The following is a 57,671-nucleotide window of genomic DNA, read 5'->3' as shown; positions in this document are numbered from 1 at the left end:
CATGAACGTTTTCTTCAGAGTGCTTACCGTGTTCGCGCTGGGCGTTGGCCTGGCCGCTGCCTGGCCCGGGCTTTCCGGCATCGCCCGCGCGGGCGACCAGGTGCCTGCCGCGGGCACGGCGCCGGAGTTCACGGGTATTGATCATTGGTTCAATTCGCAGCCGCTCACCATGCAGGATCTGCGCGGCAAGGTCGTGCTGGTCGAGTTCTGGACCAATGAATGCATCAACTGCCTGCACGTGCTGCCGCATACCAAGGAGCTGTACGACAAGTATTCAAAGGATGGTCTCGTCGTCGTGGGCGTCCATACGCCCGAGTACGACGAAGAACGCGATCCGGCCACGGTGAAGGCGGCGATCCGCCGCTTTGGCATCGACTGGCCGGTGGCCGTGGATAACCAGAACGCGACCTGGAATGCCTGGAATAACCAGTTCTGGCCGGCGCTGTACCTCGTGGACCAGCAGGGCCGCGTTGTGTACCAGCACTTCGGCGAGGGAAACTACGACACCACGGAAGCGAAGGTGCGCCAGCTGCTTGGCAAGGGCTGAGGCACGCCACGAACCCCCTGGCTTGAACGAGAAGACGCAACCGCATGGAACACATCGACCATATCCTCGTCGTCGACGATGACCACGGCATTCGCACGGGCGTCGTCGATTACCTGCGCAAGAACGGCCTGCGTGCCACGGCCGCCGCGGAGGGGCGCGAGATGTTCGCCCAGCTGGAAGCCTCGGCGTTCGACCTGGTGGTGCTCGACATCATGATGCCTGGCGAGGACGGGCTGGCCTTGTGCCGCACCTTGCGTGCGGGCAAGCACAAGGCCATCCCCGTCCTGCTGCTCACCGCGCGCGATGATGAAACCGATCGCATCATCGGCCTGGAGATGGGCGCGGATGATTACCTCACCAAACCCTTCTCGCCGCGCGAACTCCTGGCGAGGATCAAGGCGGTGATCCGCCGCACGCGCATGCTGCCGCCCAACCTGCGCATTACCGAGGCGACGGAGATGCTGGCGTTCGGCAAGTGGCGGCTCGATACGACAGCGCGCCACCTGCTGGACGAGGAGGGCACGGTGATTTCGTTGAGCGGCGCGGAATACCGCTTGCTGCGCGTGTTCCTCGATCATCCCCAGCGGGTCCTCACGCGCGACCAGCTGCTGAACCTGACCCAGGGGCGTGATGCCGAACTGTTCGACCGCAGTATCGACCTGCAGGTTAGCCGCTTGCGCCAGCGCCTCCAGGACGATGCGAAGGACCAGAGTTACATCAAGACGGTGCGTAGCGAAGGCTACGTCTTCAGCATGCCGGTCACCGTCGCCGAGGGCGGTGCATGACGCGCGCCGCGTTGGCATGGCTGCCTCGGAGCATGGCGTCCCGGTTGTCACTCATCCTGTTCTCCGGGTTGCTGCTGGCCCACGCGCTTACCTTCGGCCTGCTGGCCTACGAGCGCTACCAGAGTGCGACCATGGTGATGCTCAATACGCTCGAGCACGAGGTGGGAACCTCGGTCGCCATCCTCGACCGCTTGCCCGCGAACGAACGGCCGCAATGGCTGCCGTGGCTACGCCGCGATAATTACTTCTTCATACTGGGGCCTGGTACGCCTGGCCAGCCGCTGACCAGCGAGCGTTCCCGCGATGTCACCCAGCGCATCACCCGCGAGGTGGGCACCAGCTACGCCGTCAACGCGCAGACCGTGTCAACGAAGCCCGAGCGCTACCAGGTCCACTTCACCCTGCGCGATGGCGCGCCACTCACCCTTGAAGTGAACCCGCACCCGCCGGCGATGGCGGACTGGTTGCCCTTCGTATTCCTTCTGCAGATGGCCGTGCTGCTCGCCGCCACGTGGCTTGCGGTTCGCCTGGCGACGCGCCCGTTAGCGAGACTCGCCAGCGCGGCAGAGGCCATGTCGCCCACGGCGGACCCAAGCCACATGAGCGAGGCAGGCCCCACCGAGGTCGCCCAGGCCGCAGTCGCCTTCAATGCCATGCAGGACCGCATCGGCCGCTACCTGAAGGAGCGCCTGCATATCCTGGCCTCCATTTCGCATGACCTGCAGACGCCGATCACGCGTATGCGCCTGCGGGTGGAATCCCTCGATGATGCGCCCGAGCGCGAACGCCTGCTGGCTGACCTGGGCGAGATGGAGCACCTGGTGCGCGAAGGCGTGGCCTATGCCCGCAGCGCACATGGCGGTGACGAGGCGCCGGTAAAAATGGACCCGGCGGCCTTCATCGAGAGCCTGGTGTTTGATTACCAGGATGTGGGGCAGCCGGTGTCGCTGGATGAACTGGCACATGGCGCCGCCATGGTGCGGCCGCGTGCGTTGCGCCGCGTGCTCACCAATCTCATCGACAATGCCATCAAGTACGGCGGCAGCGCAGAGGTCGCGAGTTGCCGGAGTGCGGAAGGCGTGTTGTCGATCACGGTGGCCGATCGCGGGCCGGGCATTCCGGAGTCGGAACTCGAGAACGTGACCCAGCCGTTTCATCGGCTGGAAGGGTCGCGAAGCCGCGACACCGGTGGTGCGGGATTAGGCCTTGCGATCGCGGTGCAGTTGATGCGCTCGATTGGCGGGGACTTGCGGCTGGTGAATCGTGACGGTGGTGGGTTGGTGGCGCGGGTGACGTTGCCCTGAGGTGCGCGCGATCCCCGGTTACGCAAACACCTCACGGTACGCAAACAACCCCGGCGTGCCACCCGTCACGACGAACAACACATCCTCACCTTCTCGCACCACGCCACAGCGCAGGTCGCGCAACAGTCCGGCAAACGCCTTGCCCGAATACACCGGGTCCAGCAGCACGCCTTCCTGCGAGGCCATGAGCCTGACAGCGGCCACCATGGCATCGGTCGGCACGCCGTAACCATCGCCCAGTTCACCGCCATCGACTTCGATGTCGCCCGCCGTGAGCGTGCCTTCCTTGCCCAGCAGGCCAAGCGCCGCGTTGGCCAGGTCGCGCGCGGTTTCCCGCGCCCTGTCCTCTGCTGCCAATACCGCATAGGCACGCACGCTGCGCGTATCCCGGCCCATCGCGGCGTAGCCAGCCACCAGCCCTGCCTGCGTCCCGGCGCTGCCATTGGGCACGATCACGCGATCGAAACGGAGGCCGCGCTGCGCTTCCTGCTGGGCGATCTCGCGGGCGCAGCGGGCGTAGCCAAGTGCACCCAGCGGGGTTGATCCGCCGGTGGGCAGCACCAGCACCGTGTGCCCTGCCGCGCGCAGTGCCTGCGCACGTGCATTGGCATGCTCGAGCGCGTTCTCGCCCGGCGCCAGGATCGACGGCCTGGCGTTGAACAGGTCATCGAGCAGCACATTGCCGTTGCGCTCGTAGTCCGTGCCGTCGCGCGGCACCATGCGGGCCAGGAAGAGTTCACAGGCGAGCCCAAGGCGCGCCGCCGCGGCCGCGGTCAGGCGCGCGTGGTTCGATTGCACGCCCCCAACGCTCACCACGGTATCGACGCCATCGGCGAGCGCGCCGCCCAGGTGGTATTCGAGCTTGCGCAGCTTGTTACCGCCGCCGCCAAGTGACATCAGGTCGTCGCGCTTGGCGTACAGGCGGATGCCACGATCGGCCAGCCCCAGCGCACGCTCGATGCGCTCGAGCCGCTGGATGGGTGTGGGTCCATCGAGCAGATCGACGCGGGGGATGGCATCCAGCGTGGAGAGGGAGGCGGCACCCATGGCGGTTTGTCCGTTCGGAAAACCAAAAGTGTACGCCTGTCCCTCGGTACGGTAATCGGCAGCCCTGCGCGCGCTTCACGCCGCGCACCGCACGACCAGGTATCAGAACGGCGGCAGATCGTCGGCGAGGTCTTCGTGTTTTTTCAGCACGGGCAGCTGCTGGCGGGCGAAATCGCGGATCTCCGGGTCATCCCCCTTGTCCGCCTCGAGTTGGTACAGGCCCGTGGCGAGCTTATGGTCGCGTACCATCGCATCGGAGTAGGCCCGATCGAACGCCGCGCCATCGAGGCCCTTCAGTCGGTCGATTTCCTGCTGCTGCGCAGGCTCAGGAGAAAGCGCCACCTGTACCCCCTTGCTGCCGGCAAGTTTGCCCAATGCTTCGTTGCTTCGCGCATGGTCATCCACCATGCGTGCGGCGAATTTCTTCACATCATCGCTCGAGGCCTGTTGTGCCGCGAGCTTGCCAAGCGCGATCTCGGTCAGGCCGGCACTGCTGGCGCGGCGGATGAAATCGGCATCGGCGGTGCTGAGCTTGGCGGGTTGCTGGGCCCATGCACTGGCGAACGCCAGGGTCAGTACGACAAAGGCAAACGAACGCATGGCCTGGCCTCCTTCGGATAGAGAAACGCCCCGGCACTTAGGCCGGGGCGTTCCGTGGTGGCGCGTGACGAACCGTTACAAACGAGGCCCGCGGCGCAGCCCGCCAAACAGAAGCGAGAGGATGAACAGGATCAGGAAGACGACGAACAGGATCTTCGCGATGCTGGCGGCGCCGGCAGCGATACCGCCAAAGCCGAAGATGGCAGCGACGATGGCAACGATGAAAAAGACGACGGCCCAATAGAGCATGTGGGTTCTCCTCGAAAGGTGCGGGAAGCGGATCAAAAGTGCCGGCCTTCACTGGCCGACGCCCGCACGGCATCCGCCGCGTCAGGTCGGGTGCCATTCGAGCATTGGGATCCTGAAAGAGTCGTCTTCACGCGGTGAGGCATGGGCTCACCGCGTATTGGCGGATCGCTCACATAGCTGCGCGGTGGCTGAACCGAACCGTAGGTTTACTTAGGTTTTAGCGGGTCCTGGGGGAGCACCGCGCGCAAGCGCGCTCCTACAGGAGCTGGAAGCTGGCGCGAGCCTGAATGGCGCGCCGGCTTTCGGTGTTGCGCGGTGGTCACGACGGCTTTGCCTGGCGTGGCGTTGCGGCCGCGGGAACGAGAGAGGATCGTGGGCACCTCTTCCACGATGGATGCTCCGCCATGAGTGCTTCGCGCTTCCGTGACCTCCACCGCACCGGCGCCTTGCTGGTGCTTCCGAACGCCTGGGATGCCGGGAGTGCCGTTGCGATCCAGCACGCAGGTGCGCCCGCGGTGGCGACCACGAGTGCTGGCGTCGCCTGGGCGTGCGGCTGGCCGGACGGGGACAAACTGCCGGCCAGCGAGGTCCTGGGGGCGGCAACGCGCATGGCCCGCGTACTGACGGTGCCGCTCAGTGCCGATATCGAAGAGGGCTGTTCCAGCGACCCCGACGAGGTTGGCCGCTTCGTCGCTTCGCTCGTGGACGTGGGCGTCGCCGGCATCAACATCGAAGATGCCGGGCGCGATCCTGCCGAACTGGCGGCGAAGATCCGGGCGATTCGCGCGGCGCTTGGTGGACGCGACCTGTACATCAATGCGCGTACCGATATTTACCTGCGCGGCCTGGCCAGCGGTGACGGGGCCGTGGGTGAGGTCGTGCGCCGCGCCGGGCTGTTCCGCGAGGCGGGGGCGGATGGGTTGTTCGCGCCGGGCATCGCCAACGTAGGTGAAATCCGACGGGTCGCGGGATCGCTGGGCGACATGCCCCTGAACGTCATGCTGGTGCCAGGGCTGCCGTCGCATGCCGAGCTCTATGACGCCGGTGCGCGCCGGTTGAGCGCGGGCATCGCGCTGGCGCTGGATGCGTATGCCGGGGCCGCGAAAGGGGCCGCGGCATTCATGGGGAACGCCGAGCCGGAAGCGTTGAGTTACCCATTGTTGAACCGGTTGCTCGCGCGGCCTGAGGGCTGATCGCGCCACAACAAAAAAGGGCGCAGCCGAAGCCGCGCCCTTTTTTCGCATCGCCCGAAGGGCGGTGGCTTACTTCTTCTTGACGTCGAACGAGGTGTCGCCGGCCGGCTGGCCGTTGAGCGAGATGGCCACCTTGTACTTGCCTTCCGGCCACTCGTTCGGGTTCTGGATCTTGAACGTGGTGACGGCCGGGCCATCGGTGCTGATCGACTGGCTGATGTCGCTCACGGTGGTGACCGTCTCGCCATCCTGGAAGGTCCACTTCGCGTTCAGCGTGGCGCCGGCAGTGGTGCCTTCGGTGGCGACCGAGGCGTAGATCGTCTTTTCGTTCGGCGCGAAGGCGGTCTTGGCCTTGGCGACCTTCTTGTCGGCGCCCACGGCGCTACCCAGGGTGACCGAGCCTACTTTCAGCGACTCAACGGCTGCCGGGGCGGCTGCCGGGGCCGGGGCGGCCGCCGGGGCGGCCGGGGCAGCAGCGGCCGTGGTCGCAGCAGCCGGGGCAGCGGCCGGCGCCGTGCTGGCGGCAGCCGGGGCGGCCGGCGCAGCAGCCGTGCTGGCGGCGGCCGGGGCATTGGTCTGCTCTTCCTTCTTGCCGCAAGCGGTGAGGACCAGGAGGCCGGCGAGGGTGGCCGTGGCGAGGACAGGCGTGCGGAAGGAAAGCTTCATGTCTGGATTCCGAAAATAGAACAGGTCAAATGCATGGTCGGGTCGAGGTAAACCCTCGGCCGCGGCAGGTTACAGGCTACACAACTAAAGGCAAGACCAATGAAGAGTGCATGAATGCACGGTTCATCATTGGCGGGCGCCGCGTGGATTCCCCGGCTCGGCAGCGGGATCGGTGCTGCGGAACGGGTTGATATCGAGGCCGCCGCGGCGGGTGTAGCGGGCATACACGGCCAGCTCGCGCGGCGCACAGCGTTCGCGCAGGTCCATGAAGATCCGCTCCACGCACTGCTCGTGGAATTCGGTGTGCTGGCGGAACGAGACCAGGTAGCGGAGCAGGCCGGCGCGATCGATCGGCGCACCGGTATAGCTGATCTGCACGCTGCCCCAGTCCGGCTGGCCGGTGACCGGGCAGTTCGAACGCAGCAGGTGCGAGACCAGCACCTCGCGGGCATCGCCTTCGTGGGTGGCCAGGAAATCCGCCCGGGGCGGGCCGTAGCTGTCGAAGTCGAGGTCCTGGTCATCGAGCAGCACGCCCTCGGGCTCGTGCAGCGGCACGCCGTTCAGGTCTTCCGGTGCCTGCAACACGACCGAGACCTGGCCGCCCGAGGCCGCCGAGAGATCGCGCACCAGCGTCTCGCACAAGGCATCGCGATCGGCGATGGTTTCCTGGGCGAAGCTGTTCAGGTACAGCTTGAACGACTTGGATTCGATGATGTTGGGCGTGGTCGCCGGGAAGCGGAATGCCGCCACGGCCACCATGGGCTTGCCGCGCGGGTCCAGCCAGCTCAGCTCGTAGCCGTTCCAGATATCCACGCCATGGAAAGGCAGCGCGGCGCCATCCACGCCAATCTCATCGCGCTTGGCCTGGCGGGGGATGGGAAAGAGCAGGCTGGCATCGTAGCGGTCGGCGTACGTGGTGGCCTTGCCCAGCGGCGAGTGATCGGGGGACGACATGGCGGTTTGCCGGGTGGGACAAACCGCCATTATACGGCCGCGGCTCAGGCGTTGATCGAACCCATCATGTTCGCCTGGTAGCGGTCGCCCACGGCGGAATCGGGCGGGAATACCGCATCGATCTCGGCCAGTTCGCCGGGGCTGAGCGTCACGTCCATGGCCCCCGCGTTCTCCTCGAGGTATTTCACCCGCTTGGTGCCGGGGATCGGGATGATGTCCTGGCCCTTGGCGAGCACCCAGGCCAGGGCGAGCTGGCCGGGCGTGCAGCCCTTGTCGGCAGCGAATGTCTTCACCTTGTCCACGATCGCGAGGTTGTGGGTGAAGTTCTCGCCCGTGAAGCGCGGGTTGAAGCGGCGGTAATCGTCTTCGGCGAAGTCATCGGGCTTCGTGATGGCGCCGGTAAGGAAGCCACGGCCCAGCGGGCTATACGCCACGAAGGCGATGCCGTGTTCGCGGCAGGCGGCGAGCGTGCCGGTGGTTTCCGGGTCGCGCGTCCACAGCGAGTACTCGCTTTGCAGTGCGGCGATCGGGTACACCTGCGCTGCACGCGCGATGCTCGCGGCGGAGGCTTCGGATAAGCCCAGATGCCGCACCTTGCCTTCCTTCACCAGCTCGGCCATGGCGCCTACGGTCTCCTCGATCGGCACGGTGCGATCCACGCGGTGCTGGTAGTACAGATCGATGTAGTCGGTTTTCAGGCGGCGCAGGCTGCCTTCCACCGACTGGCGCACGTACTCCGGGCGGCCACTGACACCGCGCGCGGCAGGGTTGTTCGGGTCGCGCACGATGCCGAACTTGGTGGCCAGGAACACCTTGTCGCGACGGCCCTGCAGCACGCGGCCAATGAGCTCTTCATTGGTATGCGGGCCATACGCGTCGGAGGTGTCCCAGAACGTGATCCCAAGTTCCAGTGCGCGCTCCAGCGTGGCGATGTTCTGTGCGTCATCGCCCGGGCCATAGAACTCGCTCATGCCCATGCAGCCAAGGCCCTGTGCGGATACCTGCGGGCCGTTTGCACCGAGTGTGCGGGTGATCATGCGTGCTTCCTCCGGGGAGTGGGGATGGTGTCGCCGGGGCCGTCGGCCACATCGCCCTTCACGGGCGTGGGCGCGCCGTCGGCACCGTAGATAGAGCGGTAAAGGGCGATCTTCTCGTCGAGTCGCGCGATGGTTTCGGTGAGCGATACCAGCTCATCGCGCAGGTGTGCTGCGTGCCGTTCCAGCAGGTCGCCACGCCCCACGATGCTTTCCTGGGTTTCACCCAGGCGGCGCAGGCGTACGTACTCCTGGATATCGCGCATGGGCATCCCCGTGCCGCGCAGGCGCAGCACGAACTGGATGAGGCGCATGTCGGTCTCGCCGTAGATCCGCTGCCCGCCGCGGCGGGGCACCGGATCGATCAGGCCGATCTGCTCGTAATAACGCAGCGTATAGGTGGTCAGGCCGGTGGCGAGAGCCGCCTCGGCAATGGTCAGGGATGTGGGCATCCCGGGAGCGTACGACTTCGAGTGCGCTCGAAGTCAACCCTCTTTTGCGCGCTTACGGCTGGATGACGCCCAACTGCTTCAGCAGGGTGAGGTTGTCCTCGAGGTGCCAGTCCTCGGCGATCCGGCCGTTCGCCACGCGGTAGATATCCGTGGCGATGAAATCGATGGGCTGCCCCGTACCCTTCTTGCCGTGGGCCTCGCCGGTGAAGTGGCCCTTGAAGTGCAGCAGCGCCACCACGCGGTCGCCGCTGACAATCAGCTGGTCGACATCGCAGGTCAGGTCGGGCACCGCGCCACGGAACATCTTCGAGGCCGCCAGTGGGCCCTCTACGCCCTGGGCACGGCCGGGTGGCAGGGTGTTGTCGTGGAAATCCGGGGCAAGCGCGGCGCGGGCCAGCGATTCGTCGCCCGTATTCCAGAAGGTGTCGTAGCGCAGCGCGGCCTGCACCATCGCATCGCGGGTGGCCTTGGGCAGAGACTTATCGACGATGAGCTGGCCGGGCTTCACGAGCGTTTCGGCGGCGTGGGTAGCGGGCACGGCTGCCAGCACCAGGGCGAGGGAAACCAGCATGCGACGGACAGCCATGGCGGAGCTCCACGTTGATGTGCGCCGACCTTAGCGCGAGCCGCGCGGCCGCGCGCTCAGCCATTGGTATAGCCCGGTGCTCAGCCCTGCGCGGGCAGCGACTCGACCGCGGTGGGCTTGTGGTTCTCGTCGAGGGCGATCATGACGAAGGTGCCACGGGTGCACAGTTCGCGCTCACCGGTGATCAGGTCCTCGGTGTACATCGCCACGTCGACGTTCATGGACGTACGGCCCACGGAGACGACGATGGCGATCAGTTCCACCATCTGACCCTTGCGCACCGGCACGTGGAAATCGACCTGCTCGGAGCGCGCCGTGACCACGATCTTGCGCGAGTAGCGCGAGGCCGCCAGGAATGCCGCCTTGTCCATCCAGGCCAGCGCCTGGCCACCAAACAGGGTGCCAAGGTGGTTGGTGTGGTCCGGGAAGACGATCTCGAGGACACGGGCCTCGGTCGGGCGGGCAATGGGGAGCATGGTGGCGGTCTTGTTCATGATGCCTCCATTTTACTGCATTGCAGCAATTTCCGCTGGCCGGTCAGAACGGGGCCTCTCCAACGGCGCGAGCCGACGGTAGGAGCCCACCCTGTGGGCGACGCTGTTCGCGAACGCGCCGCATGATCAGTGGCGTTGGGGCGAAAGATGTCGCCCACAGGGTGGGCTCCTACGTGCGGGGGGTTAGAACGACTGGTCGAAGGCGACCTCGCCCTGCACGCCTACCTGGTAGGACGAGACGCGGCGCTCGAAGAAGTTGGTGAGTTCCTGGACATCCTGCAAGTCCATGAAGTCGAACGGGTTCTTCGCGCCGTACTTCTTCGGCATATCCAGCTGGACCAGGCGCTGGTCGGCGCAATACTCAAGGTACTGGCGCATGTCGTTCACCGACAGGCCGGCCACGCCACCGGAAAGCACGTCGGCCGCGAACTGCGTCTCGCAGGCGATCGCGTCTTCCAGCATCTCTTCCACCTGGGCGCGCATCTCGTCATCGAAGAGATCAGGCTCTTCTTCGCGTACCGTGCGGACCACGTCGAAAGCGAAGGCCATGTGGCCGGATTCGTCGCGGAAGACCCAGTTGGTGCCCGAGGCCAGGCCATGCAGCAGGCCACGCGAACGCAGGTAGTACACGTAGGCGAACGCGGCGAAGAAGAACAGGCCTTCGATGCACGCGGCGAAGCAGATCAGGTTCAGGAGGAACTGACGGCGGTGCTCGCGGGTTTCCAGGCGATTCAGATTCTGGATGGAGTCGATCCACTTGAAGCAGAACTCACCCTTCTGGCGGATCGAGGGGATGGTCTCGATGGCCGCGAAGGCCTTGTTACGCTCGTTGGGATCCGGGATATAGGTATCGAGCAGCGTGAGGTAGAACTGCACGTGCAGTGCTTCCTCGTAGAGCTGGCGCGACAGGAACATGCGCGCTTCGGGCGAGTTCACGTGCTGGTACAGGTTGAGCACGAGGTTGTTCGAGACGATGGTGTCGCCGGTCGCGAAGAAAGCGACCAGGCGGTGGATCAGGTGGCGATCCGCATCGGACATCTTCGACTTGAGGTCGGTCACGTCGAGCGAGAAATCCACTTCTTCCACCGTCCACGTGTTGCGGATGGCGGCGCGGTACATCTCGTAGAACTTCGGGTAGCGCATGGGGCGCAGCGTCAGTTCGAAGCCCGGATCGAGCAGGTGCGCATCGCGGGTGATGGGGTGGGCGGACATAAGGTGCCTCTGAAATTCGTTGAAGACCTGTAGGAGCCCACCCTGTGGGCGACGCCGTTCGCGTAAGGGCCACGACACTTGCGGCGCTGTAGCGAAACATGTCGCCCACGGGGTGGGCTCCTACAGGTGATGCGTTACTGGCAGGCTTCGCAGTACTCGGGGTTCTCGAGCGAGCAGAACACCGCGGCCTCGGCCTGTTCCTGCGTGTTCACCACCGGCGCGACCGGCGCGGCAGCGGCGGCGCTGACCGTCGTCTTCGCAATGCGGGTGGCGGGGCGCGAGCGCAGGTAGTACGTGGTCTTTACGCCGGATTTCCATGCGTACATGTACATGGACGAGAGCTGGCCGATGTTCGGGTTTTCCATGAACAGGTTCAGCGACTGGCTCTGGTCGATGTAGGCACCGCGCGCGGCGGCCAGGTCGATCAGCGACTTCTGCGGCAGCTCCCACACGGTGCGGTAGATGGCGCGCAGTTCAGCCGGAATGGCGTTGATGCCCTGCACCGAACCTTCGGCCAGCTTGATCTGGTCGCGGATCTCGGCGGTCCACAAGCCCAGCGTCTTCAGCTCTTCGACCAGGTGGCGGTTCACCACGAGGAAATCGCCCGACAGCGTTTCGCGTTTGAACAGGTTGGATACCTGCGGCTCGATGCACTCGTAGCAACCGGCGATGGACGCGATGGTGGCGGTCGGCGCGATGGCGATGAGCAGCGAGTTACGCAGGCCGTGCGTCTTCACCTTCTCGCGCAGTTCGGCCCAGCGGCCATCCTTGCCGTTCGGCGTGGCGGCCGGCCAGTAATCGAACTGGAGCTCGCCGTTGGCGGCGCGGCTCTCGTCGAAGCCCGGGTGGGACCCGTCGCGCTCGGCGATCTCGTTGGACTGCGACAGCGCGTGGAAGTAAATCTCTTCCGAAATGCGCGTGGACAGCTCGCGGGCTTCATCCGAATCGAAGCGCAGGCGCAGCTTGAAGAACACATCCTGCAGGCCCATCACGCCCAGGCCCACCGGGCGCCACTTCATGTTCGCGGTGCGCGCGGTATCGATCGGGTAGAAGTTCAGGTCGATCACGCGGTTGAGCTGGCGCACGGCCGTACGCACGGTGGTCGCAAGCTTCTCGAAATCGAACGCGCCATCCACGACGTGGCGGGCCAGGTTCACCGAACCCAGGTTGCATACCGCCGTCTCGCCCTCGTTGGTCACCTCGAGGATCTCGGTGCACAGGTTCGAAAGGTGGATAACGTTCTGCGGCTTCGCCGTCTGGTTGCTGGTGGCGTTGGAGCGATCCTTGAAGGTCATCCAGCCGTTGCCGGTCTGGGCCAGCGAACGCAGCATGCGCGCGTAAAGCTCACGCGCCTTCACCTGCTTCGTGGCCAGGCCTTCCGCTTCCGCCTTGGCGTAGGCGGCTTCGAACGTCTCGCCCCAGGTGTCGACGAAGTGCGGCACGATCTTCGGATCGAACAGCGACCAGTCGCCATCGGTCTCGACCCGGCGCATGAACAGATCCGGCACCCAGTTCGCCAGGTTCAGGTTGTGCGTGCGGCGGGCGTCGTCGCCGGTGTTTTCACGCAGCTCGAGGAATTCCTCGATATCGGCGTGCCAGCTTTCCAGGTACACGCAGGCCGCGCCCTTGCGCTTGCCGCCCTGGTTCACCGCGGCGACGGAGGCGTCGAGCGTCTTCAGCCAGGGCACCAGGCCGTTGGAATGGCCATTGGTACCGCGGATGAGCGAACCGCGCGAGCGGATGCGCGAGTAGGCCAGGCCGATGCCGCCGGCGAACTTGGACAACTGCGCGACATCGCCGTACTTCGAGTAGATCGACGCCAGGTCATCCTGCGGCGAATCGAGCAGGAAGCACGACGACAGCTGCTCGTGTGCCGTGCCGGCATTGAACAGCGTGGGCGAGCTGGCCAGGTACTCGAGCGACGAGAGCATGCGGTACAGCTCCAGCGTCTCGGCGACATCGTTGCCGCCGAGCGCGCAGGCAATGCGCATGAAGAAGTACTGCGGCGTCTCGATGACGTGGCGCTTGGTCGGGTGGCGCAGCAGGTAGCGGTCGTACACCGTACGCAGGCCGAAGTACTCGAAACGGCGCGAGGCGTTCAGGTCGATCGCATCGTTGAGCTTGCGCGCGTTGGCGCTGACGAACGCGCGCAAGCGTTCATTGAGAATGCCCAGCTCACCGCCGATGTTGATCGACTGCGAGAACGACTGGATTTCCTGGCCGCTCACTTCCTTGTCGATGAAGGCGGAGAGCAGGCGCGCGGCGAGCTGGCCGTATTCCGGCTCCTCGGCCGTGAGCGCGGCGGAGGTACGGATGGAGAGCTGATCGAGCTCCTGCGTGGTGGCACCGTCGTACAGGCCGCCGATCGTCTTCAGCGCCACGCGCATGGGATCGACCGCGAACAGGCCATCGGCGCTGCGCGTTACCGCGCGCACGATCTTGTTCACATCCACGGTTTCCTGGCCGCCGTTGCGCTTGGTGACGCGCATCTGGCCCGGGTTATGCGGAGGGGTAAGGGCAAACGCCGGCGGGGCGTCTTCGCGGTAGCCCGCTGCCGGGGCCTTGTCGCTGCTGGTGGTGGGGGTGGCGGCCGTGTCGGCCGTCTCGGTGCGCTCGCGCGCTGCGGAATCCATCGTCGTCATGCTTGGCGTGCCCCAGGGCCTGGTCCAGACTCCCGTTCCCTCGGACGGGGCTTGATGTGGCTAGGCAAGGACGGGAAAGCCGGGGACGAAGCCGCGCGTGGGGCTTCGGTCCGCGACGTGCCTCCCCGCGGAAGCCGTCACCACGAACCATGCCCTTCGGGCACGGCTGCTGGCAGGTCTTCGGACTTCGTGGACATAAGGCGGCATGCCGCCTTGCCTACCCGTCGCTTCCCAGCCCCTGAAAGGCCAGTGCATTGAACGGGATCGTTTCCACTTACCGCTGCGGGGCAGTTCCGGATTTACACCGGATTCCCTTTTAAGTCCGACGGGCAGTCGCGCCGCCTCGGACACCAACGGGACACACGATATAGCTGGGACCAGGGCAGGTCAACACAAGATATAGGGGATTTTTTCCAATGCGCTGGCAACTCAATGGGTTGCGGAAACACGCTGTTGGGGCCCCTGGTCATGGCGTAACCAATACCTGTCCTGGCATGTGAAGGGCGTCTACACATACGTGATTGCGGCCCGAGGCTAAGATTCGGGCCCGTTCCACGCCATGACATGAAGGATCACGCGGTTCGATGCCATCGACGTTCACGCTGCAAGACCACGCACTGCTCCTTCAATCGCTCGATGCGGTGCCTTTTGGCCTGGTGGCGCTATCGCCCTCGGGCACCGCGCTGCACGCGAACGCGTGGGCCCGGGACCGGCTCGACGGCCGTGCGTTCCTTGCGTTCTGGGATGCGGCGGGGCGCGGGGCGATCGAAGCCCTTCTCGCGGTGATCGGTGCGCGGGGCGTTCGCGACCTGGACGCGAACGCGGCCGATGGCTCGGCCTGGCGGCTGTCGCTTGAGACGTTGAGCGCCGCGGCGGCGGGCGAGGCGGTCATCCTGGCAACGTTCCGCCCCACGGGTGGCGATCAGGCCTGGATGGGGCCGCGCGGGGATGGTTCGGCCGATATCACCCAGGACCAGCTGCGCCAGGCGCAGAAGATGGATGCGATCGGCAAGCTCACCGGCGGGGTGGCGCATGACTTCAACAACCTGTTGCAGGTGATCAGCGGGAACCTGCAGTTGCTGGCCGCCGACGTCGCGGGTAACCCGCGCGCCGAGCGCCGCGTTGCCAATGCGATGGCTGGCGTCACCCGCGGTTCGCGGCTGGCGGCGCAACTGCTCGCGTTCGGCCGGCGGCAGCCACTGGCACCCAAAGTGGTGAACATCGGGCGCTTCGTGCGCGAGATGGACGACTTGTTGCGCCGGTCGCTTGGCGAGGCGATCGAGGTGGAGACGGTTGTGGCCGGTGGCCTGTGGAATACGCAGGTGGATGTCGGCAATGTCGAGAATGCGCTGCTCAACCTCGCGATCAATGCACGCGATGCGATGGCCGGGCAGGGGCGGCTGACGATCGAGGCCGGCAATGCGCTTCTGGACGAGGCCTACGCCAAGGCCCACGGTGACCTGAAGGCCGGCCAGTACGTCATGCTGGCGGTCACCGATACGGGCACCGGCATCGCGCCGGAGGTGCTCGCACAGGTCTTCGAACCGTTCTTTACCACCAAGCCGGAAGGCGAGGGGACAGGCCTGGGCCTGTCCATGGTGTATGGCTTCGTGAAGCAATCCGGCGGCCACATAAAGATTTATAGCGAGCCCGGCCACGGCACGACGGTGAAAATCTACCTGCCGCGTTCGACGCAAAGCGAAGACCGCCTTGTCGCCCTGGACGAGGGTGGCGTGCGAGGCGGCGATGAAACCATCCTCGTGGCCGAGGATGACGACGATGTGCGCGAGACCGTGGTCGGCATGCTTGCCGACCTGGGCTACCGCGTCCTGAAGGCACGCGATGCGGAGAGCGCACTCTCCATCATGGAAAGTGGCATCGCGGTGGACCTGCTGTTCACCGATGTGGTGATGCCAGGTCCGCTGCGTAGCCCTGAGCTGGCGCGAAAGGCGGTGGAACGGCAGCCCGGCATGGCCGTGCTGTTCACCTCTGGCTATACCGAAAACGCGATCGTGCACGGCGGCCGGCTCGATGAAGGTGTCGAGCTGCTGAGCAAGCCGTACACGCGTGACGCGCTTGCCCGGCGGGTTCGCCACGTCCTGGCCCAGCGGCAGCCCGCCGCATCGCGGGGGGCGCCGACGGCACCAGCACCTGCGGTTCCCCTGCCACCGGCACGACGCCCGCTTCGGGTGCTGGTGGTCGAGGATGATGTGCTGATCCGTATGAGCATCGCCGAGATGCTGGAGAGCCGCGGCCACCAGGTGTTTGAAGCCGGCGATGGCACCGAGGCGATACGCGTGCACGCCAGCGAGGCGATCGACGTGTTGCTGGCTGACGTGGGATTGCCGGACATGAACGGCGTGGATGTGGCGATACGCATGCGCGAAACGCAACCTGGGCTGCCGGTGCTGTTTGCCACCGGCGACCAGGCCGCGAATGGTGTCGTGCGCGACGGCCGCACGGCGGTGATCGTCAAGCCTTATGGCGTGGCCGATCTTACCGAGGCGATCGGGCGCATCACGCGGAACTGAGCCGGGATTACATCCCGGCCATCTTCTTGCCCTGTTTCAGCACGGCGTCGCAGGCCTTGTGCACCAGCTGGCCCTTCATGTCGCTGCTGTTGCCGCTGTCGCCGCCGGTGAGGTTCACCTGCTTGCCATCACCGGTGGTCAGCAGGCCCTTCGCACCATTCAGGTAGTCCTTGTTCTGCGAGCCGGCCGCCGTGCTGGCGGTGCTGTCCTTCGGCTTGGCGCCCATTTTCCCGAGCAAATCGGTGCCCGAGGCCCCGCCCGCGTCGGTACCGGCAGCATGCTGGTCGCCCGTGAGGCTGCCCAGCAGCTTGTCCTTCACCCCGGAAGCGCCCGAGTCACCGCCAAGGTAATTGTTGTTGATGCAGTACTGGATGATGCCGGCGGCATTGCCGGCGCTTCCCGAGGTCAGGCTGCCACCACCGCCCGCGAGCGCACCGATACTGCCGAGCTTGTCGAGCTGACCGGCGGTGGCGGCGGTGCTGGCGATGGCGAGGCCCAGGGCGAGGCCGGCGATACGGGTCTTCATGACGGTGGCTCCGGTTGGCTTGGGGTGCGTACTGTGTAGCCCCGCACGCGTTAGGCGGATGTGTGCGGGTATGCTCGAGGCTTCGTGCCCTGCACCATGGATTCGACGCCTTGCCTTCACGCGCCCTGGTTTTCGCCCTGCTGCTCGTCCCCACGTTTGCCCACGCTGCGTCGCTTGACCGGCTTCGCGTCGAACGAACCGATGCCCCGCTCTATGTCGATGTGGCCAGGCCGCGATTCGCCTGGGTCATCCATGCCGACAAGAACGGAACCGCCCAACTCGGTTACCGGATCCAGGTGAGCCGGGCTGGCAAGCGGGTATGGGATAGCGGTGAGGTGCGTTCGGCACAATCATTCGACATCGCCTACGGCGGGCCCGCCCTTGCGCCTGGCGAACGCTACGACTGGCATGTGGATGTACGGACCGGTGAAGGCACGGCCGCCGGTGGATCCTCCTTTGGCACGGCGTTGGATGAGGCCGGCTGGGCGGGCGCACGCTGGATTGGCAAAGCGGATGCCACCAGCCTCCCCGCACCGCTCCTGCGCCGAACCTTTCGGGTCGATGGCGATGTGGCCCGTGCAACGCTGTATGTCGCCGCAGGCGGCTACGCGGCCATGCAATGGGATGGCAAGCCGGTGAGCGATGCGGTGCTGTCGCCGGGCTTTACCAATTACGCGAAGCGCATGGAGGTCACCGCCACGGATATCGCGTTGACGCCCGGCGAGCACACACTGGGCGCGGAACTCGGCCGTGGCTTCTACGGCATGACCAACCCGAACGTATGGCATTGGGAGCGTGCGCCATGGCATGGCCAGCCACGCCTTCGTGCCGTACTGGTCATTCGTTACGCCGATGGCCGCATCGAGCGGATACCGACCGATACGCGCTGGCAACTCGCGGATGGGCCCACGCGGCTGGATGATCTGTATGGTGGCGAGGACTACGACGCGCGCCTCGCCATGCCCGGCGCGTGGACGCCCGCGACCGAATTGCCCGCGCCGTCAGGCCGCCTCGTCGCGCAGATCGAACAGCCCATCCGGGTGTCGCAGGTGCTCGATGCCACCGAGGTGACCGAGCCGAAACCGGGTACGTTCGTGTTTGCATTCCCTCGTGTCATCGCCGGCTGGGCGGATTTCGACGTGCAGGGGCCAGCGGGCACGGTGCTCACGGCCCGCTATGGCGAGAAGCTGCTCCCTGACGGCACCGTCGATGCGCGCGATGAACATCATTACTTCAAGCATGGCTTCCAGACCGATCACCTCACCCTGGGCGAGGGGCGCACGCAGTGGCACGCGCGCTTCTCCTACAAGGGCTTTCGCTACGTCCAGGTCGAGCGCTGGCCCGGCCGCCCGTCGCTCGTCGCGGTGAAGGCAAGCGTGGTGCACACCGATGTCGCCGTTACCGGCCGGTTCGACAGTTCGAATGATCTGCTGAACTGGATGCACCGTGCTGCCGCGGACACCATGCTCAACAACCTGTACGGCATTCCCACCGATACACCGATGTACGAAAAGAACGGCTGGACCGGCGACGGCATGCTGGGTGTCGACATGTTCCTGCGCAACTTCGACGCGGGTGCGTTGTTTACGAAGTGGGAGCGGGATATCGCCGATACGCGCGGGACGGACGGCGCACCGCTGGTGACCGCGCCGAACGCCGGCTGGGCGCTCGATGTGCATGCGCCCACCTGGCATTCGGCGTATGTGCTGGTGCCCTGGGCCTTGTACATGGCCACGGGCGATCGTGCGCCGATCGACGAGCATCTCGCGGGCATGGCGCGTTACGTGGCGATGGAGCACGCAAGGTCGCCCGGGGGTATCGCGAATACGGAGCTTGGCGACTGGGTCAGCCCGGAGACCGATCCCTCCGGCGAGAATGCGCCGGAAGATAAACGGGTGGCCGCCACGGCGTACCTGTACCACATGGAGCGGGTGGTGGCCGATATGCAGCGGCTGACCGGCCACGCCGATGAGGCCGCGCGCTTCGACCGCATGGCCGATGATGTCCGTGCGGCGTTCAACACGCGTTTCCTCGACCGTGCGAGTGCCACATACCGCGGCGAAGGCGACCAGGGTTACCGCCAGGCGCACAACCTGCTGGCGCTCGGGTTCGGCCTCGTGCCGGATGATCTTCGCCAGCGGGTGGCCGATGGTGTTGCCAACGATGCCAAGGCACGCGGCGATCACCTCGATACGGGCGCACTGGCGACCAAGCTCATCCTGCCGGTGCTCACCGCCACCGGCCATGCCGACGAGGCGTGGGCGATCGCCACCCAGGTCACCTTCCCCAGCTGGGGCTTCTGGCGTGCCAACGGGGCCACCAGTCTGTGGGAACACTGGAAGCTCGCTTCGCGGTCGCGGGGCCACTACTTCCTGGGTACTGTGGATGACTGGCTGTTTGAAGACGTCGCAGGGTTGCGGCCGCTCGAGGCGGGTTGGCGCCGTTTCGCCGTGCAGCCGGCGCTTACCGGGAGCCTGGAGCATGCCGCCGCCAGCGTCATGACGCCCTATGGCGAGGTATCGGTTGCCTGGCGCAAGGGGCCGCATGGCATCGAGGCCGATATCGAAGTGCCGGTGGGCACGGAGGCCATAGTGGGTCTGCCCGGCCACGCGCCAACGCGGCTGGATAGCGGCCGTCATCACCTCGTGCTGCCCTGAGCAGATCACGGTCGATGAGATTCACCGGGTTGTCATAAAGGCCCGCAGCTTCTTGCCGATAAGGCGCCCACGGGGATCTTTTTCGAGGGTGTACGCGGTATGTCGGCGGTAATGAACTGGTTTGGCCGCACTACGTTGAATACGCGGGTGTGGATGGTGATGTCGATCGTGGTCCTCGGCCTGGTGGGCCAGACGGTCATGTCCGGGATCGAGAGCCGGCGCGCGCAAATGCGTGGCCTGGAGACGACGCTCGAACAGCACGTGGCCGCGGCAAGCGCCCTTGCCGATGCTTATCACGCCCGTGCGGAGAAGGGCGAACTCAGCGACGCGGAGGCCCGCGTCAATGCATTGCGTGACATCGAATCCATGCGCTGGGCCAATGGCAGCGGTTACGTGTTTGCCTTCGATTCCTCGCTTGCGTTGCGGATGCACCCGCTGCGCCACGATGAGGTCGGCAAGAACATCCGCGACGATGTCGATGGCAATGGCTTCCACCATTACGTGGCCATGCTCGATGCCGATACGAAGGAAGGCCACGGCGTCACCCGCTACACCCAGGTCATGCCGAAGACCAACGAGCTTCGCGACAAGATCAGCTATTCGGCGTGGTACAAGCCGTGGGACCTGCACTTCATTTCTGGCGCGTACTTCACTGATATCGACGCGGCGTTTCGCCTTCAGCTGGAGGAGGACCTCGCCAAATCGGGCCTGATCGCCGTGCTGGCGCTGTTCGTGGTGTGGTTCTCCATGCGCAGCATCCGCGCCACGATCGGTGGCGAGCCGCGTGAGGCGCACCGTATCGCCAGCCGCATTGCCGGTGGCGACCTGCGCCTGGAGCAGGGCGAGCCGGTCAGCGCCGATAGCCTGCTCGGTGCGCTGGAACGCATGCGTGGCACGCTCGCATCCATCGTGGCCGAAGTGCAGCAGGGCGCGCACGTAGTATCCACGACGGCGGGTGAAATTGCCCGTGGCAACGATGATCTCTCCCACCGCACGCAGGAGCAGGCGTCCAGCCTGGAGGAAACCGCGGCGTCCATGGAGGAGATGACCGCGACGGTGAAGCAGAACGCCGAGAACGCAACCGCCGCCGATCGCCTGTCGCGCCATGCGCGCGGCGAGGCAGAGAAGGGCGGTGAAGTGATGGCACAGGCCATGAGCGCCATGCACGACATCGGCGATTCCAGCCGGCGTATCGCCGATATCGTGGGCATGATTGATGAGATCGCCTTCCAGACCAACCTGCTGGCGTTGAACGCGGCGGTCGAAGCGGCGCGCGCCGGTGAGCAGGGCCGCGGCTTCGCCGTGGTGGCCAGCGAGGTGCGCCGCCTGGCGCAGTCGAGTGCGGCGGCCTCGAAGGAGATCAAGGCGCTGATCGTCGAGAGTAGCGAGCGCGTTGAGGCGGGTTCGGAACTCGTGGAGCGTTCCGCCGGCGCCTTGCGCGATATCGTCGGCAGCGTGAAGAAGGTGACCGATATCGTCGCCGAAATCGCCGCGGCCAGCGCCGAGCAATCGGCCGGCGTGGACCAGGTAAACGTAGCCATCGCCCAGATCGACCAGGTGACCCAGGAAAACGCGGCCCTTGTCGAAGAGGCGGCGGCAGCCGCGAAGTCCATGCAGGACCAGGCCCACGCGCTGCGCGAACAGGTGGCGTTCTTTACCGTTGATGGCGGTAAGCCCGTCGAAGTGCGCGCCCCGGCGGCCGAGGACCTGCGCTTTGGTGAAAAGCCCGTGGCCGGCAAGCCCACCGAGGATGCGAACGCCTGGGTGGAGTTCGCCTGATCGCGATTGGTGATCTTTTGTCAGGAATGACCTGAGTCCAGGTCGCTTCAGTCACGTGTTCGCCAGGCCTACGCTTTGCGCCGTCCCCACTGCTGACGGAGCAAACCATGTACGCCATTACCGGTATCACCGGCCAGGTCGGGGCCTCGCTAGCCGAGGCCCTGCATGCCGACGGAACGCCGTTCCGCGCGGTTGTGCGCGACGCGGCCAAGGCCAGCCGCTTCGCGCATGCGGCCATCGCGGCACTCGATGACACGCCGGCGCTGACCCGCGCCTTCGAGGGCGCCGAGGCGGTCTTCATCCTTTTGCCGCCGCTGTTCGATCCCTCGCCCGGCTTTCCCGAATCGAACCGCACGATCGCCTCGATCCGCGACGCCCTGCTCGCGGCGCGCCCCGACCGTGTCGTCGTGCTCTCCACGATCGGCGCGGGTGCCGTGCATGAGAACCTGCTATCCCAGCTGGGCCGGATGGAGCAGGTGCTTGGCGCGTTGCCCATGCCCGTGGCGTTCCTGCGCGCCGCCTGGTTCATGGAAAACACGCAGTGGGATGTGGCCCAGGCCCGCGACACCGGCGTGATCGACAGCTACCTGCAGCCACTCGACCGGCGCATCGCCATGGTGGCTACCCGCGACATCGGCCACCAGGCGGCGCGCCTGCTGGGTGAGCGTTGGGAAGGGGTACGGGTCGTGGAACTGGAAGGCCCGGTCCGGGTCAGCCCCGACGATATCGCGGCGGCGCTGGCCCGCGCGCTGGAGCGTGATGTGGTCGCCCGCGGTGTACCGCGAGAGTCATGGGAAGGTCGGTTCCGCGCGCAGGGCATGGCGAATCCCGTACCGCGCATGCGGATGATCGATGGGTTCAATGAGGGATGGATCGATTTCGGGCCGGAGGCGATCAAGGGAGAGACATCGCTGGAGCAGGTCATTGGCACGCTGGTATCCCGAGGCTAGCGGGCCATCGCGCGCGATTGGCCTATCCTCAGGGCATCACGGCCCCAGGATGTTCCATGGAAAACAGCGCCCCCAGTTACGTCAACGGCGCCAGCGCCACGCCACTGCTCGGCGAAACGGTGGGCGCATTGCTCGACCGCGTGGCGGCGACCTGGCCGGAACGGCCCGCGTTGGTCGTACGCCAGCAAAATATCCGCTGGAGTTACCGCGAGTTCCATGCCGAGGTGGAGCGCGTTGCCGCGGGACTGCTGGCGCTGGGCCTGGCGCCGGGCGACCGCGTGGGCATCTGGGCACCCAACCGCGCGGAATGGGTGGTGGCCCAGTTCGCCGCGCCGAAAGCCGGGCTGATCCTGGTCAACATCAACCCGGCGTACCGCTCGCACGAACTGGCGTATTCACTGAACAAGGTCGGCTGCCGCGCCTTGATCCTGCCGCGCGCGTTCAAGACTTCGCGCTACCTCGACATCCTGCAGGGCCTTGCCCCCGAACTGCCGGGCTCTGCGCCCGGCGGTTTACGCGCGGCAGCGCTGCCCGATCTGCGCCACGTCATCCTTCTTGACGATGCGCCTGCCCCCGGTACGTTTCGTTGGGCGGACATTGCCGCGGATGCGAGTGCGAGGGCGCTGCTCGCCGCGGTCGAAGCCGAACTCTCGTTCGACGACCCGGTGAACATCCAGTTCACCTCCGGCACGACCGGCGCACCCAAGGGCGCCACGCTCACCCACCACAACATCGTGAACAACGGCTTCTTCATCGGCGAGGCGATGCACCTCACCGCAGAAGACCGGTTATGTATCCCCGTGCCGTTCTATCACTGCTTCGGCATGGTGCTGGGCAACCTGGCCTGCGTGACGCATGGCGCATGCATGGTGATCCCCGGCGAAGGCTTCGACGCGCTCGCCACCCTGGAAACCGTGGCCGAGGAGCGCTGTACGGGATTGCACGGCGTGCCCACCATGTTCATCGCCGAGCTGGAGCATCCGCGCTTCCGCGAATTCGACCTCAGCAGCCTGCGCACCGGGATCATGGCGGGCTCGCCGTGCCCCATCGAAGTGATGCGGCGCGTGGTGCGTGACATGCACATGGGGGAAGTGACCATCGCCTACGGCATGACCGAGACCAGCCCGGTGAGTTTCCAGACCGTGGCGGATGATCCGTTGGATCGTCGTGTGTCGACCGTGGGCCGCATCCACCCGCACGTGGAAGTGAAGATCGTCGATGACAACGGGCGTGTCGTTCCGCGTGGCCATACGGGCGAACTGCTTACGCGCGGCTATTCGGTCATGCGTGGCTACTGGAATGACGAAGCCAACACGCGCATGGCCCTCGACGATGCGCGCTGGATGCATACCGGCGACCTTGCCGTCATCGACGATGAAGGCTACTGCACCATCGTCGGCCGGCTGAAGGACATGATCATCCGTGGCGGCGAGAACATCTACCCGCGCGAGATCGAGGAATTCCTGTATGGCCACCCCGATATCCAGGATGTGCAGGTATTCGGCGTGCCGGATGAAAAGTTCGGCGAACAGGTGTGCGCATGGGTCCGCCTGCGCGATGGTGCCGCGGTCTCGGAGGCGGCCATCCAGGACTACTGCAGGCGGCACCTTGCTTACTTCAAGGTGCCGCACTATGTGCGTTTCGTGGATAGCTTCCCGATGACGGTGACGGGCAAGGTGCAGAAGTACCTTATGCGCCAGGCTATGGAGGCCGAGCTGGCTGGAGCCGCACAGGCCTGAACCGTGGCGCGACCACGCTACTTTTTGGGGTTAGGCAAAAACGCCGCCAGCAGGCCGATCAGCGGCAGGAACGCGCAGAGCTGGTACACCGCCTCGATACCGTAGTGGTCGGCCAGCTCCCCCAGCACCGCGGCGCCAATGCCGCCCATGCCGAACGAGAAGCCAAAGAACAAGCCGGAGATCATGCCAACCTTGCCGGGCACGAGTTCCTGCGCGAACACTACGATGGCGGGGAAGGCGGAGGCCAGGATGAGGCCGATCGCGATGGTGAGCGGTGCCGTCCAGAACAGGCTGGCATGCGGTAGCAGCAACGTGAACGGCAAGGTGCCCAGGATGGAAAACCAGATAACGCGCTTGCGGCCGATGCGGTCGCCGACAGGGCCGCCAAGAATCGTTCCCACCGCAACCGCGCCAAGGAACACGAACAGGTGCAGCTGCGCGGTTTCCACCGACACGCTGAACTTGTGGATCAGGTAGAAGGTGAAATAGCTGGTCAGGCTGGACAGGTACACGTACTTGGAGAAGATGAGCGCGAGCAGCACGAGGATGCCGCGCGTGGCATCGCGTGCCGGTGGCGCACTGTGCGCATGGGCTGCATGCGACGCCTTCAACCGCGGCAAGCCGTGGTGGCGATACCACTGGCTCACGTTCCACAGGATGGCGCACGACAACAGCGCGAGCAGGGCGAAGAAGCCCAGGCTCGACTGACCCCAGCGCACGACGACGACCGCGGCGGCCAGCGGACCAAGCGCTTGCCCGGCATTGCCGCCCACCTGGAACAGCGATTGCGCGAGACCATGCTTGCCACCCGATGCCATGCGCGCCACGCGTGACGATTCCGGGTGGAACACGGAGGAACCCATGCCGAGCAAGGCGGCGCCGCCGAGCAGTACGGGGTACGCGTGTGCCTGCGAGAGCACCAGCAAGCCGGCGAGTGAGAACAACGTCCCGCCGGGCAGTGCCAGCGGCGTGGGGCGGCGATCGGCATACAGGCCGATCAGCGGCTGCAGGATGGACGCGGTGATCTGGTAGGTCAGCGTGATCAGGCCGATCTGGCCGAAATCGAGCTGGAAATCGCTCTTCAGGCCGGGATAGATGGCCGGGAGCAGCGACTGCATCATGTCGTTCAGCAGGTGGCAGAAGCTGATCGCAAAAATCACACCGTAAACGGTGGGGGCGGCAGGGGTGTTCGCCTGCACCGCCGTGTTGGCCGGGGCTTGCATCGTGCGGTCCTGGGGTGGGGGACGCTATGAAACCACGCCGCGGGGCTGTCCCGCGCTAGAATGTGGGTCACAAGCCTTTGAGTTTGGGACAATCGCATGCCGCCCAGTGATGCCACTGTTTTCGAGGCCACGCCACGCCCGGTCGTCTCACGTGGCAACACCTACCCCGCCTCGTTCGAGCTACCGACCCACCAGCACCGGCGCGGGCAACTGCTGTATGCCTCGGAAGGCACCGTGGCCGTCACCACGCCATTCGGCGCGTGGATCGCCCCGCCCGAGCGCGCGGTGTGGATTCCATCAGCCACCCCGCACGCGGTGCGCATGATCGGTGCGGTGAACACGCGGAGTGTGTACATCGAACCGGAGGTCACGGGGGCCGCGGGCGAGGCATGCCGCGTCATCGCCGTCTCCCCGCTGCTACGCGCCTTGCTGGTCGAAGCCGTTCACGTGCCGCGCGAATACGACACGGCCGGCCGCGATGGCCTGCTGATGGCCTTGCTCGTCGAAGAGATCGGCCGCGCGCCGCGCGTGCCGCTGGACTTGCCATTGCCCAGCCAGCCGGAATTGGCCGCACTATGCGCCCGGTTCCTCGAACACCCCAACGTGGCCGAGGGCATCGATGCCTGGGCGGCCCGGCTCGGGATGCACCGGCGAAGCTTCACCCGGCTGTTCCGCCAGGAAACCGGGATGAGCTTCGCGCAATGGCGGCAACAGGCTTGCCTGCTCGCCGCGCTGCCCCGGCTGGCCGCGCACGAGGCCGTGACCGAGGTGGCGCTCGACCTCGGCTATGAGAGCGCCACCAGTTTTTCCACGATGTTCCGCCGCGCACTGGGCAAGCCGCCTTCGGATTACCGGGCGGCCTGACGCGCCTCCGCGCAACCGGCCCGGATCACCTTCTCCACGATGCGCGCCGGTGGGTCGGTGATCTCGACCCAGGCGGCTTCGGTTCGCGAGGGCTCTTCCAGCGTGGCCAGCTGGCTATCGAGCAGCGCAGGGTTGAAGAAATGGCCCGTGCGCTCACGCAGCCGTTCCTCCAGCAGTTCGCGCGTGCCGTGCAGGTAGACGAATCGAACATCGCGCTCGCCGCCCCGCAGGAAATCGCGATAACGGTGTTTCAGCGCCGAGCAGGCGATCACCAGTGACTGGTGGCGCTCGCGGTGCTGGTTCATGGCCGCAACGATGGCTTCAAGCCATGGCTGCCGGTCCGCGTCGTTCAGTGCGATACCCTGCGCCATCTTTTCCCGGTTGGCCTCGGGGTGCAGGCTGTCGCCATCGATAAAGGGCAGGCCCAGGTGCGCCGCGAGGTCGCTCCCTACGGTGCTCTTGCCACTGCCGGATACGCCCATGACGATCGTGATCATGTGGCCAAGCATGGCGTGACGTGGGCTACGGAATCGTGAACGGGCTGGCGTACCATGCGTGGCTGGCCCCTAGGCGACACGGCACCCCATGCGAACGATCGACCTGCGCAGCGACACAGTGACCCAGCCCACCGATGCCATGCGCGAAGCGATGCTGCGCGCCCCCGTCGGTGATGACGTGTACGGCGAAGATCCCACCGTAAACGCCTTGCAGGACCGCCTGGCCGCGGATCTCGGCTTCGCCGCGGCCCTGTTCGTGCCCACGGGCACGCAGAGCAACCTGCTCGCGCTGATGAGCCATTGCGAGCGCGGCGACGAATACATCGTCGGTGCCGATGCGCACACCTATCGTTTCGAAGGCGGCGGCGCGGCCGTGCTCGGCTCGATCCAGCCGCAACCCATTCCGCAGGCCGCCGATGGCACCTTGCCGCTGGATAAGGTCGAAGCGGCGATCAAGCCGGTGGACCCGCACTTCGCGCGTTCAAAGCTGTTGGCGCTCGAAAACACCTGGCACGGCCGCGCGTTGCCGTTCGAGTACCTCGCGGCGGCGCGTGACCTGGCGACGCGGCGTGGGCTGGGCTTCCACCTCGACGGCGCGCGCCTTTACAACGCCGCCATCGCCTACGGCCGCGCGCCGCGTGATGTGACGTCGGGCTTCGACAGCGTTTCCGTGTGCCTGTCGAAGGGATTGGGCGCGCCGGTCGGCTCGGTACTGCTGGGTGATGTGAAGCTGATTGATCGCGCACGGCGCTGGCGCAAGGTGACAGGCGGGGGCTGGCGCCAGGCCGGCATGCTGGCGGCGGCCGCCATGCACGCCCTCGACCACCACGTGGAGCGGCTCGCCGATGATCATGCCCGCGCGAAGCGCCTGGCCGATGCCCTGGGTGCCATCGATGGCCTGACCCTGCAGGGCTGCCATACCAACATGGTGTTCGTGGATGTCCCCGCCGCGCGCCTGCAGGACCTGGCAAAGCACACCGCCGCCAGGGGCATTCGCCTGAGCATCGGTTACCTGCCGTCGATCCGCCTGGTGACGCATCTGGATATCGATGACGAGGGTGTCGAGCGAACGATCGACGCGTTCCGTACCTTCGATTACTGACGCGGCGCCATCAGTTTGCGCTGCAGCGAGTAAAGGATGGCGGCATCCGTGCTGTCGAGCGCATCGGTTTCCATCGCCCGGTAGTGGCGGTGGAACGCGATGATGGCATCGCGCGGGCTGGATACGTCATAGCCCACGAGGCGCATGGCCGCGAGGCTATCGAAGCCCGGCGGCGCAGGTGTCAGTGGCGCATCGAACCACAGCCCGAAGCCATAGCTGGCCAGCGTTGCCCACGGGAACTGCACGCTGGGGTCATCCTTGCGGCCCGGCGCGATATCGCCGTGGCCCACGATCGCGGTGCGCGGGATGCCCTGGCGCGTGGTGATATCGGCGAGCAGGCGGATCAGTGCATCGATCTGCGCTTGCGTGAAGGGTGAGTGCCCATCGTTGTCGATCTCGATACCGATGGACGATGAGTTGAGATCCGTCATGCCGGCCCAGCGCGATGCGCCGGCCTGCCATGCACGATCGCCCTCGTCCACGAGCTGGTCGATACGGCCATCCATTTCCACCAGGTAGTGCGCACTGACCGGCCCCTGGCTGTTTCGCGTCTTCAGCACGCGCAGCGACGCCTCGGTATCGCCGATCGAGGTGTGGTGCAGCACGATGAGTTGCGCCTTGCGGGCGTTGAAGTTGGGCGAAGGTGACCAGTGGGCGAGCGGGCTGCGCTGCGGCGCCACGCCCGGACCACTGGCGCAGCCTGCCAGCAGCGCCGCGAAGACGATGGCCGCCATGAGCTGGAACCCAGGGCGGCGTGTGCTCACTTGTTGTCCTCGACCTTGAAATCGCGGCTGGTGATGACCCACGCGATCTTGTCGCCACCCGGCTCGCCGATGTCGTCGCCGGTGGCGACCACGATCTGCAGATCGACGCAGTCGCGACCCTCGCTGAGCCACTCGGTGAGATCATCGACGGCGATGCCGCAGTTGTTGAGCCCGGCCTTGAGCGTGCGTATGTCGGTGTGCTTCAGCTCGACACCATCGTAGGCGAGCGCCCCACCCAGCACTTCGATATCGCAAAGCTTGTTGTCGAGGTAGCGCAGGCGAAGCCAGTCCTCGCGCTCGACCTCGTATTCGTCTTCGTCATCCCACATGCCTTCCTGGGGCTTGGGCTTGCCGAGCACCTTGCGCACCGCGCTGCGCTCCAGGCCGAAGAAGATGTCGTGTTCGCCGTGGCGAATGCCTTTACCGGGGACTAGTTCGCAATGTTTCATGGGCGTTTCTCGTTTGAAGTGGCGCGGCATTTCCGCCCGGAAAGCATCGTTCTCGTGACATGTTCGCGAAAGACGGTCGCGCTCACGTCAACTTATGGGTTGTGCTCGCGTCCCAGGTAGTCCTCGCTCTGCATCTCGATCAGACGCGATTCGGTCCGGCCGAATTCGGCGCGGACACGCCTGCCATCGTAGAGCTCCGTAATCGGCGCGGCGGCCGATAACGCCAACTTTACGTGGCGATCATAGAACTCGTCTACCAGCAGGACGAAACGCTTGGCCTCGTTTTCGGTGAAATCGTTGAACTGCGGGACGCCGGAGATGATCACGGTGGGGTAGCTTCGCGCCAGCTCAATGTAATCCGGCACGGCGCGCGGGCCTTCGCACAGCGCAGCAAAATCGAACCAGATCACGTTCGTGGCACGCCGGCGCACCGGAATCTCGCGGCCATTCACGTTGAGTGTGCCGCCATCCTCCGTATCGCCCTGCGCTTGCGTCGTGAAGATCTTCGCAAGCGAGCGCTCGGCCTCCGGGCCCGGGGGCACGAGGTATACCGAGGCCTGGCTAAGCGTACGTAGCCGCCAGTCGCGGGGCGATGCGATTTCGTGCACCACGCAATGCCTTTCCAGTGCGGCGATGGCGGGCAGGAACCGCGCACGCTGCAAGCCGTCCTTGTAAAGGTTCGCCGGTACGGTGTTCGAGGTGGTGACCAGCGTGACGCCGCGCGAGAAGAGCCCATCGAGCAGTCCGGCCAGGATCATGGCATCGCCGATGTCCGTGACCATGAATTCATCCAGGCACAGCACGCGGTGTTTTGCGGCGATGCGCGCCGCGACTTCGTCCAGCGGGTTCTGCCGCTCACCGAGTTCGCGCAAGGTGGCGTGCGTCTCCTGCATGAAACGATGGAAATGCCGACGCAGCGCGAGGCCCGGCGACAGGCTCGATACGAACAGATCCATGAGGAAGGTCTTGCCGCGGCCGACGCTGCCCCAGAGGTAAAGACCTTTGACGGCGTCGCGGGACGCATCGCCGCCAAGCATCGACTTCAGGCGGCCAAACAGCCCGCTGCCTTGCGGGTCGGCGGGCTTGCACAATTCACGATGCAGCCGGTCGAACTCGGCGACCACCGCCAGCTGGGCGGGATCGGATTCCCAGCGGTGGCCCGTGATGCCATCCCGGTAGCGCTCGCCGGGCGTCAGTTCCGTGCAGCTCATGCGCCGACGGGCGCCGGGACGGGCGGCCAGTCCTTCACCGCGTGCTTGATCACGCCGCGCAGGTCCATGAGGCGGCGGTGGAAGAAGTGGCTGGTCTCTTCCATCTTCACCAGCTCAGGCCGCTTGTCTTCCGGAAGGCTATCCACCCAGTCATAGACGGCCTGGGGTTCGACGATCTCGTCGGCGTCGCCCATCACCACCAGCCAGGGGCAGGCGGGCAGCTCGATCGGAGCGAAATCCCAGCCACGGCCGGCGGCGGGTGGGGCGATGCTGATAAGGCCGTCGGCGCCGAGCGCCACGGCATTGCGCAAGGTCACGTAGCTGCCGAACGAGAAGCCGGCGAGCCAGAGTTTTGCCCCGGGGCGTACCTTGCGAGCCCACGCCACCACGGCGGCGAGATCATCGCTTTCACCGTGCCCGCTGTCGAAGGCGCCTTCGGAGCGGCCTACGCTGCGGAAGTTGAAGATCACCGTATCCACGCCAGACTCGCGCAGCGAGCGCTCGATCATGGTCACGACCTTGTTGTGCATGCTGCCGCCATCGGTCGACAGCGGGTGGCATATCACCGCCACGGCATGCCTGTGGCCTTCGGTCGCGGGCTTGGCCTCGCATTCGAGCTTGCCTGCGGGGCCAGCCAGCGCGAAGCTCAGCGTTTCGTCCGGGAAAGTCTCCGGCGCTGTAGGTAGAAGATCAGTCATGCCCGCCATGATACCCGCTGGCTGCGCGACCCGCGCCCGAGTCCCCGCGTGAACGTGCTTGCCCATGCCTTGCTGGCCGGCGCTGACGCGGGGTTGCGCCTGGGCGGCGTCATGGGCGATTTCGTCCGCGGTACACCCGACGCCTCACTGCCCGCGCGGGTGCGCGACGGGATTTACCTGCACCGGGCGATCGACGGCTATACGGATACCCATCCCGATGTAAGGGCGGCACGCGAGCTGTTCCCGCCACCGTACCGACGGTACGCGGGCATCTTCCTGGACGTGTGGTTCGACCACTGCCTGGCCCGGGACTTTGCCCGGTACAGCGATACGCCCCTTGCCGGGTTTTCCGCCGGCCTCCGACAGGAGATGCACGCGGCTGGACCGATCCTGCCCGACGGGCTGAAGCGGTTCCTTTCCTATATGGACGCCAATGACTTGCCGGCGGGCTATGCCCAGGTCGACCGCGTCGCTGCCGCGTTGGGCGGCCTGTCGCGGCGGTTGTCACGGGCCAACCCGGTGGGGGAATCGGTCCCGCTGCTGCTGGCGCACGACGCCGCGCTGCGCGAGATATTCGGGCGCTTTTTTCCGCAGCTTCAAGCGTTTGCGGGGGAGTGGGTGGCGGCTCGATAGCTATGCCACCGCGCCGCGTCACCGCTTTGTTGGCCCTTCGCGTGCGAGCACCCGCCTACATTTCCTTATTTGACCTGGTCGGTCATCCACTTCACGGTGTTGGTGACCTGTTCATCGGTCAGCGCCGGGTTACCGCCCTTGGGCGGCATGTGGTTGCCGTCGGGGCCGGTGTAGCCCTCAATCGCGTGCTTGATGAGGGTGGCGGTGCCTTCGGCGATACGGGCACTCCAGGCACCCTTGTCACCCAGCTTGGGCGCCCCCGCCACACCGGCCGTATGGCAGCTGTGGCAGAGGTTGTCGTAGATGGTCTTGCCATCGGTGCTGCCACCGTAGGCCACCTGGCTCGCGGCCAGCTTCGCGGCCGCCTCCTGGGCCGCCAGCATGGCGGCGCGGCCGGTATCGCCGGCGTAGACGGCGCCCACCGGGGCGATCCGGGCCTCCGTGCGCTTGGCCACGGCGGGGTCCTGCTCCTTCGGAATATGGGAGTAGATGGCGTAGGCGAGCACCATCAGGACAAGGGCGAGAACACTTAAGCCGGCTGTAAGCCACGAGAATTGACGGACGAAGTTCTGGTCGGACTTGCTCGGAGTACCACTCACGCATTGACTCCCATCGATGTTGGGTATGCCGTCCCCCTCCCCGGGCTCCGGCTTGCCTGCTGCCTTACAGCGATCGAACCGCCCGAGTATAACGGAACCTTCGCATTCGTCAGCGGTCAGCCCCACGGCTGCCTTCAGAGGGCCTCAAACGGTGCCGGACGCCATGGGTAGCATGCCGTCAGTCATGGTGTACCCCTGTCAACCGGCATTGTTCAATCTCGTTCCCGTACACCTATATTTGTCGCCGCCGAACGTTAACGTTTTCAGGGTATAAAGCCCGCGGCGCGTGGCGCGCCTGGTCGCAGGGCGGTGCCATCGACCGGATTCTCATTGGGAGCTTTACATGTCGCGTTTTTGGAAAATCGCGCTGGCGGTCATCGTCGTTGTGGTGATTGCCGTCGTCGTCGTCCTCCCCCGTATGCACAAGGGTGGTGCAAATGCGCAGGACGCATCGGCCCAGGCCAATGGCGAGGGGCAGGGCAAGGATCAGCCGCCGGTGCCGGTCACCGTGGTGCCTGTCGCCGCCCAGGACGTGCCGGTGTACCTGAGCGCTACCGGCACGGTGCAGGCGCGCAACCAGGTCACGGTGAGCCCCCAGGTGGGCGGCCAGCTCATGAAGCTGAACTTCACCGAGGGCCAGGAGGTGAAGCAGGGCGACGTGCTCGCGGAGATCGATCCGCGCACGATCCAGTCGCAGTACGACCAGGCGCTGGCCAAGCTCAAGCAGGACCAGGCCCTGGCGGCCACCGCGAAGAACAACCTCGAGCGTTCGCAGAACCTCGTGAGCAAGGGCGGCCAGCAGTACGTCTCCAAGCAGGACCTGGATAACCTGAAGAACACGCTGGACCAGTCCAACGCTACCGTCGTCGCCGACCAGGCCTCGATCCGCGCGGCACAGGTGCAGCTGGGCTTCACCAAGGTCATTGCCCCGATCACCGGCCTGGCCGGCATCCGCGGTGTCGACGTCGGCAACATCGTGACCACCTCCACGTCCATCGTGACGCTGACCGAGGTCCACCCGATCTATGTGACGTTCACCCTGCCGGAGAAGAACCTCGACATGGTGCGCACGGGCATCGCCGAGAACCCGGACTCGCCGCTCATCGTCGATGCGCTCGACCGCATCGATGCGCACGTGGTGACCAGCGGCCACCTCGAGGTCATCAACAACACCATCGATACCACCACGGGCACGTTCCGCCTGCGTGGCCTGTTCGAGAACCAGAAGACCGAGCTGTGGCCGGGCCAGTTCGTCAATGCGCGCCTGAAGGTCCGCACGGTGAAGAACGGCCTCGTGATCCCCGCCCAGGCCGTGCAGCGCGGCCCCGATGGCGATTACGTCTACCTGGTGCAGGGCGATAACACGGTCAAGATGGAATCGGTGCAGACCGCCTCGGAAGTGGGCGATAGCCACGTCATGATCACCGGCCTGAAGCTGGGTGACAAAGTGGTCACCGAAGGCCAGTTCCGCCTGAAGCCGGGCTCCAAGGTGCAGCCGCTGGCCCCGGGCCAGGTGCCGGCGGCGCCGACGGCTGAAGAACTGTCGAAGTCGAAGGACAAGAAGGCCCACCAGGGTGGCGGCCGCCGCGGCGGCTAACTTCGACACGTGCGGTACGTCCATGAGGGACGTACCGCCAACGGGCCCTTGCCGGCCCAGACACCAGGACTGAACCGTGGGTTTCTCGACACTCTTCATTCGCCGTCCCATCGCCACATCGCTCCTGATGGTGGCGGTGCTGTTGCTCGGCATCCTTGGCTACCGGCAGCTGCCGGTGTCGGCGCTGCCGGAAATCGACGCGCCAAGCCTCGTCGTGACCACCCAGTACCCCGGTGCCTCGGCCAGCACCATGGCCGCGCTCATCACCACCCCGCTGGAACGCAACTTCGGCCAGATCTCGGGCCTGAACATGATGAGCTCGGACTCGTCGGCGGGCCTGTCCACGATCATCCTGCAGTTCAACATGGATCGCGATATCGATATCGCGGCCCAGGATGTGCAGGCGGCGATCAACCAGGCGCGCGGCACGCTGCCGAACAACCTGCCGTATCCGCCGGTGTACAACCGCGTGAACCCGGCCGATGCGCCGATCATGACGCTGATGCTCACCTCCGACACGGTGCAGCTGCGCGACGTGAACAACTACGCGGATTCGATCATCGCGCAGAAGCTGGCCCAGGTGCAGGGCGTGGGCCTCGTGTCCATCGCCGGCAACGTGCGCCCGGCCGTGCGCATCCAGGTCAATCCGGCGCAGTTGGCCAACCTCGGCCTGACCATGGAAGACGTGCGCAGCTCGCTGACCCAGGCGAACGTGAACGCGCCCAAGGGCACGCTGAACGGCAAGACCCAGTCCTACAGCATCGGCACCAACGACCAGCTGGCCACGGCCGCCGATTACAAAGACACGATCATCAGCTACACCAACGATTCGCCGGTGCGCCTGAAGGATGTGGCCAACGTCGTCGATGGCGTGGAGAACGACCAGCTCGCGGCGTGGGCCAATGGCAAGCCGGCCGTGCTGCTCGATATCCGCCGCCAGCCGGGCGCGAACATCGTGCAGACGGTGCAGTCCATCCGCCAGACCATTCCCGACCTGCAGAAGGTGCTGCCGGCGGATGTGCACCTGAAGGTGTTCTCCGACCGCACCATCACGATCCGCGCCTCGGTCGAGGATGTGCAGTTCACCCTCATCCTCACCATCTGCCTCGTGGTGGCGGTGATCTTCGTCTTCCTGCGCCGCCTGTGGGCCACGGTGATTCCGTCCGTGGCGGTGCCGCTCTCGCTCATGGGCACGTTCGGTGTCATGGCGTTCGCGGGCATGTCGCTGGATAACCTTTCGCTCATGGCGCTGGCCGTGGCTACCGGCTTCGTGGTGGACGATGCGATCGTGATGATCGAGAACATCGTGCGCTACATCGAGCAGGGCCAGGACGCCAAGACGGCCGCCGAGGTGGGTGCGAAGGAAATTGGCTTCACGGTGCTGTCGCTGACCGTGTCGCTGATCGCCGTGTTCCTGCCGCTGCTGCTCATGCCCGGCGTCACCGGCCGCCTGTTCCACGAGTTCGCCTGGGTGCTCACCATCGCGGTGGCCATCTCGATGCTGGTGTCGCTGACGCTCACGCCCATGATGTGTGCGTACCTGCTCAAGGCAGATCAGCTGCCGGATGCGGACGATGCCCACGAGCACGCCACGGCCTCCGGCAAGCACACCGCGTGGTCGCGCATCGTGGAAGGCTACGGCAGCAGCCTTGACTGGGTGCTGGCGCATCGCCCGCTTACCATGGTCATCGCCGCACTCAGCGTGGCGCTCACCGTGGTGCTGTACGTCGTGATCCCCAAGGGCCTGCTGCCCGAGCAGGATACGGGCCTGATCACCGCCGTGGTCCAGGCCGACCAGAACGTTGCGTTCCCGCAGATGGAGCAGCGCACGAAGGCCGTGGCCGATGCCCTCGCCAAGGATCCCGCCGTCTCCGGCGTGGCCGCCTTCATCGGTGCCGGTTCGGTCAACCCCACGCTCAACCAGGGCCAGCTCTCGCTGGTGCTGAAGGACCGTGGCGACCGTGACAGCCTGGATGACGTGCTGCCCCGCCTGCAGAAGGCGGCCGCGCATATCGCCGGCGTCGCCTTGTACCTGAAACCCGTGCAGGACGTGACGCTCGATAGCCAGGTGTCGGCCACCGAGTACCAGTACTCGCTCTCCGATGTGAACTCCACCGAGCTCGCCGGTTACGCCCAGCAGATGACCTCGGCCTTGCGCAAGCGCAAGGAACTGGCGGATGTGGATAACAACCTGGCCGACCAGGGCACGGCGCTGAAGCTCACCATCGATCGCGACACGGCCAGCCGCCTCGGCGTGCCGGTGCAGACCATCGACGACACGCTGTACGACGCCTTCGGCCAGCGGCAGATCTCCACCATCTTCACCCAGCTCAACCAGTACCGCGTGGTGCTGGAAGTGTCGCCGGAGTTCCGCAACAGCGCCGATCTGCTTAACAAGCTGACGGTGAAGAGCAACGGCAACGGCGCGCTCACCGGTTCCAATGCCACCAGCTTCGGCCAGCTTGCCTCGAGCAACTCGGCGACGCCGGCCGGTATCGGTAACACCGGTAACGTTGGCTTCCAGGTCGGCGCGGGTGGCTCCATCCCCATCGCCTCGCTGGCCAGCGCCCAGGTCACCACCGCGCCGCTGGTGGTCAGCCACCTGCAACAGCTCCCGGCAGTGACGATCTCGTTCAACCTCGCGCAGGGCTATTCGCTCTCCGAGGCCGTGGCAGCCATCCATGAGGTGGAGCAGACGCTGAACTTCCCGCCGCAGGTGCGTGGCCAGTTCATCGGCAAGGCGGCGGAGTTCTCGTCGTCGGTGGGTGACGAAGTGCTCCTGCTGCTTGCCTCGATCATCGTGATCTACATCGTGCTGGGCGTGCTCTACGAGAGCTACATCCATCCGCTGACGATCATCTCGACCCTGCCGCCTGCTGGCGTGGGCGCCTTGCTCGCACTCTTGATGTGCGGCATGACCCTGTCGGTCGATGGCATCGTCGGTATCGTGCTGCTGATCGGTATCGTGAAGAAGAACGCGATCATGATGATCGACTTCGCGATCGAGGCGAAGCGCACCGGCATGAACGCCACTGATGCCATCCGTCGCGCCTGCCTGCTGCGCTTCCGCCCGATCATGATGACGACCGCCGCGGCGTTGCTCGGTGCCTTGCCGCTGGCCCTGGGCAATGGCATCGGTTCGGAACTGCGCAAGCCGCTGGGTGTATCGATCGTCGGCGGCCTGCTGCTCTCGCAGCTGGTCACCCTGTACACCACGCCGGTGATCTACCTGTACATGGAGCGTTTCTCCGATTGGCTGGCCGAGCGCAAGCGACAACGCGCCCTGGCACACCATGCCCAAGTGCGGCCTGCGGACTGATGCAGGCCGGGCCTGGACACCAAGGCTCACTCTCTTTTCGCCGGACGGATCACTGCCCGGCGAAACCTTTTTCCGGGTCACGCGTTAGGAACGGATTTCCCCGCGCCATTCCCTGTCTGCTAAAGCGTCCCGCTCGATGAATATTTCCGGCCCGTTCATCCGCCGCCCCATCGGCACATCGCTACTCGCGATCGGTGTGTTCGTATGCGGCATGATCTGCTATTCGCTGCTGGGCGTGGCCGCGCTGCCCAACATCCAGTTCCCGGCCATCTTCGTGCAGGCCCAGCAGAGTGGTGCGGATGCCAGCACCATGGCATCGACGGTGGCGGCGCCGCTGGAGCGGCACCTCGGCCAGGTGCCTGGTGTGGAGAGTATGCGTTCGAACAGTTCGGAGGGTAGCGCCTTCGTCCTGCTCTTCTTCCAGAACGGCACCAATATCGATGCTGCCGCACGCGACGTGCAGTCCGCGATCAATGCCGCGCAGCCCGACCTGCCCACCGGCCTGCTCAACGCGCCGTCGTACCAGAAAGCCAACCCCAACGATGATCCGGTGGTGGTGCTCGCGCTCACGTCAGACACGGTCGCGCCGACCGATCTGTACAACGTCGCCGATTCCATCCTCGCCCAGCGTCTGCGCCAGCAGGAGGGCATTGCGTCGGTCGATATCGCCGGCAGCGCGACGCCTGCTATCCGCGTGGATGTGAACCTGCGCGCGCTGAATGCGATGGGCCTTTCGCCCGACCAGCTGCGTAACGCGCTGACCGCCGCCAACGTGACATCGCCGCAGGGCTTCCTGTCCGATGGCAAGACGACCATGGCGGTCATCGCCAACGATTCGCTGCACCATGCCGACGAGTTCGCCAAGCTGGTGATCGGCGTGAATAACTCCGTGCCCATCCACCTGTCGGACGTGGCCAAGGTGTACGACGGCCAGCAGGATGCCTACCAGGCGGCGTGGTTCAACGGTAAGCCCGGCATCCTGATGTACGTGTACCGCAAGCCGGATGCGAACGTCATCGAAACCGTCGACCGCATCAAGGGCATGATGCCCACGATGCAGGCATGGTTGCCGAATGGCGTGCGCCTGCATTCCTTCTTCGATGGCACGCCGACCATTCGCGCCTCGCTGCACGAGGTGCAGGCCACGCTGATGATCAGCCTATGCATGGTGATCATGACCATGGCGCTGTTCCTGCGGCGCCTGGCGCCTACCGTGATCGCGGGCCTGGCCGTTCCCTTGTCGCTCGCGGGCGGTTTCATCGTCATGTATGCGTTCGGCTACACGCTGAACAACCTGACGCTCTTGGCACTGGTGATCGCCATTGGCTTCGTGGTTGACGATGCCATCGTGGTGATCGAGAACGTCATCCGCCACATGGATGAAGGCATTCCGCGTTTCGAGGCGGCGCTGCTCGGCGCCCGCGAGATTGGTTTCACCATCGTCTCGATTACCGGTTCGCTGATCGCCGTGTTCATTCCTTTGCTGCTGGCGCCCGGCATCATCGGTATGTTCTTCAAGGAATTCACGGTCACGCTGATCGCCGCCATCGTGGTGTCGATGCTGGTGTCGCTCACCCTGACCCCATCGTTGTGCGCGCATTTCCTCACCGCGCACGCGTCGGATGAGCCGGAATCGCGGCTTGGCCGCTGGCTGGAGAGCGCGCAGGATCGCCTGTTGGCGTTCTACCGGGTATGCCTGGACTGGACACTGCGCCACGCCCTGCTGATGGCGTTGACGCCGCTGGCCCTGATCGCCGCGACCATCATGCTGTTCGGCATGGTGAAGGGTGGGTTCTTCCCGCCGCAGGACACCGGCCTGCTGGCCGCCCGCGCCACATCCAGTTCCACTGTGTCGTTTGGCGAGATGAAGGTGCGCCAGGCACGTCTTACCGACATGCTTCTGGAAGATCCCGACGTGAAGTCGGTGGGCTCGCGCCTGGGTACCAGCCGCACGGGTTCCACCGGTAACTTCAATATCGAACTGAAGACGGTGGCAGAGGGCCGCAAGGACACCACGTTCGATGTGGTGGACCGGCTCTCGGCCAAGGCCAACAAATATCCGGATCTCAACCTGCGCCTTCGCCCCATCCAGGACCTTCCCACCGGTGGCGGTGGCGGCACCTCCCAGGGCGGCCAGTACTCGGTCTCGCTGAAGGGAAACGACCTCGCTGAATTGCAGGAGTGGTTGCCCAAGCTGGTGGATGCGCTGAAGAAGAACCCGATCCTGAAGGATGTCGGCAGCGATATCGATGCGCAGGGCTTGCGCCAGAACATGGTGATCGATCGCGATACCGCGGCGCGCCTTGGGGTTTCCATCGGCAATATCGATGGCGCGTTGTACAACGCCTTCGGTCAGCGTGCCGTCTCCACTATCTATTCGGACATCAACCAGTACCGCGTCATCGTCAACGCACTTCCCACGCTGGCGGCGACGCCCGAAGCGCTGAACCAGATTTACGTGCGCTCGGATAACGGCGCCATGGTGCCTATTTCCGCGGTGACCAAGCAGGTGCCGGGCCTGGCACCCAGCCAGATCGTGCACGAGGACCAGTACACGAGCATGGGCGTCAGCTTCAACCTGGCGCCGGGCGCGAGCATGGGCGAGGCCATGGTGGTGATCCAGAAGACGATCGACGGCATGCGCATGCCAGGCGATATCCGCCTGGATGCCGGCAGCGACTTCCGCCGCTTCCAGCAGTCACAGAGCGACATGCCCCTGCTCATCCTGGCGGCGATCATCGTGGTGTACCTGCTGATGGGTATGCTGTACGAAAGCCTGATCCACCCGGTGACGATCCTCTCCACGCTTCCCGCGGCCGGTGTTGGCGCGCTGGCCGCGCTCGTCATCACCGACACCGAACTGTCGGTGGTGGCGATGATCGCCCTCGTGCTGCTGATCGGTATCGTGAAGAAGAACGCGATCATGATGATCGACTTCGCCCTGGTGGCGCAGCGCGACCACGCCTCGAACCCGAAGGACGCCATCCGCGAGGCCTGCCTGGTCCGCTTCCGCCCGATCATGATGACCACCATGGTGGCGATCCTGGCCGCGCTGCCCCTGGCCATTGGCCTGGGCGAGGGCTCGGAACTGCGCCGCCCCCTGGGTATCGCCATGATCGGCGGCCTGCTTATTTCGCAGAGCCTCACCCTGCTTTCCACGCCGGCGCTGTACGTGATCTTTGCGTGCCTCTCGGACCGCTGGAAGGCACGCAAGGCCCGCCGCAAGGAGCGCAAGGCCCTGCGTGCCGCGCAGGCCTGAGGGTACTTGCCGGCACCGATGTTGCACCAGCAGCAAAGGTGTCATGCGCCGGGATCGCTTTGCCCGGCGCCCCCATCCGGGCCACAATGGTGAGGTTTCCCGCTCGTCCGGGTCCCCTCAGGCAAAAGGCTCGTTTCCATGTCCCAGTCGCCCAAGATCATCTACACCCTCACCGACGAAGCGCCGTTCCTGGCCACGGCGTCGTTCCTGCCGATCATCGAAGCGTTCGCCGGTACGGCGGGCGTGGCGGTGGAAACCCGTGATATCTCCCTGGCCGGCCGCATCCTGGCCCAGTTCCCCGACCGTCTTTCCGACGCGCAGCGCGTGGGCGATCACCTGACCGAACTGGGCAACCTGGCGACCACCCCGGAAGCCAACATCATCAAGCTGCCAAACATCAGCGCCTCCGTGCCGCAGATGAAGGCCGCCATCAAGGAACTGCAGGCGCAGGGCTACGACCTGCCGGACTACGTGGACGCGCCGTCCACCGATGCCGAGAAGGACATAAACGCCCGTTATGGCAAGGCCATGGGCAGCGCCGTGAACCCCGTGCTGCGCGAAGGCAACTCCGATCGCCGCGCACCGCTCTCGGTGAAGAACTACGCCCGCAAGCATCCGCACCGCATGGGCAAGTGGTCGTCCGATTCGAAGTCGCATGTTGCCCACATGGATGGCGGCGATTTCTACGGTAGCGAGAAGTCGGCCACGATCGGTAGCGCCGGTAGCCTGCGCATCGAGTTCGTCGGCAAGGATGGCGCGACGAAAGTGCTCAAGGAGAAGGTCGCGGTCAAGGCTGGCGAGATCGTCGATGCCGCGGTCATGAGCAAGAACAAACTGGCCGCCTTTATCACCGCGCAGATTGAAGACGCGAAGGCGAAGGGTGTGCTGTTCTCGCTGCACCTGAAGGCCACCATGATGAAGGTCTCCGACCCGATCATGTTCGGTATCGCCGTGCGTGAGTTCTACAAGGATGTGCTGGCCAGGCACGCCGATGCGCTGAAGCAGGTCGGTTTCGATGCGAACAACGGCATCGGCGACCTCTATGCGCGCCTCGACAAGCTCGACGCCGCGACGCGCGCGGCGATCGAAGCCGACCTCAAGGCGGAGTACACAAACCGCCCGGCGCTCGCCATGGTGAATTCCGACAAGGGCATCACCAACCTGCATGTGCCCAGCGACGTCATTATCGATGCCTCCATGCCGGCCATGATCCGCGATAGCGGCGGCATGTGGAATGCGGAAGGCAAGTTGCAGGATGCCAAGGCCGTGATCCCCGATCGCAGCTACGCGGGTGTCTACGCCGTGGTCATCGAGGATTGCATCGCCAACGGCGCGTTCGATCCGGCCACCATGGGCAGCGTGCCCAACGTGGGCCTCATGGCGCAGAAGGCCGAGGAATACGGCTCGCACGACAAAACCTTCCAGATCCCGGCCGATGGCACGGTCCGCGTCGTGGCCGATGACGGTAGCGTGGTGTTCGAGCACGCGGTGGAGCAGGGCGATATCTGGCGCATGTGCCAGACCAAGGATGCGCCGATCCAGGATTGGGTGAAGCTGGCCGTGCAGCGTGCGCGCCTGTCGAATACGCCGGCCGTGTTCTGGCTGGACAAGAACCGCGCCCACGACGCGCAGGTGATCGCCAAGGTCGAGCGTTACCTCAAGGATCACGATACCTCGGGCCTCGACCTGCGCATCCTCGCGCCGGAGGAAGCCACGAAGTTCTCCCTGGAGCGCATCCGAAAGGGCCAGGACACCATCTCGGTGACCGGCAACGTGCTGCGCGATTACCTCACCGACCTGTTCCCGATCATGGAGCTGGGCACCTCGGCCAAGATGCTTTCCATCGTGCCGCTCATGGCCGGCGGCGGCCTGTTCGAGACCGGCGCCGGTGGTTCGGCGCCGAAGCACGTGCAGCAGTTCGTGGAAGAGGATTACCTGCGCTGGGATTCTCTGGGCGAGTTCCTTGCCCTGGCCGCCTCCCTCGAGCACCTGGCCGAGCGCTACGACAACAGGCACGCCCGCGTTCTGGCGAAGACGCTGGACCAGGCCAACGGCCGCTTCCTCGACAGCAACAAGTCGCCGGCGCGCAAGGTGGGTGAGATCGACAACCGCGGCAGCCATTTCTACCTGGCCATGTACTGGGCGGAAGCCCTGGCAGCGCAGGATGACGATGCCGACCTGAAGGCGAAGTTCGCCCCGGTCGCCAGGGCGCTGACCGAAAACGAAGGCAAGATCGTCGGTGAGCTCAACGGCGCCCAGGGCAAGCCGGTCGAGATCAAGGGCTACTACCACCCGGACATGGCGCTGGTCAGTGCGGCGATGCGTCCGAGCGCGACGTTTAACGGTGTGATTGACGGGTTGCGTCGCTAACGCCTGTAACACCCATCGCGCGCAAGTGCGCTCCTACAGTTCTGCGATGCACGTGTAGGAGCGTGCTTGCACGCGATTAGGGTTGCCTTAGTTCGATTCGCTCGCCACGGTTAGCTTTTGCAACTCCTCGCGAGTGAGCTCCAGCGATGCCGAGCGCGCAAGGTCTTCAAGCTGCTCTACCGTCGTGGCGCTCGCGATCGCCGCAGTGATCGACGGTTGTGCCATTACCCAGGCAAGCGAAACCTGCGCCGGTGTCGAGCCGTGCGCTTCGGCGACCTGATCGAGGGCGGCAAGCACACGCATGCCGCGGTCGTTAAGGTAGTTCTTTACCTTTGCGGCGCGGGCGGTGCTTTTGGAGAGGTCAGCGTCGCTGCGGTACTTGCCGCTGAGGAACCCGCTGGCCAGTGAGTAATAGCTGATCACGCCAACGTCTTCCTGAACGCACAACGGCTGCAAGGTGTCCTCGAAGCCTTTGCGGTCCATGAGGTTGTATTCGGGCTGCAGCGACTCGTAACGTGCCAGGCCCTTGGCCTTACTGGTGGCGAGTGCGTCGGCGAGACGCGGCGCCTCGTAGTTGGAGGCACCGATGACACGGACCTTGCCCGCCGTTACCAGGTCGTCGAAAGCGCGCAGCGTCTCTTCGAGCGGCACCTTCGGATCATCCTCATGTGCCTGGTAAAGATCGATGGTGTCGGTCTGCAGGCGGCGCAACGAATCTTCCACGGCCTCGCGGATATTGGTCGGCGACAGCCCCGGGTAGCGCTTCCATTTGGCGACCTTCGTGGCGATCAACACGCGGTCGCGCTTGCCGCTTTGTTTCAGCCAGCGGCCGATGATGGCTTCCGATTCGCCGCCCTCATTGCCTTCTACCCAGGCGGAGTACGCATCGGCGGTATCGACCAGGTTGAAGCCGTGGTCGACGAACGCATCGAGCAGTTCGAATGAACGCGCCTCGTCGGCACTCCATCCGAAGACGTTGCCGCCGAAGGCGAGGGGCGCGACCTTGAGGGGAGAGCGGCCGAGGGGACGAAGCTGCATGCGGATGCCTCCATGGGGCGAAAACCCCATGATGGCCCACGCAAGGTTGGAAGCACGTCAACCGCGACGCTGTGTCTCAGCAGCAGGCGCTGGATATTGCCGCGCCGGTTGCCGGCTTCGCGCGGGCAGGGCGGTTGCGGGATGTGGGCGCGGGCGCCGTCTCGGAGGTGACCGGTTGCCCCTTGCCGGTGTCTGCCTTGCGCTCGGGCGCTCCCAGCGCAAGCACCAGTTCCTTATCGACGATATGGCCATGCATAAAGGCGAGGCCGGTGAAGATCGAAGCCATGACACCCTCCTGGTCGGTTGGCAGGCCGCAGTTTGCTGCGACTTGTGGTGGACTAAAGGTTGGCCTTTTCGCGGGGCTTGAAAAAGCGATATGTTTGCAACCTGGACTTGAGGGAAATTCACGTGTCCCGTCTGCCGCTCGGTCTGCTCCAGGGGTTCGTGCTCGTCGCCAGGACGGGCAAGCTCGCGCGCGCCGCGGAGCAACTGAACCTTACGGTCAGTGCCCTCAGCCACCAGATCCGCAACCTGGAGGAGCGCCTGGGCCGCTCCCTGTTCGATCGCGGCCCGCGCGGTGTCACGCTGACCGCCGACGGAGCCAATCTCCTTGAGGCGATCGGCCACCATTTCGAAGGGATCGAGCATGCGCTGGGGCGTTTCCAGGGGCGGCACCAGGATTCGGTGACGCTGAGCGTCCTGCCATCGGTCGCCTCGAGCTGGCTGGTGCCACGTTTGCCGCGCCTGGTATCGGCCCACCCCGAACTGGAGCTCAGCCTGCATTCGTCCGTGGGTGTGGTGGATTTCGATCGTGAGCTGACCATCGACTGCGCCTTCCGCTATGGCCTGGGCTCATGGCCCCGCACCAGGGCCGAGCGCCTGTTCGGCGAATTCATCGTTCCCATCGCCAGTCCCTCGCTGGTCCGCAAGATGGGCGGCCTGCCAGACACCTCGCTGAAGGGCTGGCCGCTGCTGGGCGACCCATCAGGACGATGGAACGATTGGGCGGAACAATTCGGCATGCCGCTGCCTTCGCGCTACGTGGCCCGCTTCGACAACACCGAGCACCTGCAGCGTGCGGTGCTCGAGGGACTGGGGGTCGCCCTGGGCCGCCTGGTCATGGCCCGATCGCTGATCGAGTGCGGCGCGCTGACCGTCCTGTGCAAGGAGCGCATGCGCGTGGCCGAGGCGTATTACCTCGTGTACCCCAAGCGTTCCGAGCCCCACGCGGGCTTCAGCCGGCTGCGTGAATGGCTGCTGGCCGAGGCTGCCGAATACGAAGCGGGAATCGCCGAAAACCGCTCGCTTCCCGCTTGACCCTGCTGCGCTGCGGCGCGACAATTGTCCGGCTTCCCGGGCTGCTTGTGCCGGGCGGCACCCTCCTTCGCTTATCCAGGCATATGGACGTTCACCCTAGTACACGCGCCGGCTCCCGCTCGCTTCGGGTCCCGGCGTTTGAAAACCACATCGCCCGCGGCGACCGCACCCGGTCGGCCGGCGCTTTCTCCTACTAGGGAAAGTCCGGCTCTCCTCGTCGGTAGCCGTTGGCTACCGTTATTCGAGGATTGAGCCATGAACCTTCAGCTCGACAAGACCAGCCCGCGCATGTTCGGGCGCCGTCTCGCCTTCGCTCTTGCCCGTCGCCGCGCCATCGCCCAGCCGGTGAAGCGCACGATCACGGTCCCGCGTTCGCTCGATACGGCCGAAAGCTCGTTGAAACCGGTTGACGGCAAACTGCCGCAGCCATGAAAAGCGACATAGACACTACGACGCCGCGTACGCGGTCTGTCATCACGATCAACGAGAATTCCGTACGTCGGCTCCGGGCCGGCGCGCCTGCTTTCGGCTAACCGCGGCCGCAAGCCGCTCGCGCCCACCGGGTTCCATGTACCGGACAGGTAGCGAGCCATGAAGATCCACACCTCGCAGGCGGCCGTCGCCGCCAAAACCTTCACCAACGCGACCGCGGACGCCTTCCGTCCGGCGGATGAGCTGCTGCGCGCGCTGGATTCCCGCATCGATGGCCTTGATGAAGAGGCCATCGCCGAGCGCCTCGATCGCGATGGCGTCAATGAGGTAGGCCACGAGAAGCCGCCGCACTGGTCGATCCAGCTGCTGCACGCGTTCAAGAACCCCTTCATCATCGTGCTGCTGGTGCTGGCCGTGGTGCAGCTGGTGACCGAGCCGGATGACCTGACCGGCCCCATCATCATCGCGGTGATGGTGGGCATCAGCGTCATCCTTTCCTTCACCCAGGAATACCGCTCCTCGCAGGCAGCCGAGAAGCTGAAGGCGATGGTGCGCAACACCGCCTCGGTGACCCGCCGTGCGGAAGATGGGCACGCCGAGCGGATTGAAGTGCCGGTGGAAGAACTCGTCGTCGGCGATATCGTCCATCTCGGCGCCGGTGACATGATCCCGGCCGATCTGCGCCTGATCGCGGCGAAGGATCTGTTCATCAGCCAGGCCATCCTCACCGGGGAATCCATTCCGGTGGAGAAGGCCGCGCCCAACGCGGCGGTGGCGGGTGACTCGGGTGGCCCGCTCGATCTGCCCACCGTGTGCTACATGGGCACCAACGTCGTCTCCGGCACCGCCACCGCCGTGGTGCTGGCTACCGGCGCGCGCACCTACCTCGGCTCACTGGCGCGCACCCTTTCGGGTGAGCGCGTGCAGACCAGCTTCGACAAGGGCATCTCGTCGGTGAGCTGGCTGCTGATCCGCTTCATGGCGGTGATGGTGCCGATCGTCTTCTTCATCAACGGCTTCGATAAGCACGACTGGCTGGACGCCTTCATGTTCGGCCTGTCCGTCGCGGTGGGCCTCACCCCCGAGATGCTGCCGCTGATCGTCACCGCCAACCTCGGCAAGGGCGCCATCGCCATGTCGAAGCGCAAGGTGGTGGTGAAGCGGCTGAACGCGATCCAGAACTTCGGCGCCATGGACGTGCTGTGCACCGACAAGACCGGCACGCTCACGCTGGACAAGATCGTGCTCGAGCGCCACGTCGATCTTGACGGGGATGACTCCGACGAGGCGCTGGAGTGGGGCTACCTCAACAGCCGCTTCCAGACCGGCCTGCGCAACCTCATGGACAAGGCGGTGCTGTCGCACCGCGACCTGGAAACCATCGCGCACCGCTTTCGCATCGTTGACGAGATCCCGTTCGATTTCCAGCGCCGCCGCATGTCGGTGGTGGTGACCGATGGCGAGTATGAGCAGCTCGTGATCTGCAAGGGCGCCGTCGAGGAAATGCTGGCGATCTGCACAGAGGCACGCATCGGCGGCGACGTGGAGCCGATGACGGAAGAGAAGCGTGCGGAGATCCGCGCGATGACCCGCCGCCTCAATGAGGATGGCTTGCGCGTGCTCATCGTGGCCGTACGCCGCGATCCGATCGGCGATCGCGCGTACAGCGTGGCCGATGAATCGGGTCTCACCGCCGTGGGCTGCCTGGCCTTCCTCGATCCGCCAAAGGATTCGGCGGCCACCGCTATCCGCGCACTGAACCACCATGGCGTGGCGGTAAAGGTGATTACGGGCGACAACGAAGCGGTGACGAAGAAGATCTGCGCGGAGGTCGGCCTGGATGTGGCAGGCACCGCCCTGGGCCGCGACATCGAACAGCTCGATGATGAAGCGCTGGATGCGATGGTCGAGACCACCACCATCTTTGCCAAGATGTCCCCGGTACAGAAGGCGCGCGTGGTGAAGGCGTTGCAGCGCCGTGGCCACACCGTGGGCTTCCTCGGTGACGGCATCAACGATGCGCCCGCGCTGCGCGATGCCGACGTGGGTATCTCGGTGGACACCGCCACGGATATCGCGAAGGAATCGGCGGATATCATCCTGCTGGAAAAGAACCTGATGGTGCTGGAAGAGGGTGTGGTCGAAGGCCGCGTCACCTTTGGCAACATCATGAAGTACATCAAGATGACGGCCAGCTCGAACTTCGGCAACGTGTTCAGCGTGCTGGTGGCGAGTGCGTTCCTGCCGTTCCTGCCGATGCTGCCCCTGCAGATCCTGGTGCAGAACCTGCTGTACGACCTGTCCCAGCTTTCCATTCCGTTCGATCGCATGGATGAGGAATACCTGCGCGTGCCGCGCAAGTGGGATGCGGGTGATATCGGCCGATTCATGGCCTGGATCGGCCCGGTGAGCTCGGTGTTCGATATCACCACGTTCTGGCTGATGTGGCATGTGTTCGGGGCCAACGATGTGGCGCACCAGTCGCTGTTCCAGTCGGGCTGGTTCATCGAGGGCCTGCTCTCGCAGACCCTGGTGGTGCATATGATCCGCACGCGGCGCATCCCGTTCGTGCGCAGCATGGCGTCGGCCCCGGTGCTGGCGCTGACCGGCCTGATCATGGTGATCGGCATCTACATTCCGTTCTCGCCGCTGGGCGCCCGGATCGGGATGATGCCGCTGCCCGGTGCCTACTTCGGCTGGCTGGCGCTCACCCTGGTGAGCTACTGCGTGCTGACCCAGCTGGTGAAGACGCTGTACATCCGCCGCTACAAGCGCTGGCTGTAACCGCCACGGCGTCGGTGCCGCGACATGGCGCATGTCACGGCACCGATGCCGTGCATGTCGCGGCACCCCTACAAGGATGTGCGCCGGATCGCTACGCGAGGGCCTGCCTTCCACCGGCATACCCGAACCCGTGAACTCGCTGAAATGACAGCTCCTCAACCACGGAGCCATCACGATGCTTCGCACCACCCTCGCTGTCATGTTCCTCACTGCCTCGGCATCGGCCTTTGCCGCCGATGTTCCTCCTGAGCGTTTCGTCGATGCGACCGACTGGCCCACGTCCGAGGCCGGCATGGATCGCTTCTTCGAAGCGGAAGCCCGCCTCAATGCAGCCTTCGACAAGGTGTGCGGCGATACCTTCTGTGAAGGTGAATTCAGCAATCTACGCCCCATGCAGCTGCGCTGCTCGGTCGATACCGGCAAGAACGCCTTCAAGCAGTGCCTGTGGACGTTCGCCGGAAGCCGCGCCAAGGTGAATGCCAAGACCGGTGCCGTGCAGGTCACCGCCAAGACCTTCAAGTGCAAGCTGCTGCTCGCCCGGGATACCTCCGTCGATGCGTTCTACGAGCTGGCCAAGGGGGAGGATCCGCTCCATGCGAAGCTGCCGATGACTAACGTCTCGATCTACGACGGCCTGCCGGGCTGCCTCAACTAATCGCGGCGCTACCCCGGTGCTACCGGGGAAGCTGCGATGGGTCCGGCCCGTTGGGAAACGCCCCGGCGCTCAGATCAAACGGCTCGCCGCCAGACCTCTGGCGGCGTTGCCTTGTGGGTGGTCTCCTCGTTCAACCCCACAGGAGCCCCGCCGCATGAAGACCGTACCACTCATGGTTGCCCTCGCCCTCATCGCCGGGCCCGCCGCTGCCGCCGACACGTCCAAGGCCGAGATCGAGAAAGTGGTAAGCACGTTCCAGGGCGCGCTCAAGGCGCACGACGGCAAGACGCTTGGCGGGCTCTTCGTCCCCGAGTCGTCGTGGATCGAGGCGCTCGGCCCCGAGGGGCTGAAGACGGTGCATGCAAAAAAGCCCGATGCGCCGCGTTACCACACGAGTACGCCGGGCAAGTTCGCCGACTTCGTGGGCAACAACACATCCTCTCTCGAGGAGCGCTTCCACGATGTACGGATCGAAACCGATGGTGCCGTAGGCATCGTGTACTTTGACTTTGAGTTCCTGCTCGATGGCAAGGTGCAGAATCGTGGCGCCGAGACCTGGCAGATGGTTCGCACCGACGATGGCTGGAAGATCGCGGCCATGCTTTACTCGTCGAACTTCTGAGGGGCGAGTGAGGTAGCCATGCGCGTAGATCGCAGCGTCACGCTGTCGCCGGCCATGGCGTGGGTCGCGGGCTTGCCCATACTGGGCTGCATGATGGTGATGAGCCTGCCTGCGCTGGCGGACGAGCGCGTGCTCGCGTTTCGCTTGTTCTACGCGCTGGCTTACCTGTTCTGGATCGTGCCGCTGGGCTGGCTGCAACGCTGGCTGTGGCGGCGGGGCGCCGGCTGGTGGGCGATGGCGGGCGTGCTCCTGCCGGTGACCTACGCCATGTCCGTCGGTAACGCGCTGCTGGCGCTGAACTTCATTGCCAGCGAGAAAATGCGGGCACAGGCCGGTGCGGCCTGGATCTTCGGTGGTCTTGACGGGTGCTGGCTTGCGCTTATCGCCTTCTGCGGCTTCCAGGCGATCGTGCTGCACCGGGCCGCGCTGGCCCTTGAAGGCGAACGACTTCACCAGGCCGCGCAGGCCGCGCGCGATGCCGAATTGCGTGCCCTGCGTTACCAGCTTCAGCCACACTTCCTGTTCAACACGCTCAACGCCATCTCGGCCCTGGTGCGCGACGAGCGTCCGCGTGACGCGACGCGGATGATCGCCCGGCTTGGTGACTTCCTGCGTACGACGCTGGAGGAGATTCCGGGCCACGAACACGCGGTGGCTGACGAGATCGCCCTGACGGCCGCGTATCTGGATATCGAGAAGGCGCGTCTCGGCGAACGCCTGCACATCGAGACCTATACCGCGCCGGGTACGCTCGAGGCACGCGTGCCCTACCTGCTGATGCAGCCGCTGGTCGAGAACGCGGTGCGTCATGGCATCGCACCGCGCACTGCACCTGGCACGATCGTCATCCGTGTCGAAGGCGATGGCGACGAGCTGCGGGTGACCGTGATCAACGATGTGGTCGAGGTCACGGAGGGTGCCGTGGGGGTTGGCCTGGCGAACGTGCGTGCCCGGCTTGAGGCGCTCTACCCCGGCAGCCATCGCGTCGTCGCCGGCCCCGAGAACGGCCGGTGGCGCGTACACATCAGGTTGCCGTGGGCTGTTGCCGGGTCCGGGATGGAGGCTGCCACGTGATCCGCGTCGCTGTGGTCGATGATGAGCCACTGGCGCGTAGTGGTGTGCTCGCCCGGCTGCGTGCCGAGCACGATGTGCATGTGGTCGATGAGTGCGCGGATGGGTATGGCCTTGCGGCATTGCGCCGCGACCGGGTCGATGTCGCCATCATCGACGTGCAGATGCCAGGGCTCAATGGACTCGATGGGCTGGCGGCCATTCCCCGCGCGGAACGACCGCTCGCCGTGTTGTTGACGGCGCACGACACGTTCGCCATACGTGCCTTCGAGCTCGAGGCCGTCGATTACCTGCTGAAGCCGATCGACGATGAGCGCTTCAGCGAGGCGCTGGACCGCGTTCGCCGTAAGCTGGGGAGCGATACCCGGCCCGCGCTTGCCGAACACTTCGCCATCCGGGTGGGCACGCGGCTTTCCTTCGTAGAGGTCGGTGCAGTCACCTGGATCGAGGCCGACGGTGACTATGCGGCGCTGCATGCCAACGGCCAGCGCCATCTCCTGCGCGAATCGCTCCAGGAACTGGCAAGGAAGCTGGATCCGGTCCGTTTCCAGCGGGTGCATCGCTCGGCCATCGTCCGCGTGGACCAGGTGGCCGAGATGCTACCCCGGCCCAACCGTGACGCCGTGCTGCGCCTGCGCGACGGCACCACGCTCAGGGCGAGCCGTACCTATATCGATGCGCTCATGGCTGCGCTGCACCGCGTGGCTTAGCGTCCGCCAGTGGAAGGTCGGCGTCCGACCAGCCACCGCCGAGTGCGCGAATGAGGCTGGCACTGGCCAGCAAGCGGTCGCGGCGAACCTGCAGCGAGGCCTGTGCGTTGGAAAGCGCGGTGGCCTGTGCCGTCACGACCGTTGTGTAATCCACGGTACCGGCCTGGTATTCGTTGCGGGCGACGGTTTCGGCCTGTCGCGCCAGGCGCAACGCGTCATCCTGGGCAACGGCCTGGTTGCCCAGGACCCGGATCGACGAAAGCTCGTCCTCCACGTCCTGGAATGCGGCGAGTACGGTCTGCCGGTAGTTGGCGACGCTCTGGTCATACGAGGCGCGGGCCGCCGCGACCTGGGCCGAACGCGCGCCACCGTCGATCAGCGTCTCGCTTGCCGATGCCGCCAGCGACCAGATCGCGTTGCTTGCGCTGAAGAGTTTGCCAAGGCCGGAATAGCCTGCTTCACCGGTCAGGCTCAGCGTGGGATACCACGCCGCCTGGGCGACGCCGATCAACGCGTTCTGTTGCTGCATGGTGCGTTCTGCTTCGGCGATATCGGGGCGGCGTTGCAACAGGGTGGACGGGACGATGCCGGGCACCTCCGGCAAGGTGATCGCCAGTGGGCGTACGGCGATCGAGACTTCCGACGGTGGCTTGCCGACCAGCAACGCGATGGCGTGCTCGTACTGCGCGCGCAGCTGCCCCGTGGCGATGGCCGAAGCGCGTGCCGTCGCAAGCTGGGTTTGCGCTGTGATCACATCCGCGCGCGATACGGTACCCGCCGTATATTGGTTCTGGGTGATCGTGAGGCTGCGCTCGTACGCCTTCGTGGTTTCATCGAGCAACTGTGCCAGGGAGTCCTGGTAACGCAGTTCCATGTAGTCGGTGACCAGTTCGGCCTGCGCCGAAAGGGTCAGGTCGGCGAGTTCCGCCGCGCTGGCCTGCGCGGCGGCCTTATCGCTTTCGACCTGCCGGCGTACCTTGCCCCAAAGGTCCGGTTCCCACGAGCCGCTGAGCTCCACCGAGCGCGACGAGCGCGTGGTCGCAGCACCGGTGGTGCTGCTGGATCGCTGCCGGGTCGCCGTCGGGGAGAGCGCCACGGTCGGTGAGTAGCCCGATCGCGCTTCGGCGACCACGGCCGTGGCTTGCCGGTACGCCGCCGCATAGGCCTTTAGGTTCTGGTTGTTGATGGCGACCTGCGCCATCAGGTCGTCCAGATCCTTGTCGCCGTATACGGTCCACCAGGCGCCACGGGCGGTGCCATCACCAGGCTGCGCCGCCTGCCATCCCTGGGGCGCCTCCTTGAAGGCGACCGGCGTGGGTGCGGAAGGGCGCACGTAATCAGGGCCGACGGCACACGCGGCGAGCGCGGCCGTGAGCGCGGTCACGGAGAGGGTGCGGATCATGGTGTTCATGCGGTGGTTTCCGGGAGGGCCGTGCCCGGGAATACCCGGTGCCAGAAGCCCCTGGAGCGGTGGCGGGCGCGGTCGATGTACAGGTAGATGACGGGGGTGGTGTAGAGGGTGAGCAACTGGCTCACCACGAGGCCACCGATGATCGAGATGCCCAGCGGCCGGCGCAGTTCCGAGCCCATGCCATGGTCGAGCACCAGCGGCAGGGCGCCGAGCAACGCGGCGCAGGTGGTCATGAGGATGGGCCGGAAGCGCAACAGGCAGGCCTTCTCGATCGCCTCCAGCGGCGCGAGGCCCTCGTTGCGCTCGGCATCCAGGGCGAAGTCCACCATCATGATCGCGTTCTTCTTCACGATACCGATCAGCAGGAACACGCCGATGAGGGCGATCACGCTGAACTCCGTGTTGGTCAGCAGCAGTGCAAGCACGGCGCCGACGCCGGCCGACGGCAGCGTGGAAAGGATCGTGAGCGGATGCACGTAGCTCTCGTACAACACACCAAGCACCGCATAGACCGCGAGCAGCGCCGCACCGATGAGCAACGGCATGGTGGCGATGATCGATTGCGAGCGCCCCGCCGTGCCGCTGAATGAGCCGTGGATGGCGACCGGCATGCGGATATCCTGCGTCGCCTGCTCGATCGCCGCGGTGGCATCTTCCAGGTTGGCGCCGGGTGCCAGGTTGAACGAGAGGGTGGCCGCCACGGCCTGGCCCTGGTGGTTCACCTGCACGGGCGTCTTGGCGTCGGTCAGCTTCGCAAAGGCCGTGAGCGGCACCATGGTGCTGGCGCCCGTGCTCACGGCGGCACCACTCGAGGTTCCACCGCTGGTCGAAATGCTGTTCGTCGCCGCGTTGGTGACCGATGCGCTGGTCGTGGTCGTACGCGCCGAGGAACTCACCGTGTTGGACGTCGCATTGGTCGAGGACGTGCCGTTGGCCTTTTCGCCCGAGCTGCTGATGTACACGCCACGCACGGACGACGGATCCTGCAGGTATTTCGGGGCCAGCTCCATGACCACGTGGTACTGGTTCTGCGCTTTGTAGATGGTGGATACCGTCCGCTCGCCGAAAGCGTCGTAAAGCGTGGCATCGATGATGTCGGGGGTAAGGCCAAGGCGCGCGATCGTCGGGCGGTCCAGTTCAAGCTTCGTTTCCAGGCCACCGGTCTGCTGGTCCGAGCTCACGTCCACCAGTAGCTTGTTCTTCTTCAGCGCATCAAGCAGCTTTTGCGACCACTCGCGCAGCAGCGTGCTGTCGTCGGACTGCAGCGTGTACTGGAACTGGGCGAAGCTCTGCCGGCCGCCGATGGAAAGGTCCTGCATCGGGAACATCATGAGTGTCGCCCCCGGGATCTTCGCCAGCTTGGGCCGCAGCCGCGCCATCACCTCGAACGCGGAGGCATTGCGCTCATCCAGCGGCTTGAGGGTCACGTTGACGTTGGCCGTGCTCGTGCCGCGCCCACCGGTGAAACCGAGTACGTTCTGCACGGCGGGGTCGGCCTGGACGATGGCCTGGGCCTGCATCAGCTTCTTGCGCATGGCCTGGAAGGACGTGCTTTCGTCCGCGCGGATGCCGCCCATCATCACGCCGGTATCCTGCTGCGGGAACAGGGTCTTCGGCACCACGATGAACATGGCCACGGACGCGGCGATCGTGAGGAAGAAGGTCATCAGGACAGGGAACGGATGTGCCAGGGCACGATGCAGCGTGCGCTGGTAAAGCACGAACACCTTGTCGATGCCGCCACCGACCCAGCGCGATACACGGCCCGGTTCGCGGTGGGGGCGATCGCGCAACATCAGGGAGCAGAGCATGGGTGTGGTAGTCAGCGCCAGCACCAGCGAGAGGCCGATCGCCAAGGTGAGAACCATGGCGAACTCGCGGAATAATCGCCCCACGATGTCGCCCAGGAGCACGATGGGCAGGAATACGGCGACCAGCGAAAGGCTCATCGACAGTACGGTGAAACCCACCTCGCTGGCGCCCTTCAGTGCCGCCTGCACCCGGGGGATGCCGGCCTCGCGATGGCGGGTGATGTTCTCCAGCACCACGATCGCATCATCCACCACGAAGCCGGTGGCGATGGTCAGTGCCATCAGGGAGAGGTTATCCAGCGTGTAACCGCACAGGCGCATGATGCCGAAGGTGCCCAGGATCGACACGGGTACGGCCACGGCGGGGATGATGGTGGAGCGCCAGTCGCGGAGGAACGCCAGCACCACCAGGACGACGAGTACCACCGCGACGACCAGGGTCAGTTCGGTGTGGGATAGTGACGCGCGAATGGTGCTGCTGCGGTCGCTGGAGATCGCCAGCTTCGTCCCCTGCGGCAGGGCGGCTTCGAGCTGCGGCAGCACCGCGCGGATATGGTCCACCGTATCGACGATGTTGCCGCCGGGCTGCTTGAAGATGAACAGCAGGATGCCGTGCTGGCCGTTGACGAGGCCTTCGTTGCGCAGGCTTTCGACGGAATCATCCACGTCCGCCACATCGGACAGGTGCACCGGCCGCCCATCGCGCCACGCAATCACCAGGTCACGGTAATCCTTTGCCTCGGTGGCCTGGTCGTTCGCGTAGAGCTGATAGCGGAGCGTGCCGTCATTCACCACGCCCTTCGCGCTATTGGCGTTGGCCGCGGAAAGTGCGGCGCGCACGTCCTCGAGGCCGAGCCCGTACTTGAATACCTTGCCCGGATTGAGCTCGACACGCACCGCCGGTAGCGAACCGCCGTTGAGGTCGACATTGCCCACGCCCTGCACCTGCAACAGGCGCTGCTGCAGGATGTTCGAGGCCTGGTCGTACAACTGCCCCGCCGTCAGGTTCTTCGACGTCATGGACAGGATCATGATCGGCGCATCGGCCGGGTTGAACTTGCGGTACGTGGGGTTGGAGCGCAGCGAAGCGGGCAGGTCGGCGCGTGCGCCGTTGATCGCCGCCTCCACGTCCCGCGCCGCGCCTTCGATATCGCGATCCAGCCCGAACTGCATGATGATGCTCGATGTGCCGGTGCTGCTGGTCGAGGTCATTTCGGTCACATCGGCGATCTGGCCCAGCCGGCGTTCCAGCGGCGCCGCCACCGTCGCCGCCATCGTCTCCGCACTCGCACCGGCCATCTGCGCCTGCACGCGGATCGTCGGGTAATCGACGTTCGGTAGGGGCGCCACCGGGAGGAAGCGAAACGCAATGGCGCCCGCGACCGCGATGGCCGCGGTCAGCAGCAACGTGCCGACCGGGCGCCGGATGAAGGGGGCACTGAGGTTCATGCGCCGCCCTCGGCCGGATCGAGCACGTAGCCGCGCTCACGCAGCTTGCGTGCGCCCAGGTCCAGCGCGAGGTACACGGCCGGCGTGGTGAACAGCGTGAGCAACTGGCTCACCAGCAAGCCGCCGATCATGGCGACGCCCAGCGGATGGCGAAGCTCGGAGCCGCTACCCGTTCCCAGCGCGAGCGGCACGGCGGAGATCAGCGCCGCCATGGTGGTCATCAGGATGGGGCGCAAGCGGAGCAGGGCCGCCTGGTGGATCGCGTCACGGGGTGCGAGGCCTTCGTCGCGCTCGGCGCTCAACGCGAAGTCGATCATCATGATCGCGTTTTTCTTCACGATGCCGATCAGCAGCACCAGGCCGATGATCCCGATGATGTCCAGATCGGAACCGGTCACCTCCATGGCGAGCAGGGCACCGATGCCGGCGGAAGGCAAGGTGGAGAGGATGGTGAGCGGGTGGATGAAGCTCTCGTAGAGCACGCCAAGCACCACGTACATCACCAGTACGGCGGCCAGTACCAGCCAAAGCTCGTTGGAGAGCGACGACTGGAACGCATCCAGTGCGCCCTGGAAGTTCAGGCCAAAGCTATCCGGCAGCGCAATGGCCTTCTGCGCCTCACGCACCGCATCCGCGGCGCTGCCCAGCGATGCGCCCGGTGCGAGATTGAACGACACGGTGGTGGCCGGGAACTGAGCGAGGTGGCCTACCTGTATCGGTTTGTGATCGACCACGACCTTGGCGATGGCCGACAAAGGCACCTGGCCACTGTCGGATGTCGACGACGGAAGGTAGATCGAATCCAGCGTCTTCAGGCCGCGGTTGCCCGCCGGGTCCATCTGCAGGATCACGCGCATCTGGCTCGACTGGGTGAATACCGTGCTGACGATGCGCTGGCCGAAGTTGTCGTACAGCGCGTTATCGATCGTCGCCAGTGTGATGCCAAAACGCGCGGCGCTGGCCCGGTCCACCTGCACGGTCGCGGCGAGGCCGTTGTCTTTCAGGTCGGCGGTGACATCGGTCAGCACATCGGACTTGCGCAGCTCGGCAAGGAGCTTCGGCGTCCATGCGGACAACTCGGACTGGGTCGGGTTGGAAAGAATGAACTGGTACTGCGTCGCGCTCACCTGGGTATCGACAGTGAGATCCTGAACGGGCTGCATGTACAGGGTGATGCCGGTGACATCACGGGTCTCTTCCTGCAAGCGGCGGATCACATCGTCGATAGGCGCGCTGCGCTCATCCTTGGGCTTCAGGTTGATCTGGAAGCGGCCGGAATTGAGCGTGGCGTTGGTGCCGTCCACGCCAATGAATGACGAGAGTCTCACCACGTCCGGGTCCTTCAGCACCGCCTCGGCCAGCGCCACCTGGCGCTTGCGCATGTCGGCGTAGGAAATGGACTGGTTCGCCTGGGTGATGCCCTGGATCACCCCCGTATCCTGGCTGGGGAAAAAGCCCTTGGGCACGACCAGGTACAGCATGGCGGTGATCAGCACCGAACCGATGGCCACGCCCAGCGTCACCCACATGTGGTCGAGCGCGATGGTGAGCGTGCGGTCGTAGGCGCCCACGATACGATCGAACCAACTCTTCTTGGCCGGCGCGTTGGCAACGGCCTGGGGTGCGGGGTGGTGGCGAAGCAGGCGTGCACAGAGCATCGGCACCAGGGTTAGCGAGACCACCGCGGAGATGACGATCGTGACGGCCAGCGTGACGGCGAACTCGAAGAACAACCGGCCGATCACATCGCTCATGAAGAACAGCGGGATCAGCACGGCCAGCAGCGATATGGTCAGCGAGATGATCGTGAAGCCGATCTCCCCCGAGCCCTTCAGCGCC

At 65.4% G+C, this 57,671-nt stretch carries 47 protein-coding genes and 1 riboswitch (1 of these 48 running past the window's edge); of the genes, 23 read left to right on the top strand and 24 right to left on the bottom strand.

Features of this window, described 5'->3' with window-relative positions:
• Position 1 precedes the first annotated feature (1 nt).
• From L2Y97_RS20635 to L2Y97_RS20625, 3 genes are read left to right on the top strand one after another with little or no spacing between them, the layout of a single operon-like run.
• Positions 2-547 carry a thioredoxin family protein gene (locus L2Y97_RS20635; RefSeq protein ID WP_247430441.1) on the top strand — a complete coding sequence of 182 codons (546 nt, stop codon included), beginning with the start codon at positions 2-4 and terminating at the stop codon, positions 545-547.
• A gap of 44 nt (positions 548-591) precedes the next feature.
• The gene (locus L2Y97_RS20630; protein ID WP_247430438.1) at positions 592-1,332 is read left to right on the top strand and encodes a response regulator; all 741 of its coding nucleotides are present in this window, start codon (positions 592-594) and stop codon (positions 1,330-1,332) included.
• A gap of 32 nt (positions 1,333-1,364) precedes the next feature.
• Positions 1,365-2,636, top strand: a complete 1,272-nt coding sequence (locus tag L2Y97_RS20625; protein ID WP_247430437.1) for a sensor histidine kinase — start codon at positions 1,365-1,367, stop codon at positions 2,634-2,636.
• 18 nt (positions 2,637-2,654) lie between these two features.
• Here the strand turns inward: L2Y97_RS20625 and L2Y97_RS20620 are convergent, their stop codons facing one another.
• From L2Y97_RS20620 to L2Y97_RS20610, 3 genes are all read right to left on the bottom strand, one after another.
• On the bottom strand, positions 2,655-3,683 hold the full coding sequence (locus L2Y97_RS20620; protein ID WP_247430435.1) for a D-cysteine desulfhydrase family protein: 1,029 nt from the start codon (positions 3,681-3,683) through the stop codon (positions 2,655-2,657).
• 102 nt (positions 3,684-3,785) lie between these two features.
• The gene (locus L2Y97_RS20615) at positions 3,786-4,283 is read right to left on the bottom strand and encodes a DUF4142 domain-containing protein (RefSeq protein WP_247430432.1); all 498 of its coding nucleotides are present in this window, start codon (positions 4,281-4,283) and stop codon (positions 3,786-3,788) included.
• A gap of 75 nt (positions 4,284-4,358) precedes the next feature.
• Positions 4,359-4,532, bottom strand: a complete 174-nt coding sequence (locus L2Y97_RS20610; RefSeq protein ID WP_045831119.1) for a DUF1328 family protein — start codon at positions 4,530-4,532, stop codon at positions 4,359-4,361.
• Positions 4,533-4,936: 404 nt separating this feature from the next.
• Between L2Y97_RS20610 and L2Y97_RS20605 the strand changes: the two genes are divergently transcribed.
• On the top strand, positions 4,937-5,725 hold the full coding sequence (locus L2Y97_RS20605; protein WP_247430429.1) for an isocitrate lyase/PEP mutase family protein: 789 nt from the start codon (positions 4,937-4,939) through the stop codon (positions 5,723-5,725).
• A 69-nt stretch (positions 5,726-5,794) separates the two neighbouring features.
• Here the strand turns inward: L2Y97_RS20605 and L2Y97_RS20600 are convergent, their stop codons facing one another.
• The 8 genes from L2Y97_RS20600 to L2Y97_RS20565 form a co-directional block, all read right to left on the bottom strand.
• Positions 5,795-6,391: a hypothetical protein gene (locus L2Y97_RS20600; protein ID WP_247430426.1), complete on the bottom strand. Its 597-nt coding sequence runs from the start codon at positions 6,389-6,391 to the stop codon at positions 5,795-5,797.
• Between the two features lie 126 nt (positions 6,392-6,517).
• A complete protein-coding gene (queF, locus tag L2Y97_RS20595; protein ID WP_247430423.1) occupies positions 6,518-7,345 on the bottom strand; it encodes an NADPH-dependent 7-cyano-7-deazaguanine reductase QueF in 828 nt (275 codons plus the stop codon).
• A gap of 44 nt (positions 7,346-7,389) precedes the next feature.
• Complete coding sequence (locus L2Y97_RS20590) at positions 7,390-8,382, bottom strand: aldo/keto reductase (protein ID WP_247430420.1); 993 nt, start codon at positions 8,380-8,382, stop codon at positions 7,390-7,392.
• A complete protein-coding gene (locus tag L2Y97_RS20585; RefSeq protein WP_247430417.1) occupies positions 8,379-8,831 on the bottom strand; it encodes a MerR family transcriptional regulator in 453 nt (150 codons plus the stop codon). Before L2Y97_RS20585 ends, L2Y97_RS20590 begins: the two co-directional genes overlap by 4 nt.
• Positions 8,832-8,883: 52 nt before the next feature.
• Positions 8,884-9,417, bottom strand: a complete 534-nt coding sequence (locus tag L2Y97_RS20580; protein ID WP_247430414.1) for an ester cyclase — start codon at positions 9,415-9,417, stop codon at positions 8,884-8,886.
• Between the two features lie 80 nt (positions 9,418-9,497).
• Complete coding sequence (locus L2Y97_RS20575; RefSeq protein ID WP_247430412.1) at positions 9,498-9,911, bottom strand: acyl-CoA thioesterase; 414 nt, start codon at positions 9,909-9,911, stop codon at positions 9,498-9,500.
• Between the two features lie 183 nt (positions 9,912-10,094).
• A complete protein-coding gene (locus tag L2Y97_RS20570; protein ID WP_247430409.1) occupies positions 10,095-11,123 on the bottom strand; it encodes a ribonucleotide-diphosphate reductase subunit beta in 1,029 nt (342 codons plus the stop codon).
• 134 nt (positions 11,124-11,257) lie between these two features.
• Positions 11,258-13,756, bottom strand: a complete 2,499-nt coding sequence (locus tag L2Y97_RS20565) for a ribonucleoside-diphosphate reductase subunit alpha (RefSeq protein WP_425492796.1) — start codon at positions 13,754-13,756, stop codon at positions 11,258-11,260.
• 163 nt (positions 13,757-13,919) lie between these two features.
• A riboswitch (cobalamin riboswitch) is annotated at positions 13,920-14,135 on the bottom strand.
• 214 nt (positions 14,136-14,349) lie between these two features.
• Between L2Y97_RS20565 and L2Y97_RS20560 the strand changes: the two genes are divergently transcribed.
• Positions 14,350-16,296, top strand: coding sequence for a response regulator (locus tag L2Y97_RS20560; protein ID WP_247430404.1), 1,947 nt, complete (start codon positions 14,350-14,352; stop codon positions 16,294-16,296).
• A 7-nt stretch (positions 16,297-16,303) separates the two neighbouring features.
• Here L2Y97_RS20560 and L2Y97_RS20555 read toward each other — a convergent pair whose 3' ends face one another.
• A complete protein-coding gene (locus tag L2Y97_RS20555; RefSeq protein WP_247430401.1) occupies positions 16,304-16,822 on the bottom strand; it encodes a DUF2501 domain-containing protein in 519 nt (172 codons plus the stop codon).
• 110 nt (positions 16,823-16,932) lie between these two features.
• Between L2Y97_RS20555 and L2Y97_RS20550 the strand changes: the two genes are divergently transcribed.
• From L2Y97_RS20550 to L2Y97_RS20535, 4 genes are all read left to right on the top strand, one after another.
• Complete coding sequence (locus tag L2Y97_RS20550) at positions 16,933-19,479, top strand: alpha-L-rhamnosidase (protein WP_247430398.1); 2,547 nt, start codon at positions 16,933-16,935, stop codon at positions 19,477-19,479.
• A gap of 99 nt (positions 19,480-19,578) precedes the next feature.
• Positions 19,579-21,258, top strand: a complete 1,680-nt coding sequence (locus L2Y97_RS20545; protein ID WP_247430396.1) for a methyl-accepting chemotaxis protein — start codon at positions 19,579-19,581, stop codon at positions 21,256-21,258.
• A 107-nt stretch (positions 21,259-21,365) separates the two neighbouring features.
• On the top strand, positions 21,366-22,208 hold the full coding sequence (locus L2Y97_RS20540) for an NAD(P)H-binding protein (protein ID WP_247430393.1): 843 nt from the start codon (positions 21,366-21,368) through the stop codon (positions 22,206-22,208).
• A gap of 56 nt (positions 22,209-22,264) precedes the next feature.
• On the top strand, positions 22,265-23,947 hold the full coding sequence (locus L2Y97_RS20535) for an AMP-binding protein (protein ID WP_247430390.1): 1,683 nt from the start codon (positions 22,265-22,267) through the stop codon (positions 23,945-23,947).
• Positions 23,948-23,964: 17 nt separating this feature from the next.
• On the opposite strand, the gene L2Y97_RS20530 is transcribed toward L2Y97_RS20535, so the two are convergent.
• Complete coding sequence (locus L2Y97_RS20530; protein ID WP_247430388.1) at positions 23,965-25,170, bottom strand: MFS transporter; 1,206 nt, start codon at positions 25,168-25,170, stop codon at positions 23,965-23,967.
• Between the two features lie 96 nt (positions 25,171-25,266).
• Here L2Y97_RS20530 and L2Y97_RS20525 point away from each other — a divergent pair, with 96 nt between their 5' ends.
• Positions 25,267-26,034, top strand: a complete 768-nt coding sequence (locus L2Y97_RS20525) for an AraC family transcriptional regulator (protein WP_247430385.1) — start codon at positions 25,267-25,269, stop codon at positions 26,032-26,034.
• Here the strand turns inward: L2Y97_RS20525 and L2Y97_RS20520 are convergent.
• A complete protein-coding gene (locus L2Y97_RS20520) occupies positions 26,019-26,531 on the bottom strand; it encodes a gluconokinase (RefSeq protein WP_247430382.1) in 513 nt (170 codons plus the stop codon). The two genes, L2Y97_RS20525 and L2Y97_RS20520, sit on opposite strands and share 16 nt — an antisense overlap.
• Before the next feature lie 88 nt (positions 26,532-26,619).
• On the opposite strand from L2Y97_RS20520, the gene ltaE reads away from it, so the two are divergent.
• A complete protein-coding gene (ltaE, locus tag L2Y97_RS20515) occupies positions 26,620-27,633 on the top strand; it encodes a low-specificity L-threonine aldolase (RefSeq protein WP_247430379.1) in 1,014 nt (337 codons plus the stop codon).
• Here ltaE and L2Y97_RS20510 read toward each other — a convergent pair.
• From L2Y97_RS20510 to L2Y97_RS20495, 4 genes are all read right to left on the bottom strand, one after another.
• Positions 27,627-28,397, bottom strand: coding sequence for an N-acetylmuramoyl-L-alanine amidase (locus L2Y97_RS20510; protein ID WP_247430377.1), 771 nt, complete (start codon positions 28,395-28,397; stop codon positions 27,627-27,629). The two genes, ltaE and L2Y97_RS20510, sit on opposite strands and share 7 nt — an antisense overlap.
• Positions 28,394-28,846: a hypothetical protein gene (locus L2Y97_RS20505; protein ID WP_247430374.1), complete on the bottom strand. Its 453-nt coding sequence runs from the start codon at positions 28,844-28,846 to the stop codon at positions 28,394-28,396. The genes L2Y97_RS20510 and L2Y97_RS20505 overlap by 4 nt, the downstream gene beginning before the upstream one ends.
• A 92-nt stretch (positions 28,847-28,938) precedes the next feature.
• A complete protein-coding gene (gene zapE, locus L2Y97_RS20500; RefSeq protein WP_247430371.1) occupies positions 28,939-30,057 on the bottom strand; it encodes a cell division protein ZapE in 1,119 nt (372 codons plus the stop codon).
• Positions 30,054-30,755 carry an alpha/beta hydrolase gene (locus L2Y97_RS20495; protein WP_247430368.1) on the bottom strand — a complete coding sequence of 234 codons (702 nt, stop codon included), beginning with the start codon at positions 30,753-30,755 and terminating at the stop codon, positions 30,054-30,056. Before L2Y97_RS20495 ends, zapE begins: the two co-directional genes overlap by 4 nt.
• Positions 30,756-30,803: 48 nt before the next feature.
• On the opposite strand from L2Y97_RS20495, the gene L2Y97_RS20490 reads away from it, so the two are divergent.
• Positions 30,804-31,388, top strand: coding sequence for an acyl carrier protein phosphodiesterase (locus L2Y97_RS20490; RefSeq protein WP_247430365.1), 585 nt, complete (start codon positions 30,804-30,806; stop codon positions 31,386-31,388).
• A 65-nt stretch (positions 31,389-31,453) separates the two neighbouring features.
• Here L2Y97_RS20490 and L2Y97_RS20485 read toward each other — a convergent pair whose 3' ends face one another.
• The gene (locus L2Y97_RS20485; RefSeq protein ID WP_247430363.1) at positions 31,454-31,987 is read right to left on the bottom strand and encodes a c-type cytochrome; all 534 of its coding nucleotides are present in this window, start codon (positions 31,985-31,987) and stop codon (positions 31,454-31,456) included.
• A 343-nt stretch (positions 31,988-32,330) separates the two neighbouring features.
• Here L2Y97_RS20485 and L2Y97_RS20480 point away from each other — a divergent pair, with 343 nt between their 5' ends.
• From L2Y97_RS20480 to L2Y97_RS20465, 4 genes are all read left to right on the top strand, one after another.
• Positions 32,331-33,584, top strand: a complete 1,254-nt coding sequence (locus tag L2Y97_RS20480; RefSeq protein ID WP_247430360.1) for an efflux RND transporter periplasmic adaptor subunit — start codon at positions 32,331-32,333, stop codon at positions 33,582-33,584.
• A 76-nt stretch (positions 33,585-33,660) separates the two neighbouring features.
• Positions 33,661-36,903: an efflux RND transporter permease subunit gene (locus L2Y97_RS20475; RefSeq protein WP_247430357.1), complete on the top strand. Its 3,243-nt coding sequence runs from the start codon at positions 33,661-33,663 to the stop codon at positions 36,901-36,903.
• Between the two features lie 136 nt (positions 36,904-37,039).
• Complete coding sequence (locus L2Y97_RS20470; protein WP_247430355.1) at positions 37,040-40,162, top strand: efflux RND transporter permease subunit; 3,123 nt, start codon at positions 37,040-37,042, stop codon at positions 40,160-40,162.
• A 138-nt stretch (positions 40,163-40,300) separates the two neighbouring features.
• Positions 40,301-42,532, top strand: coding sequence for an NADP-dependent isocitrate dehydrogenase (locus L2Y97_RS20465; RefSeq protein WP_247430352.1), 2,232 nt, complete (start codon positions 40,301-40,303; stop codon positions 42,530-42,532).
• Positions 42,533-42,619: 87 nt separating this feature from the next.
• Here the strand turns inward: L2Y97_RS20465 and L2Y97_RS20460 are convergent, their stop codons facing one another.
• Together L2Y97_RS20460 and L2Y97_RS20455 are read right to left on the bottom strand one after the other, a co-directional pair.
• On the bottom strand, positions 42,620-43,570 hold the full coding sequence (locus L2Y97_RS20460; RefSeq protein WP_247430350.1) for an aldo/keto reductase: 951 nt from the start codon (positions 43,568-43,570) through the stop codon (positions 42,620-42,622).
• A 76-nt stretch (positions 43,571-43,646) separates the two neighbouring features.
• On the bottom strand, positions 43,647-43,856 hold the full coding sequence (locus tag L2Y97_RS20455) for a hypothetical protein (RefSeq protein ID WP_247430347.1): 210 nt from the start codon (positions 43,854-43,856) through the stop codon (positions 43,647-43,649).
• A 122-nt stretch (positions 43,857-43,978) separates the two neighbouring features.
• On the opposite strand from L2Y97_RS20455, the gene L2Y97_RS20450 reads away from it, so the two are divergent.
• The 7 genes from L2Y97_RS20450 (at position 43,979) to L2Y97_RS20420 (ending at position 51,161) form a co-directional block, all read left to right on the top strand.
• On the top strand, positions 43,979-44,887 hold the full coding sequence (locus L2Y97_RS20450) for a LysR substrate-binding domain-containing protein (RefSeq protein WP_247430344.1): 909 nt from the start codon (positions 43,979-43,981) through the stop codon (positions 44,885-44,887).
• A gap of 255 nt (positions 44,888-45,142) precedes the next feature.
• Positions 45,143-45,319 (top strand): hypothetical protein, encoded by a 177-nt coding sequence (locus tag L2Y97_RS20445; RefSeq protein WP_247430341.1) that lies wholly within the window; start codon positions 45,143-45,145, stop codon positions 45,317-45,319.
• A gap of 159 nt (positions 45,320-45,478) precedes the next feature.
• Complete coding sequence (mgtA, locus tag L2Y97_RS20440; RefSeq protein ID WP_247430339.1) at positions 45,479-48,103, top strand: magnesium-translocating P-type ATPase; 2,625 nt, start codon at positions 45,479-45,481, stop codon at positions 48,101-48,103.
• Positions 48,104-48,278: 175 nt separating this feature from the next.
• Complete coding sequence (locus tag L2Y97_RS20435) at positions 48,279-48,758, top strand: hypothetical protein (protein WP_247430336.1); 480 nt, start codon at positions 48,279-48,281, stop codon at positions 48,756-48,758.
• 154 nt (positions 48,759-48,912) lie between these two features.
• Positions 48,913-49,380: a nuclear transport factor 2 family protein gene (locus L2Y97_RS20430; RefSeq protein WP_247430333.1), complete on the top strand. Its 468-nt coding sequence runs from the start codon at positions 48,913-48,915 to the stop codon at positions 49,378-49,380.
• An 18-nt stretch (positions 49,381-49,398) separates the two neighbouring features.
• Positions 49,399-50,454 (top strand): sensor histidine kinase, encoded by a 1,056-nt coding sequence (locus L2Y97_RS20425; protein ID WP_247430330.1) that lies wholly within the window; start codon positions 49,399-49,401, stop codon positions 50,452-50,454.
• Positions 50,451-51,161, top strand: a complete 711-nt coding sequence (locus L2Y97_RS20420) for a LytR/AlgR family response regulator transcription factor (protein ID WP_247430328.1) — start codon at positions 50,451-50,453, stop codon at positions 51,159-51,161. The genes L2Y97_RS20425 and L2Y97_RS20420 overlap by 4 nt, the downstream gene beginning before the upstream one ends.
• On the opposite strand, the gene L2Y97_RS20415 is transcribed toward L2Y97_RS20420, so the two are convergent.
• The 3 genes in view from L2Y97_RS20415 to L2Y97_RS20405 are tightly spaced (each overlapping or abutting the next) and all read right to left on the bottom strand, a layout consistent with a single transcriptional unit that may run on beyond the window.
• Positions 51,133-52,572: an efflux transporter outer membrane subunit gene (locus L2Y97_RS20415; protein WP_247430325.1), complete on the bottom strand. Its 1,440-nt coding sequence runs from the start codon at positions 52,570-52,572 to the stop codon at positions 51,133-51,135. The two genes, L2Y97_RS20420 and L2Y97_RS20415, sit on opposite strands and share 29 nt — an antisense overlap.
• Entirely contained in the window at positions 52,569-55,832 is a 3,264-nt protein-coding gene (locus L2Y97_RS20410; protein ID WP_247430322.1) for an efflux RND transporter permease subunit, read from the bottom strand. The genes L2Y97_RS20415 and L2Y97_RS20410 overlap by 4 nt, the downstream gene beginning before the upstream one ends.
• Positions 55,829-57,671: the 3' portion of an efflux RND transporter permease subunit gene (locus L2Y97_RS20405; protein WP_247430319.1), read on the bottom strand. The gene runs 1,268 nt beyond the window's last position; the window shows 1,843 of its 3,111 coding nt (coding positions 1,269-3,111); its start codon lies off the right edge, out of view; the stop codon is at positions 55,829-55,831. The genes L2Y97_RS20410 and L2Y97_RS20405 overlap by 4 nt, the downstream gene beginning before the upstream one ends.

It is taken from the genome of Luteibacter aegosomatissinici, assembly GCF_023078495.1.
Classification (GTDB): domain Bacteria; phylum Pseudomonadota; class Gammaproteobacteria; order Xanthomonadales; family Rhodanobacteraceae; genus Luteibacter; species Luteibacter aegosomatissinici.
Note: the sequence above shows the minus strand (reverse complement) of the source record. Positions and strands in the feature narration are given on the sequence as shown.

Coding starts and splice junctions, on each gene's coding strand:
- L2Y97_RS20525 (WP_247430385.1), top strand. CDS start 25,267: ATGCCGCCCAGTGATGCCACTGTTTTCGAGGCCACGCCACGCCCGGTC.
- L2Y97_RS20620 (WP_247430435.1), bottom strand. CDS start 3,683: ATGGGTGCCGCCTCCCTCTCCACGCTGGATGCCATCCCCCGCGTCGAT.
- L2Y97_RS20615 (WP_247430432.1), bottom strand. CDS start 4,283: ATGCGTTCGTTTGCCTTTGTCGTACTGACCCTGGCGTTCGCCAGTGCA.
- L2Y97_RS20495 (WP_247430368.1), bottom strand. CDS start 30,755: ATGACTGATCTTCTACCTACAGCGCCGGAGACTTTCCCGGACGAAACG.
- L2Y97_RS20565 (WP_425492796.1), bottom strand. CDS start 13,756: ATGGATTCCGCAGCGCGCGAGCGCACCGAGACGGCCGACACGGCCGCC.
- L2Y97_RS20625 (WP_247430437.1), top strand. CDS start 1,365: ATGGCGTCCCGGTTGTCACTCATCCTGTTCTCCGGGTTGCTGCTGGCC.
- L2Y97_RS20635 (WP_247430441.1), top strand. CDS start 2: ATGAACGTTTTCTTCAGAGTGCTTACCGTGTTCGCGCTGGGCGTTGGC.
- L2Y97_RS20535 (WP_247430390.1), top strand. CDS start 22,265: ATGGAAAACAGCGCCCCCAGTTACGTCAACGGCGCCAGCGCCACGCCA.
- L2Y97_RS20605 (WP_247430429.1), top strand. CDS start 4,937: ATGAGTGCTTCGCGCTTCCGTGACCTCCACCGCACCGGCGCCTTGCTG.
- L2Y97_RS20455 (WP_247430347.1), bottom strand. CDS start 43,856: ATGGCTTCGATCTTCACCGGCCTCGCCTTTATGCATGGCCATATCGTC.
- L2Y97_RS20560 (WP_247430404.1), top strand. CDS start 14,350: ATGCCATCGACGTTCACGCTGCAAGACCACGCACTGCTCCTTCAATCG.
- L2Y97_RS20415 (WP_247430325.1), bottom strand. CDS start 52,572: ATGAACACCATGATCCGCACCCTCTCCGTGACCGCGCTCACGGCCGCG.
- L2Y97_RS20460 (WP_247430350.1), bottom strand. CDS start 43,570: ATGCAGCTTCGTCCCCTCGGCCGCTCTCCCCTCAAGGTCGCGCCCCTC.
- L2Y97_RS20545 (WP_247430396.1), top strand. CDS start 19,579: ATGTCGGCGGTAATGAACTGGTTTGGCCGCACTACGTTGAATACGCGG.
- zapE (WP_247430371.1), bottom strand. CDS start 30,057: ATGAGCTGCACGGAACTGACGCCCGGCGAGCGCTACCGGGATGGCATC.
- mgtA (WP_247430339.1), top strand. CDS start 45,479: ATGAAGATCCACACCTCGCAGGCGGCCGTCGCCGCCAAAACCTTCACC.
- L2Y97_RS20590 (WP_247430420.1), bottom strand. CDS start 8,382: ATGATCACCCGCACACTCGGTGCAAACGGCCCGCAGGTATCCGCACAG.
- L2Y97_RS20630 (WP_247430438.1), top strand. CDS start 592: ATGGAACACATCGACCATATCCTCGTCGTCGACGATGACCACGGCATT.
- L2Y97_RS20575 (WP_247430412.1), bottom strand. CDS start 9,911: ATGAACAAGACCGCCACCATGCTCCCCATTGCCCGCCCGACCGAGGCC.
- L2Y97_RS20530 (WP_247430388.1), bottom strand. CDS start 25,170: ATGCAAGCCCCGGCCAACACGGCGGTGCAGGCGAACACCCCTGCCGCC.
- L2Y97_RS20480 (WP_247430360.1), top strand. CDS start 32,331: ATGTCGCGTTTTTGGAAAATCGCGCTGGCGGTCATCGTCGTTGTGGTG.
- L2Y97_RS20435 (WP_247430336.1), top strand. CDS start 48,279: ATGCTTCGCACCACCCTCGCTGTCATGTTCCTCACTGCCTCGGCATCG.
- L2Y97_RS20540 (WP_247430393.1), top strand. CDS start 21,366: ATGTACGCCATTACCGGTATCACCGGCCAGGTCGGGGCCTCGCTAGCC.
- ltaE (WP_247430379.1), top strand. CDS start 26,620: ATGCGAACGATCGACCTGCGCAGCGACACAGTGACCCAGCCCACCGAT.
- L2Y97_RS20430 (WP_247430333.1), top strand. CDS start 48,913: ATGAAGACCGTACCACTCATGGTTGCCCTCGCCCTCATCGCCGGGCCC.
- L2Y97_RS20425 (WP_247430330.1), top strand. CDS start 49,399: ATGCGCGTAGATCGCAGCGTCACGCTGTCGCCGGCCATGGCGTGGGTC.
- L2Y97_RS20580 (WP_247430414.1), bottom strand. CDS start 9,417: ATGGCTGTCCGTCGCATGCTGGTTTCCCTCGCCCTGGTGCTGGCAGCC.
- L2Y97_RS20585 (WP_247430417.1), bottom strand. CDS start 8,831: ATGCCCACATCCCTGACCATTGCCGAGGCGGCTCTCGCCACCGGCCTG.
- L2Y97_RS20465 (WP_247430352.1), top strand. CDS start 40,301: ATGTCCCAGTCGCCCAAGATCATCTACACCCTCACCGACGAAGCGCCG.
- L2Y97_RS20470 (WP_247430355.1), top strand. CDS start 37,040: ATGAATATTTCCGGCCCGTTCATCCGCCGCCCCATCGGCACATCGCTA.
- L2Y97_RS20570 (WP_247430409.1), bottom strand. CDS start 11,123: ATGTCCGCCCACCCCATCACCCGCGATGCGCACCTGCTCGATCCGGGC.
- queF (WP_247430423.1), bottom strand. CDS start 7,345: ATGTCGTCCCCCGATCACTCGCCGCTGGGCAAGGCCACCACGTACGCC.
- L2Y97_RS20555 (WP_247430401.1), bottom strand. CDS start 16,822: ATGAAGACCCGTATCGCCGGCCTCGCCCTGGGCCTCGCCATCGCCAGC.
- L2Y97_RS20520 (WP_247430382.1), bottom strand. CDS start 26,531: ATGATCACGATCGTCATGGGCGTATCCGGCAGTGGCAAGAGCACCGTA.
- L2Y97_RS20600 (WP_247430426.1), bottom strand. CDS start 6,391: ATGAAGCTTTCCTTCCGCACGCCTGTCCTCGCCACGGCCACCCTCGCC.
- L2Y97_RS20610 (WP_045831119.1), bottom strand. CDS start 4,532: ATGCTCTATTGGGCCGTCGTCTTTTTCATCGTTGCCATCGTCGCTGCC.
- L2Y97_RS20410 (WP_247430322.1), bottom strand. CDS start 55,832: ATGAACCTCAGTGCCCCCTTCATCCGGCGCCCGGTCGGCACGTTGCTG.
- L2Y97_RS20445 (WP_247430341.1), top strand. CDS start 45,143: ATGAACCTTCAGCTCGACAAGACCAGCCCGCGCATGTTCGGGCGCCGT.
- L2Y97_RS20505 (WP_247430374.1), bottom strand. CDS start 28,846: ATGAAACATTGCGAACTAGTCCCCGGTAAAGGCATTCGCCACGGCGAA.